The following is a 57,671-nucleotide window of genomic DNA, read 5'->3' on the forward strand; positions in this document are numbered from 1 at the left end:
CCGCTCCGCCCAGCGGGAAGGCTCCACTCTGCGAGTGCAGGGAACACCTCGCCCCGCGCCCCCGGAACAAGCAAGGAGGGCGGATGCCGCAGCATCCGCCCTCCTTCGACCCTTCGACAAGCTCAGGGACCCAAGTTGTAATCAGACAAGCTCAGGGACCGGGTATTGATCAGTTCGACATGAACCCGACGAGCAGCCCGCCGGTCACCTTCACCGCCACGTTGTAGATCCCCGCCACGACCGCCCCCAGCACCGTGAACACGATGAGGTTCAGGATCGAGACGACGGCCGCGAACGCCATGACCTGCGGCAGTCCGAGGACCTGCTCCAGGTTGACCGCACCGTCGGTGAAGCCGGCCAGGAAGTCACCGGCCTGCGTGATGACACCGGTGGACTGCAGCACGAGGAAGATCAGGAAGAACGAGACCATGGTGACGACCGCGAGCGCGACGGCGCCGAGGAACGACAGCTTCACAGCCGACCAGAAGTCGATGTAGACCAGCCGCAGCCGGACCTGCTTGCCGCCGGTCTTGCGGGTGGACTTCTTCGCGAGCTTGTCGGCTACGGTGCTCATGCGTCTTGGCTCTCTTCGGGGGTCGGGGTCTCAGGGGCCTCGGGGTCGGTTTCCGCCTCATCCTCTTCTGCCAGTCCGCGTTCGGTGTTGCGGGCGATGGCGAGGATCCGATCGTCGTCGGTGGTGCGGGCGAACAGGACACCCATGGTGTCGCGGCCCTTGGCGGGCACCTCGGCCACGGCAGAGCGTACCACCTTGCCGCTGGACAGAACCACCAAGACCTCGTCGTCCTCGGAGACGATCAGACCGCCCGCGAGGACGCCCCGATCGTCGTTGAGCTTGGCGACCTTGATGCCGGTTCCGCCGCGGCCCTGCACCCGGTACTCGTCGATCTTCGTGCGCTTGGCGAAGCCGCCGTCGGTGACGGTGAACACGTAGGAATCGTCGTGCACGACGGATGCCGAGAGCAGCCCGTCCTCGTCGTCCTTGAACTTCATACCTCGGACGCCTTCGGTCGCGCGGCCCATCGGGCGCAGCGCCTCGTCGGTGGCGTTGAACCGCACCGACATGCCCTTGCGGCTGATCAGCAGCAGGTCGTCGGTGCTGTCGACCAGCATGGCGCTGACCAGTTCGTCGCCTTCCCGAAGGCGGATCGCGATGACGCCGCCCTGACGGTTGGTGTCGTAGTCGCTCAGGCGGGTCTTCTTGACCACACCGCCCACCGTCGCGAGCGCCAGGTACTCCTTGGCCTCGTAGTCGCGGATGTCGAGGATCTGGGCGATGTTCTCGTCGGGCTGCAGTGCGAGCAGGTTCGCGACGTGCTGACCCTTCGCATCGCGGCCGGCCTCGGGGATCTCGTACGTCTTGGTGCGGTAGACCCGGCCCTTGTCCGTGAAGAACAGCAGCCAGTGGTGCGTCGTGGTGACGAAGAAGTGCTCGACCACGTCATCCGCCCGCAGCTGCGCACCCTTGACACCCTTGCCGCCGCGGTGCTGCGAGCGGTAGTTGTCGCTGCGGGTGCGCTTGACGTATCCCTCGCGGGTGACGGTGACCACCATCTCCTCTTCGGGGATGAGGTCCTCCATCGACATGTCGCCGTCGAAGCCGTGCAGGATGTGCGTGCGGCGCTCGTCGCCGAAGCGCTCGACGATCTCGGTGAGCTCGTCGTGGATGATGCCGCGCTGGCGGGCGGGGGTGGCGAGGATCTCCTTGAAGTCGGCGATCTTCAGCTCGAGGGCGGCGGCCTCGTCGATGACCTTCTGCCGCTCCATCGCCGCGAGGCGACGCAGCTGCATCGTCAGGATGGCGTCGGCCTGATCCCAGTCGATGTCGAGCAGCTTCTGCAGACCCGTGTTCGCCTCTTCGGCGGTGGGCGAGCGCCGGATCAGCGCGATGACCTCATCGAGGGCATCCAGTGCCTTGAGGTAGCCCTCGAGGATGTGCATGCGCGCCTCGGCCTTGGCCAGACGGAACTTCGTGCGCCGCACGATCACGTCGATCTGGTGGTCCAGCCAGTGCATGATGAAACCGTCGAGCGCGAGCGTGCGCGGCACGCCGTCGACGATGGCGAGCATGTTGGCGCCGAAGTTCTCCTGCAGCGAGGTGTGCTTGTACAGGTTGTTCAGCACGACCTTCGCGACCGCGTCGCGCTTGAGCACGACGACCAGGCGCTGACCGGTGCGGTCGGACGACTCGTCACGGATGTCGGCGATGCCGGAGATCTTGCCGTCACGGGCCAGGTCGCCGATCTTCACCGCGAGGTTGTCGGGGTTGACCTGGTACGGCAGCTCGGTGATCACGAGGCAGGTGCGGCCCTGGATCTCCTCGACCTCGACGACGGCGCGCATCGTGATGGAGCCGCGACCGGTGCGGTACGCCTCCTGGATGCCCTTGGTGCCGAGGATCTGCGCACCGGTCGGGAAGTCGGGCCCGGGGACACGGCGGATGAGTCCCTCGAGCAGCTCCTCACGCGGCAGCTCGGTGTTCTCGAGTGCCCAGAGCGCTGCCTCGGACACCTCGCGCAGGTTGTGCGGCGGGATGTTGGTGGCCATGCCGACCGCGATGCCGACCGAGCCGTTGACGAGCAGGTTCGGGAACCGCGCCGGCAGGACGTCGGGCTCCTGAGTCTGGCCGTCGTAGTTCGGCGAGAAGTCGACGGTCTCCTCTTCGATGTCGCGCACCATCTCCAGCGCGAGCGGAGCCATCTTGGTCTCGGTGTATCGCGGGGCGGCTGCGCCCATGTTGCCGGGGGAGCCGAAGTTGCCCTGGCCGAGCGCGAGGGGGTAGCGCAGCGCCCACGGCTGCACCAGACGCACGAGGGTGTCGTAGATCGCCGTGTCACCGTGCGGGTGGTACTGACCCATCACCTCGCCGACCACGCGCGCGCACTTGGAGAACGACTTGTCGGGGCGGTAGCCGCCGTCGTACATGCCGTAGATCACGCGGCGGTGCACGGGCTTGAGCCCGTCGCGCACGTCGGGCAGAGCGCGCCCGACGATGACCGCCATGGCGTAGTCGAGGTACGACTTCTGCATCTCGGTCTGCAGGTCGACCTGCTCGATCCGGCCGTGGTTGTGCAGGTCGGCCGGGTCGGGACGTTCTTCGTCAGTCATGTTGTTCTTTCAGATTCCGGTCGTCGTGCGAGCGTGGAGCGACGCGTCAGATGTCGAGGAAGCGGACGTCCTTGGCGTTGCGCTGGATGAACGTGCGTCGCGACTCGACGTCCTCACCCATCAGCACGCTGAAGATCTCGTCGGCCGCCGCCGCGTCGTCGATGGTCACCTGCTTGAGGGTGCGGGTGGTGTGATCCATCGTGGTCTCCCACAGCTCCTTCGGGTTCATCTCACCGAGACCCTTGTAGCGCTGGATGCCGGCATCCTTCGGCAGACGCTTGCCGTTCTCGCTGCCGAACTTGAGCAGCGCGTCGCGCTCCTCGTCGGTGTAGACGTACTCGTGCGGGGAGTTCGTCCACTTCAGGCGGTACAGCGGCGGCATCGCCAGGTACACGAAGCCGGCCTCGATGAGCCCTCGCATGTAGCGGAACAGCAGGGTCAGCAGCAGCGTGGCGATGTGCTGGCCGTCGACATCGGCATCCGCCATCAGCACGATCTTGTGGTACCGGGCCTTCTCGATGTCGAAGTCCTCGCCGATGCCCGTACCGAAGGCCTGGATCATCGCCTGGACCTCTTTGTTGCCCAGCGCCTTGTCGATGCGCGCGCGCTCGACGTTCAGGATCTTGCCGCGCAGCGCCAGGATCGCCTGGGTGTGCGGGTCGCGACCCTGCACGGCCGAACCGCCGGCCGAGTCGCCCTCCACGAGGAAGATCTCACTGATCGACGGATCCTTGCTGGTGCAGTCCTTGAGCTTGTCCGGCATCGCGGCCGACTCGAAGACGCTCTTGCGACGAGCGGTCTCGCGCGCCTTGCGCGCCGCCAGGCGCGCAGTCGCCGCGTCGATCGCCTTGCGCACGACGTTCTTCGCCTGCGCGGGGTTGCGCTCGAACCAGTCGCCGAGCTGATCGTTCACGATCTTCTGCACGAACGCCTTGGCCTCGGTGTTGCCGAGCTTGGTCTTGGTCTGGCCCTCGAACTGCGGCTCGGAGAGCTTGACCGAGATGACGGCGGTGAGACCCTCGCGCACATCGTCGCCGGAGAGGTTGTCGTCCTTCTCCTTGAGCAGGTTGTTCGCGCGGGCGTACTTGTTGACCAGGGTGGTCAGCGCCGCGCGGAAGCCCTCCTCGTGCGTGCCGCCCTCGTGCGTGTTGATCACGTTCGCGTAGGTGAACACGTTCTCGGTGTACGAGGTGGTCCACTGCATCGCGATCTCGACCGACATCTTGCGCACGGTGTCCTCCGACGCGAAGTCGATGACCTCGTCGTTGACGACGTCGGCGTGACGCACCTTGTTCAGGTACTCGACGTAGTCGACCAGACCGCGCTCGTAGTGGAAGTCGTCGCTGCGCTGCTTGGTGACGGTGACGCCGTCGACCTCGATCTCCTCGGCCGCGGAGGGTCGCTCGTCGAGCAGCTTGATGCGCAGGCCCTTGTTCAGGAACGCCATCTGCTGGAAGCGGCTGCGCAGGGTGTCGTAGTCGAACTCCACGGTCTCCTGGAAGATCGCGGCATCCGGCCAGAACGTGATCGCCGTTCCGGTCTCGGAGGTCTCCTCACCCTTCTCGAGCCCCTGCTGCGGAACGCCGCCGTCGGCGAAGAGGTGCCGCCAGACGTGGCCCTTCTGCTTGACCTCGACCTCGAACCGCGTCGACAGCGCGTTCACGACCGAGGAGCCGACGCCGTGCAGACCGCCCGAGACAGCGTAGGCGCCGCCGCCGAACTTCCCGCCGGCGTGCAGGATGGTCAGCACGACCTCGACCGTGGACTTGGTCGGGTCGGAGGAATGCGGATCGACCGGGATGCCGCGGCCGTTGTCGACGACGCGCACGCCGCCGTCCTCGAGCAGCGTCACCGTGATGGTGTCGGCGTAGCCGGCCATCGCCTCGTCGACGGAGTTGTCGACGATCTCCTGCACCAGGTGGTGCAGTCCACGGGGGCCGGTCGAGCCGATGTACATGCCGGGGCGCTTGCGCACGGCCTCGAGGCCCTCGAGGATCTGGATCGAGTCCGCGCCGTACTCGCCGGGCACCTTCCCGTCCGCAGCGGATCCACCGTCTGGCGTCCCTGAGGTGGTCGAAGGGTCGTTCGCGTCTTCAGGGAGTTCAGGCGTCATCAGAGGGGGATCTCCAGTTCGATGTCTCGAGCTCCCATTCTAGCGGTTTTCCACGGTCGAATGGGTCTCAGAGGCCGTGTGTGGCGTTCTGAGCGTGTCGAGGTCGGTTCACGATGACCTACCCGTAGGTGTCCCGTGGACCCCGTCCAGGGACGGTGCGCGGTCCCCACTTCCAGCTCGGCACGTCCGGTCCGATGAACCGGATGTCTATGACGCCGGCATCCGGATACCGGTCCCCGATCTCGGTCATGATCACCGCGCGCATGTACTGCAGGTTCTTCGCCCAGGCCGTGGAATCGCACTTCACGGTGAGCATGCCGTGCTGCAGTGACACCGGCTCGGAGTGCTTCGCCGTCTCGGCGCCCACCAGCTCGCCCCACTGCCGCACGAGGTCCTCGGCGGCGAGGGTCTTCTCCCAGCCGGAGTCGCGGCTGAGCTTGTCGAGGATGGATCCGAGCGCGCCGGGGTCGCGGCCGGGAGTGAACGGCGCGTTGTCGTCGTCGTCACGGATGCGCTTCTTGCGCTTCCAGTTCTTCGAGCTCGGCTTGAGACCGCGCAGCCGCAGGTAGGTGGCGACGGTCTCGGGCGTCTCGGGGGTCTCCGGATCAGTCATCGCGCTCGGTCCCTGAGCGAGCGGAGCGAGATGAAGGGTCCCGCTCATCCGTGATCGTGCCGGCCTCGATGCGCACGACGTGCCGATGCAGCACGTCGGGGATGTCCGACTCGACCGCCGCCGTGACCACGACCTGCTCGTACCCGGCGGTGATCTCCGCCAGTCGCCGGCGCCGATCAGCGTCGAGCTCGGCGAACACGTCGTCCAGGATCAGTACCGGATCGCCGGCGGGTGACTCCGCGCGCAGCAGCTCGGCGGACGCGAGCCGCAGCGCGAGCGCCACCGACCAGGACTCGCCGTGCGACGCATAGCCCTTCACCGGCAGATCGTTGATGCGCAGCACCAGGTCGTCGCGATGAGGTCCCACCAGCGTCATCCCGCGCTCGAGCTCGCTCGCGCGCTTCGCCTGCAGTGCCGAGCGGAACAGCTCCGCGATCTCGCCGCGCTGATCGGCCTCGGTTCCTGAGCCTGACGAAGGACCCTGACCCTCCTCCGGATCGCCGCCGCGCACGGACAGCGCCCAGTCGAGTTCCGGCCTGTGGTCCGCTCCGGCGATCGTCGCGTACGCCTCGGCCAGCGGATGCTGCAGATCGGCGGCCAGACGGATGCGGGCGTCGATGATCTCCGAACCCAGCGCGATGAGCTTGTCGTCCCAGACCTCGAGCGTGCTCAGTCCTTCGCCGCGCACGCCGCGGGCACGCGCCGACTTCAGCAGTGCGGTGCGCTGGCGCAGCACCCGGTCGTAGTCGCCGAGCACTCCGGCCATCCGGGGAGTGCGCTGGATGAGCAGTTGATCGGCGAACCTGCGCCGGGACGACGGATCTCCGCGAACGATCTGCAGGTCCTCCGGCGCGAACAGGACGACATGCGCGTAGCGCGGGAGTTCGTTGGTCTTCGACGGGGACCCGTTGATGCGCGCCTTGTTCGACCCCTGCCGGTTCAGCTGCACCTCGACGAGCACCTTGCGCTGCGCGTGCCCGAGGCTGGCCCGGATGATGGCGAACTCCTGGCCGTCGCGGACCATCGGCGCGTCGGACGAGACCCGATGCGAGCCGAGGGTCGCGAGGAACACGATCGCCTCGGCGAGGTTCGTCTTGCCCTGACCGTTGCGTCCGACGAGCACGTTGGGGCCGCTGTGAAGGGTGAGGTCTGCGGTCGCGTAATTGCGGAAGTCGACCAGGTTCAGGTGCTCCACAATCACTGGGACAGCCTATCTGGGGGTGGGGACAACCGGGTCCTGAGCGAGGAGCGCAGCGAGACGAAGGGCGGGGTTGTTCGGTCCGGGGGCGCGGGACGGGATGTTCCCTGCACTCGCAGAGCGGGTGCCCCTCCCGCTTCGCGGGTCCCTCCCCGATGCTCGCTTCGGGAACATCCCGTCCCGCTCATGCTTCAGGAGGGACGCAATTGCTCTGGGGGGAGGGGTATCGGGTGTTGGAGCCTCTGGTGAATGACACCTCTCCGGGTCCTGAGCGAGGAGCGCCAGCGATGAGAAGAAGGGCGTGTCACCCGGCGGGTGGTCAAGCGGAGCTTCTGGGCTCAGAGAGCTTTCGCGAAGAACACCTTGTCCTCGGTGCGGTGGGTCTCGGTGAGGCCGGACTTCTCGAGGACGCGGATCGATGCGTGGTTGTCGAGGTCGGTGTCGGCGATCGCGCGGCTTGCGCCGTGGGATGCGGCGATGCGGAGGCCCTCGGCCACGGCATCAGTCGCCAGGCCCCTGCCGCGCGCGGACTCGATCAGGCCGTAGCCGAACTCGACGGTGCCGGACCCGTCAGGCGGGCCGAAGAAGCCGAAGCCGCCGACCGCGACACCGGAGTCGTCGCGGATCGCGTAGAGCGTGAACACCGGATCCGCGTCATCCTGCGCTGCGAGCATGCGCAGCGGGACGAGCTCGCCCTCGAAGGGATAATCCGGATGCCAGTCATCGCCGGCGCGCTCGTCGCGCGCGACGATCCGGCCCGCGAGCTCGAGGGTCAGCGGATCGAGGGTCACCGCAGCAGCAGGTTCGGCTGCAGCAGGTACTTGAACGAGTCGAGGCCCGCCTGGTCGACCGAGGTCTGGCTGGTCACCAGCACCGGGCTGAGCTTGTTGGCGTTGTCGGACGACGTGAACGTGACACGCACGAACTCGCTCTTCACTGCTCCGAGCGCCTCGAGCAGGTACTGCGGGTTCAGGCCGAGCGTGACTTCTTCGCCGCCGTTCAGGTGCGCATCGACCGACTCGGAGGCACGGGCCTGCTCGCTGCCCGATGCGTCCATGGTCACCGACGACGACGAGAACGTGAAGCGCAGCGGAGCGGAGCGGTCGAGCACCAGCGCGACACGGCGCACGGCCTCGATGAGGTCGGCGGTGTTGATCACCGCGTAGTGGTCGGTCTGCTCGGGGAACAGCCGGCGGACCGGCGGGAAGTTGCCCTTGATCAGGAGAGATGTCACCGTCTTGTTCCCGGCCGTGAACGCGATGATCTCGCGGTCGCCCGCGCCCGAGAACGCGACCTCGATGGTGCCGGCGTGACCGAACGTCTTGCCGACCTCGGTCAGCGTGCGCGCCGGGACGAGCGCAGTCTGCTCCGAGCCCTCGCCGTCCCACGGTACGTCGCGCAGCGAGACGCGGTAGCGGTCGGTGGCGACCAGGCTGAGGTTCGTACCGGAGACCTCGAGCTGCACGCCGGTGAGAACCGGGGTGACGTCGTCACGCGAGGCGGCGAAGCCGACCTGGGCGATCGCGGTGCCGAAGTCCTCTGCGGGAACGACGCCCGTGACGCCCGTGACCTCGGGGATCGACGGATATTCCTCGACAGGCATGGCGGCGAGGGTGAAGCGCGCCGAGCCGCAGGTGACGGCGATCCCGCCATCCTCCTCGACTGCGATCTCGATCGGAGCGTTCGGCAGTCTGCTGGCGATGTCCGACAGCAGCCGGCCGTGCACGAGGATCGTGCCCGGTTCGTCGACGGTCGCCTCGATGGTCGTGCGGGCGGATGCCTCGTAGTCGAAGGCGGAAAGGGTCAGTCCCTGGTCGCCGGCCTCGATGAGCACGCCGGCGAGGATCGGCTGCGGGTTGCGCTGGGGCAGCAGTTTGACGACGAAGGACACTGCTTCGCTGAACACATCGCGGTTGACCTGAAACTTCACGGTCGCTCCTTGTCGTTGCTGCCGAACCCGACAGTTGCGTCAGGCGATCCCATGCTAGTCGCAAGGAGCAAGCGGACCGCCACCCGGCATCCGCCCGGTTTCCACACCTTCGTGGTCATGGGAGTTCCCGAATCTTCGAAAGATCTCTTAACGATGTTAACAACTGTGGATTCTGTGGATAAGTCGGTGGAAAGCTGACGGGAGTAGGAAACTACAGCGGTGTCACTTGTGGAAACCCTGGGGAATCCGCGGGAATCGGGGGTGTGCGTCACACCGTTGTAGTTCGAAGTTATCCACAGCATGCCGTCTCGGACATCCGGTCATCCCGATGCTGAGCGGATTTCTCCACAAGTTATCCACATGTGGGAAAGTGGCGTAGTCAACAGCACGACGAAGGCCGACGTCAACCCGGCCATTCGGGGGACATCGGCCTTCTGAGAGGGGCGCTGAGGGCGGGACGTCAGCGCCGCCCGAGCTGCGTGGTGATCTCGGTCACCTGGTTGTAGATCGAGCGGCGCTCCTTCATGAGCTCGCTGATCTTCTTGCACGCGTACATCACCGTGGTGTGGTCGCGGTTGCCGAACAGCTGACCGATCTTCGGCAGCGAGAGGTTCGTGCGCTCGCGACACAGGTACATGGCGATCTGTCGTGCGGTGGCGATCTGCTGCGACCGGCTCGAGCCGTACAGATCGTCGACCGTGAGCTTGAAGTACTGTGCCGTCGCCGTGATGATGTCGGTCGGCGAGATGATGTTGTCCTCGGCCTGATCGACGATGTCGCGCAGCACCGTCTGCGCCAGCGCGATGTCGAGCGTCGAGCGGTTCAGGCTCGCGAACGCCGAGACGCGGATGAGGGCGCCCTCGAGCTCACGGATGTTCGATGACACGACCGTGGCGATGTACTCGAGCACCTCGTCGGGGATGTGCAGAGCGTCGCTCTGCGCCTTCTTGCGCAGGATCGCGATGCGCGTCTCGAGGTCGGGGGCCTGCACGTCGGTGATGAGACCCCACTCGAAGCGGCTGCGCATCCGGTCCTCGAAGCCGGTGAGGTGCTTGGGCGCGACATCGCTGGTGATCACGACCTGCTTGTTGTGGTCGTGCAGCGTGTTGAAGGTGTGGAAGAAGGCCTCCTGGGTCTCCGCGCGACCCTGCAGGAACTGGATGTCGTCGATGAGGAGGATGTCGACCTCGCGGTAGCGGGCCTGGAAGGCGGCGCCGCGGTTGTTGGCGATCGAGTTGATGAAGTCGTTCGTGAACTCCTCACTCGACACGTACCGCACCTTGACCCCCGCATAGAGGGACTGGGCGTAGTCGCCGATCGCGTGCAGGAGGTGCGTCTTGCCGAGGCCGGAGTCGCCGTAGATGAAGAGCGGGTTGTACGCCTTCGCCGGGGCCTCTGCCACCGCGACCGCGGCGGCGTGCGCGAATCGGTTGGACTGCCCGATCACGAAGTTGTCGAAGGTGTACTTCGGATTCAGTCGCGACTCGTGCCGAGCGGGGATCGGCTGCTCGCGGGGGGACTCGGGCCGCGACGGGTCCGGGCTGCTGAAATCGGGGATCTCGACGGGGGCCGTGGGCTGGTCGGCGAGCTCGTGGTTCACCACCACGCGGTACGACGTCACCTCTTCGCCGATGACGCCGAGCGCCTCCATGATCGGGATGCGCAGGCGCTTGTTGATCTGGGCGGCGGTGAGATCGTTCGGGACATCCAGATAGAGGGTCCCGCTCATGACGCCCGCCGGCACAGCGAGACTGAGGAATCCGTGCAGCTGGGGAGTGACGCGATCGTCCTCCATCAGGCGGTCCAGCAGCTCCGACCAGATCGGGACGTCGGATGTTGCTGCAGTGGACATGGGGCTCCGGCCGTTCGCTGAGGGTCGCCGAACTCGGATTCCCCCTGTGGATAACTTCGGATGCCACGGTAGTCACCGTGGCGGCGAACGGCAAGCTGTGCACGGAAAACCGCGGGTGTGTCGGAGAACACCGAGGTGGGAAAGGTTGTGGATAATGGCTGTGCGCTACGAAGAGGAAGAGCTGCTCACGACCGGATGCCGGCGAGAGCGGTGTTCCGTCGTGATTTGCCCTGCGCGGCGGCAGGTCGTACCCTTAATCGGTTGACTTATGCCCTCGAGGCAGTACCCCCGTCTCCGGTCCTTTCTTCCGGTGACACCGATCCCGGAGTGATTCCATGAGCAAGCGCACCTTCCAGCCCAACAACCGTCGCCGCGCCAAGAAGCACGGCTTCCGCGCCCGTATGCGCACCCGCGCCGGCCGCGCCATCCTCTCGGCACGCCGCTCGAAGGGCCGCGTCGAGCTCTCGGCGTAACCCCTTCATCCCGACGGCCCAGTGCTCGCTCGACCCCACCGTCTGACCGACGGCGCCGACTACCGACTGGTGGTCCGACGCGGACAGCGGTGCGGGGGTCCGCGAGTGATCGTCTCGTTGCTGCCGCGCAGCGACCAGCGAGCGGCGCGGTTCGGGTTCATCGTCAGCAAGCAGGTAGGGACCGCTGTGGTTCGCAATACCGTCCGTCGTCGCCTCAAGGCGATCTGCGCGGACCTGCTGAGCGCGATTCCTGAGGGCACGGATGTCGTCATCCGTGCCCTCCCTGCATCCGCCACCGCCGATTTCGGCGACCTTCGCGCCGATGTGGACCGCTGTTTCCGCCGGCTCAGCCCGGTGAAGTCATGAGCGCGCTGCCGCAGTACGCCTATGGGACTGCGACGCTGCACCCGAGGGACCTGCTGCGCAGCATCCCGGCGATTCCGCGCAATCTCGTGCTCGCCTTTCTGGTGACGTACCGCAAGCTGGTCTCCCCGCTGTACGGGGACGTATGCAGGTATTACCCGTCCTGCTCCGCTTACGCTGTAGGAGCGGTGCAGCAGCACGGCGCTGTGAAGGGGAGTCTGCTCTCCGGCTGGCGCATCCTGCGGTGCAATCCCTGGAGCGAGGGCGGCGTCGACGACGTCCGCCCGCACGCTCACTTCCGATACGACCTGACTCCGCACGGATTCGTCGTACCCGCTCGAAAGGAAATGAACAGTGGGTCCTGACCTTCTGCTCGCAGCCAGCACGCCCCCGGCGGACTCCGGTGGCGGCTTCGACCTGCTCGGCACTCTGATGTGGCCGTTCAAGTGGCTCATCGAGGCGATCCTCGTGGGATGGCACTGGCTGTTCACCGCCTTCGGGCTCGACCCGGCATCCGGCCTCGCCTGGGTGCTGTCCATCATCGGTCTCGTCGTCGTCATCCGTCTGGCTGTCTTCCCGCTGTTCGTGAAGCAGATCAAGAGCCAGCGCAAGATGATGGAAATCGCTCCTGAGATGAAGAAGATCCAGGAGAAGTACAAGGGCAAGCGCGACCAGCTCTCCCGCGAGGCGATGAGCCGCGAGACCATGGCGCTGTACAAGAAGCACGGCACGACGCCGATGTCGTCGTGTCTGCCGCTGCTGGTGCAGATGCCGTTCCTGCTGGCGATGTTCTACACGCTGAGTGACGTGTCCGCGCACGCTCAGGCCGGTGTCGGCGGTGTCGGACTGCTGAATGCCCAGCTGACCCAGCAGTTCTACGACGCGACGCTGTTCGGTGTCGCTCCGCTGCACGTCAGCCTGAAGGACGCCGTGACCCAGCAGCCGGACGGCTGGCAGGTCACCGTGGCGATCCTCGTCGTGCTGGTGATCCTCATGATCGGATCGCAGTTCTTCACGCAGCTGCAGCTGATCTCGAAGAACCTGTCGCCCGAGGCCAAGACCGGCCAGGCGTACCAGATGCAGAAGATCATGCTCTACGTGCTGCCGCTGGGCTTCATCTTCTCGGGCATCTTCTTCCCGCTCGGTGTGGTCATCTACTGGTTCATCTCGAACCTGTGGACCATGGGGCAGCAGTTCCTCGTCATCCGCGAGATGCCGACCCCGGGTTCGGAGGCGGCTAAGGAGCGCGAGGAGCGTCTCGCGCGCAAGGGCAAGGCGATCAACTCGCAGGGCAAGATCGTGCCGATGGCCGTGTACGAGGCCGAGCAGCAGAAGATGCTCGAGGATGCCGAGCGACTGAAGGCGCAGCAGCCCAAGCGTGAGCAGCCGATGAGCAAGAAGCGTGCCAAGAAGAAGGGCGGCAACTCGTGAGCGAAGATCTGAAGCACCAGACGGAGTCGACCGTCGAGCAGCTCGAGCACGAGGGCGACATCGCGGCGGACTTCATCGAGGAGCTGCTCGACATCGCCGACATCGATGGCGACCTGACCCTCGACGTGCGGCAGGGCCGCGCCTATGTGTCGGTCGAGGCGGAGGGCAACGGTCTTGCCGTGATCTCGGCGCCTGACACCGTGCAGGCGCTGCAGGAGCTCACCCGCCTGGCGGTGCAGAGCAAGACCGGTGCGTTCTCGCGGATGATCCTCGACATCGGCGGGTCGCGCGACACGCGGCGCCGGCAGCTCGAGTCGCTGGTGGATGCCGCGGTCGCGAAGCTCGACGAGGGCGCCTCGCAGGCGTCGCTGCCGTCGATGTCGAGCTACGAGCGCAAGCTGGTGCACGACATCGTCGCCGACCGCGGACTCGTCTCCGAGTCGTACGGTGAGGGTCACGACCGCCACACGGTGATCCGCCGGGGCTGAACCGGTCGTCTCCGGCCGACTTCTGGCCATTGAGCGAGAGACCTTCCCTGTCATTGAGCGAGCGGCCGTTTTCCGGTCATTGAGCGAGTGAAGCGAGACGAAATGCCTTCCATTCCTGAAGCGGGACTCGAGCTTGAGCCGGCGGCCGCCGCAGAACTGTTCGGTGACCGTCTCGAGCTCGCGCGTCAGTTCACGAAAAATCTCGCTGATCAGGGAGAATTGCGGGGACTGATCGGTCCGCTCGAGCTTCCGAGGTTGTGGACGCGGCACGTGCTGAACAGTGCGATCGCGGCACCGCTGTTCTCGGGGTCGGTGGCGGATGTCGGGTCCGGAGCCGGTCTGCCCGGCGTGGTCCTGGCGATCGCCCGGCCGGATGTGCAGTGGACGCTCATCGAGCCGATGGAGCGTCGCACCGACTGGCTGAGCGAGCAGGTCGCGGAGCTGGGCCTGGACAACGTGACGGTGATGCGCGCACGCGGTGAGGATGTCGGCCTCGAGTTCGACATGATCACGGCTCGTGCGGTGAGTGCGCTGCGCACCCTCGTGCCGATCGTCGCCCCGCTGGTGCGGGACGGGGGAGAGCTCGCGCTGCTCAAAGGCACGGGTGCGCCTGCGGAGATCGAAGCGGCGCAGAAGGCGCTGCGCAAGTACAAGGTTTCAGATGTGCGGGTCGAGGTGCTCGGTGAGGGCGTGCTGACGGAGACGACGCGCGTCGTGCGGGGGATTGTCCGCGCCGACTGACCCCTGCCGGAGCTGCTCCGTGCGGCTCGGATGCCCGGGGCATGGAAGTGGCCGTGAACCGTCGGTCCGGTCCTCGTGGTGCCGCGCGGTCGACTTTCTCCGGGACGCACGTCGGGCCGCCGGCGGCGCCGTGCGGTGTTGGTGCGGCAGATCGGCAGAGGGTTTGTCGGTCGCTCTTGTGTCTCGGTGACGTGAAGGGGATGCACTCCCGCCGATCCCGCACCTGCGGCGCCTGACGAATACGCACTTCAGCAGGGTTCCGGTTTTCACTGACGCAGCCGTTCCCGGGTGACCGCGTGCAGCGAGGGAGAGCTGTATGCCGCACCTGATGAGAGCAGGGCTCGGGCGTATTGTCGCGCATCCGGGGCCTATGGCGGAGGTCGTCGGTGGGCAGCCCGGCGATCAGGAACGACGGAGTCCGGCAACCGCGGGCATCTTGCGGATGCCGGCTGGCGTCCGCCTCGTGACTTCTGCTCTCGCTGGCTTCCTTCTTCGTTCGTGGCCCAACGCGCTTCAGAGCAGTCGAACGACCTTGCCGTAGGTGTGTGAGAGGCGAGCGTTTCACGTGAAACACGCTGTCCATCGTTCACCGGCCCTCATCAGTGCCGTTCGTTGCGATCCATGCGGTCGTGCGCACCGACCCGTGTCGCGGACAGTAGGTGCAACCGTCAGCGACGCGTCGCTCGGTTCGCGGCACTGGTTGTTACCCTCTACAGGCGGTGAGGAGCATCGGCTCCTTGCTGCTCTGGGGCTGGTGGGACTGGGCAGGTAGGTGAATGAGGGTCGGTTCCCCTGCGTCGACATCGGGACGGCGGTTCACTCGTTCGGGCAGGTGTGTCCCCGGCTGGCTCGACTACGCGGTGGCGGTGCCCGGGAGACGGATGTTTCACGTGAAACCTTCCGCCGGTCCGTGGGGCAGGGTGTCTTTCGGTGAGACCCCGTTGATGTATGCGCCGGCCGACCTCCCGGTACTGAGAAGACCCCATGTGCTGTTCGTCACCTCGCACCGGGTTGACAGGCACCGAACGTCGGTCGTCCCCAGCGGCTCATCGATGGTGAGCGTGCACACCGCCATGCTGCCGGTTTCGAGAGTGCGATGTCGTTTCACATGAAACAGTGCTGGACCACAGATCACTGCAACCTCTTCTAGATGCCAATCCGTTGATTCGGGTACCGAGCGATCTTGCGGGTGTGCGCGTGGCCGCCGTTCGCGGCGGTCCCGGCGATGAGGTGTCTGCCGGTCTGCTCCTGCAGGAGTCCGCAGGTACTGATGTGACTGACGACGGTGGGATAGCGAGCACGAAGGTGTGATGTTCATACCGAGCCGTTAGAGAGCGAAGTCTCGAATGGGGCCGTCGACGGGTTCTGACGCGGGAGCCCCGGTGCGCGCGGTGGTTCGTCGGTGTAAGGCCGCCGTGATTGGCGATGGGCAGTGCAAGTGAATTCCTCTGCACCCGGGGTGTCGATCTGCTGTGGTGGCGGCGCCCGATGGGCGGAAGAGGTGCGCTTGCGCGAAGATGGCGGGCGCCTACGCGTCCTTTTGTGGCGTGGCAGTCCACGGGTTGCCACCGTGCCACGAGCTGCCGTCTGGCAACAGAACCCGCCATCACTGCTGGGGGTGGGCCCCAGGCGGTGCGACACGCGCCCCGGCGGAGCGCTTGGCAGGTCGGCAGGGACAGGGTGAGCTCATGCCGTGAGGCGGCACCAGGGGATGTGGGCGAAGGCCGGGTCCGCGAGTGCGGTCGTAATGGCTTCTTCGGGACGTGCGGCACCAGCGCAGAGTAGTGCCCCTTAACGTGGTGTAGTTAGCGGTGGCCCGTCTGCTCGTCGTAGACGTGGGCGCGGTCACCGTGTAGTCCCTTCGAGGAATCTCCTACAACCCACTCGAAAGGCATCTTCACGATGACCGCACCTCATATTGTCGACCCTGCCGGCCTGCTCGGCGAAGCCCTGGCGGATGCGTCGCCGGATCTGATGCGCCGCCTGCTGCAGACCATGATCAACGCGCTGCTGTCTGCCGACGCGGACGCTGTTGTCGGCGCGGAATGGGGTCAACGCTCCAGCGAGCGGACCACGCAACGCAACGGCTACCGGCACCGCGATCTCGATACGGGCTCGTTGTTTCACGTGAAACGGGCGAACCCGCCAGATTCTCGACCATCTCTACGACTGCAGTGCGGCTCGGGAACGGTTGGAGGAGCGGTGCGTCGCTTCACGTGAGGCGACCTGGTCCATTAGCCGAGTCTCCCGCACGGCTGCGTCGTGGTGCTGGATAGTTCTGGTCGGTGAAGGCGCAGGCGGCCTGGGGTGTTCGTGACTAGGACGTCTAGGCGCGTTGGCCCTGTGACGTGGGACGCCGGGGGAGCGGCTCGTTGTTCCACGTGAAAGGCCCGGTCCGCCAGGCCCTTCTCGTGATCGGGTGCAGCGTGGAGCGGGACTTATCACTTGGTGTGGCCTCCCATCGTCTCGAATAACGCTGGTCGTTACGTGACCAAGCGCTACCTGCGCGCCGCATCTGTGATGCGTAGCGAGGACTGGGAGAGGGGTTCGTTGTTTCACGTGGAACGGGTTGATCCACCAGGTCCTCTTGGTGTTCGGGTGCAGCGTTGGGGTATATCCGTCGGTGAAGGCTTCGAGCGCGTCGAATGACGCTAGTCGTTACGTGACGAAGCGCCGTCTGTGCGGCGCATCTCTGACGCATGACGAGGACGGGGAGAGAAACCCATCGTTTCACGTGAAACGGTCTGATCCGCCAGGTCCTCTACGGGTTCTGGTGCAGCGGGGGAGGCGTATCTGCCTGCGGAGGCTCGAGAGCGTCCAATGACGCTGGCTGTTCCGTGACGAGACGCCGCCTGCGCCCTGGGTCTCTGGCGTGTGGCGAGGACCGAGAGAGCGCGGCGGCCGTTCACGCCGCGCACATCCTCGCGTCGCGCAGCAGTGGTTCATGACGGTGCGCCATCTGGCGGCTTTGCCCTTGCCGCGTGGCGAGAGATGGGGGAGGGCCCGCAGTTCCACGTGAAACAGCCCGGCCCGGAGGGTCCATCGTGAGTGCGGGGCAGCGTGGTGCAGAGCTCCCCGGTCGGTAGAGCCATCGATCGTGCAGGTCATTCGAGCCGTTGCGTGACGATGCGCGACCTGGACGCTATGTCACTGACACGTGGTGCGAACTGGCAGAGCAGGTCGAGCCTCGTGGACCGTGCCGTCGCGGAGCGTGCTGAGACGCACATCGGATCCCCAAGGATTGCTGGCGACGAGCGGCCGGACGCGAAGCGTGATGGAGTGACTTCCCGATGGAAGGTGTGCGCGGGACTCGCGGCGACCAGCACGGAGAACAACCTCGTCTGTTCTCGAACCTCTTACCCCCTACCCTGAGGGGCAAATGCCGTGCATCGAGCTCCCGAGCGGAGCGGGCGTGAGACCGGCAGATGCGACGAGCTGCCCGACGATGGGAGCGTGCTGGTGATGCCTCCGTCGAGGAAGTTCCGGCTTCGTAGCCGGGCATCCTCGCCGCGGGGTGTCGCGGGCGCGGAAGCAGCTGTGTTCCTGTTGTCATTCGACTCCTTCGTACACGGAACGGGTGGCTGATGAAGCCCATGCGAAGTTTCACGTGAAACATCCGCATACGTCCAGGGATGCGAACGGGAGTACTGGCGAGGATGTGAGCCGTGGCATCGGAAGTGAATCGACGGGGAGGGGCGAGGTGGGTGGACGTCTGCCACCTGGAGGACATCACGAACCCCTCCACACTTCGATGACCGGAGCGATCGGCCTGAAGGTGCGGAGCGGTCTCTGAGGTTTCATCTCGGTCACCGGAGACCGCCTGCACGAAGCGCCATGGTCCAAGTGACCGCCCAACACTGCAACCTGATGCCGAGGGCGCGCACAGCGCGTCCGCCGCGTTCACGTGACCAGAGGGCCAACCTTCCCAGCCCAGACCCACCGAACTGTGCCCCGGGTCGGGGTTTCACGTGAAACCCCGGATGACTAGGCCCGGCGGAGTGCGCCGTCGATGCGGGCGCATGCGTCCGACAGTTCGGGCTCCGTGTTCGACGACAGCGGCTCCCAGCGCTCGATCTGGGAGCGGATCCACTCCCAATGCCCACGACGGAGCGTGATCTCGAGAGGATGATCCTCCGGTGGCCACCCGAACGAGTCGCGCGCACCGGTGTAGCCGGCGGATGAGCGCCAGCCCGCATCCCGTACACAGGAGCCGGCGATGACGCTCTCCATGACACCGTCCACGACATCGATCGCCATCGAATTGTCGACGGTTCCGTCGATCAGCTGCCACGCGCGAACCGGGATCGCGATCGTCAGATACTCCACGCAGCCATTCTTGCGCAGCGCTGCGCGCATGCGGGATCTCCCGGATTCAGGCCGACGAACGTCGCTCCCGAGAGCGCGCCCTCGATCGGGGGAGGAGAGTCGATTAGAGTGGAACACGGTCCCGGAAGGAGTCGATGTTTCACGTGAAACAGTCCGAACAGGCATCGCCGAACGACGATTTCGGGATGGATACCCCCCTTGCTCGAGAACTCGCAGACCTTTCCTCCCGGAGGCGCGCCCTTGAAGGCGTCACGGTCGAGTTCACCGGTCCCACCCGCGTCTTCACGGTGTCGAATCAGAAGGGCGGCGTCGGCAAGACCACGACGACGGTGAACGTGGCATCTGCGCTCGCCAGTCTCGGCGCGCAGGTGCTCGTGATCGACCTCGACCCCCAGGGGAACGCGTCGACCGCTCTCAGCATCCCGCACTCCGCCGACGTTCTCAGCGTGTACGACGTGCTGATCAACGGCACGGCACTGGCCGACGTCGTGCAGGTGAGCCCGGAGCATCCGAACCTGCGCTGCGCGCCGAGCACCATCCACCTGGCCGGCGCCGAGATCGAGCTCGTCGCCCAGGTCGCCCGTGAGTTCCGGCTGCGCCGGGCACTGGAGACCTACCTGAAGACGCATCCGACGGATGTCGTGATCATCGACTGCCCTCCCTCGCTGGGACTTCTCACGATCAATGCCTTCACCGCGGCGTCCGAGGTGTTCATCCCGATCCAGGCCGAGTACTACGCCCTCGAGGGCCTCAGCCAGCTGCTCGGCAGCATCCAGATGATCCAGCAGCACCTCAACCCCGAACTCCACCTCTCCACGATCCTGCTCACGATGTTCGACGGGCGCACCCGTCTCGCGCAGCAGGTCGCCGACGAGGTGCGTAATCACTTCCCGGATCAGGTGCTCGACACCGTGATCCCGCGCTCGGTCCGCGTGTCCGAAGCCCCGAGCTTCGGACAGTCCGTCATCGCATACGATGGGACCTCGGCCGGGGCGATCGCCTACCAGGAGGCTGCTGTCGAAATCGCGTCACGGACGCAGGGTAAGGAGAACTGATGGCGAAGCGCACGGGTCTGGGTCGGGGTATCGGAGCCCTCATCCCCACGGCAGATCAGGCTGCGGAGCGTCCGGTCGACGTCTTCTTCCCCGGTGGCTCGAAGACGACCGACGTCGTCATCGAGATTCCCAAGTCCTCTGAGAACACCGCACCCGCCGCGGCGACGGAAGGGGCGGATGCTCCGGATCTGGCGTCCGTGCCCGGTGTGCGCCTCATCCAGGTGAACCCTCTCGATATCGTGCCGAACCCGCGTCAGCCGCGTACGCACTTCAACGAGGAAGACCTCGCCGAGCTCGTGCACAGCGTCAAGGAGTTCGGCGTGCTGCAGCCCGTCGTCGTGCGACGCAATGCCGAGGGTGAGTACGAACTGATCATGGGGGAGCGGCGCACTCGCGCCGCCCGCGAGGCCGGGCTCGAGTCGATCCCCGCGATCCTGCGCGAGACGGCGGATGAGGACCTGCTGCGGGACGCGCTGCTCGAGAACCTGCACCGTTCGCAACTGAACCCCCTCGAAGAGGCATCCGCCTATCAGCAGCTGCTCGAGGACTTCGGCATCACCCAGGAACAGCTGGCCACGCGCATCGGCCGCTCCCGTCCGCAGGTGAGCAACACCATCCGCCTGCTCAAGCTTCCCGTTCCGGTGCAGCAGCGCGTCGCCGCCGGCGTGCTCTCCGCGGGTCACGCCCGCGCGATCCTCTCGCTCGAGGACCCGGAGCGGATGCAGCGACTGGCCGACAAGGTCGTCAACGAGGACCTCTCGGTGCGCGCCACCGAACAGGCTGCCAAGACCATGCCGGAGGCCGCCGAGAAGTCGGCCAAGCCGCAGCCCGGCGCGCGGCGGGCTTATCTCGATGAGGTCGGAAGCAAGCTGGGTGACCGACTGAACACCCGTGTCCACGTCACGCTCGGCGCCCGAAAGGGGCAGGTCAAGATCGACTTCGCGTCGATCCAGGACCTCAACCGCATCCTCGGTGAGCTCGGCGAGGAGGAGTACGGCTCGCGCTGACGCGCGGGGCTTCGTCAACCTGACGTTCACGGCCGGTTCACCGGCATCCGCGACGCTGTGCGCATGTCCATCGCCACACGTCCTGCTGCTCGTCGCGCGACGCCTGACCTGGTGAGGCACGCGCTGCCCGGTGACCTGCTCGATGTGCGCATCGGAGATGTCCTCCCGACCCAACCGTCCCTCGGCTACGACGAGGTCTACTGCAAGCTCGGCCGTTACACGCTCGGCAAGGACAGGATCAACAGGAAGTTCGACGACTGGTGCGCGGTCAACGGTCAGGGCGGTGCTGTCACGGCGGAAGCGGATGCCGGCCTGCGCGACCTGAGCAGCTTCACCTGCGAGATCGCCCTGGGGGCGGAGAGCGCCGAGAGCATCGCCGCCATGAAGACCGTGGTGATCGGCCCCCACGATGCCCTGTACCTCACTGACGGGCACCACGTGCTCACCTCGTTCCACGCGCTCGCGGATGGCGGGGCCGATCTGCGCGTGCGCCTGCGGGTGCTCGTCAACCTGAGCGACATGGGCCACGACCAGTTCTGGGAGGCAATGCAGCAGAACGGGTGGACCTACCTGAAGGATGCCGAGGGCGACCCGATCACGCCGAGGCAGCTGCCCACGTCAGTCGGAATTGGCCACCTCGAAGACGACCGGCTCCGCGGCCTGCTCTACTTCGCCCGCGGCATCGGCTACGCCGCCGGATCGGTGCCGTTCCAGGAGTTCTACTGGGCGGACTGGCTGCGAACTTCAGGCACCGTCGACCTGTCGGGCTGGGACCGCGACGACAGCGCCAGCTATCTGGATGCGATCGAGCAGCTGACGAGGGCGCAGGTGGAGCTGGACAAGGATGCGGTGATCGCGGGAGGGCGCACAGCGGGGGAGTTGGGGGCGCTCCATACATGGAACAGAAGAGAGTTCGCGAAGCTGTCGAAGCCGTATGAGGACGCGAAGCCGGGGAAGCTGGCGTACGCGATGGAGTTCAAGCAGCTGAACGGGCTCGTGGGGGCGACCGTGCAGTGAGTGGGCGTTTAGGCTTGAGGGGTGGAACTTCCTTTCCCGCGGCGGGCGAGCCTCGAGGTGCTGAGAGCCGAAGCCGCTGACGAGCGCTCGGTGCTCGTGCACGAACGCCTGCGCTTCGGGGAGGACCCCTGGGAGTTCATGAGCGATCTGCCCACCACCGACGAACTCGTCGTCCTGCTGCTGCGCAGCGACTGGATCGAGGCCCACGGCGGGAGCATCCGCGACAGGGACTGGAACAACGGCGTACTGCGCCGGATCGCCCTCGAGTACCCGCCGCTCTCGTCCACCGTGTGGCAGATGATGCGCCCGCATTCCCGGACGGGAATATAGAAGAAGGCCCGCCCCGCGAACGGGACGGGCCTTCCTTCGACACGCTCAGGAACCAGAGCTGGGGATCAGCCGATGAACGCGGCCAGATCCTGCTCGAGGGCGAACTTGGGCTTGGCGCCGATGATCGTCGTCTTCACCTCGCCGCCCTGGAACACCTTCATCGCCGGGATCGACGTGATCTGGTACTTCATGGCCAGCTCGGGGTTCTCGTCGACGTTCAGCTTCAGGATGGTGATCTTCTCGGGGTTCTCGGACTGGATCTCGTCGAGGACCGGCGCGACCATCCGACACGGACCGCACCACGCGGCCCAGAAGTCGACGAGCACGGGGCCATCGGCCTGAAGCACGTCCTGCTCCCAGGTCGCCTGGCTGGTTGCCTTGGCAGTCATGGATTCTCCTTGATTCTCGAAAGTCTGCGGATGCCGCTATCCGGTGACAACACCGGAGACCGGCGAAGTGTTCCCGCGCTCAGACCGCGACGGGTTCTGCCACGGGCGCGCCGTCGGCGAGGTCCGCGAGGAAGTGCTCGGCATCCAGCGCCGCGATCGTGCCGGTGCCGGCTGCGGTGATCGCCTGACGGTAGGTCGGGTCGATCACGTCGCCGGCGGCGAACACGCCGCGCTGCGAGGTGCGCGACGAACGGCCGTCGACCCAGATCGTCCCCTCGTCCGTCAGATCGAGCTTGCCGTGCACCAGGTGCGTGCGCGGGTCGTTGCCGATCGCGATGAACAGGCCGTCCAGCGGAAGCTCGCTGACCGAGCCGTCGACCGTGGAACGCAGCCGCACACCGGTGGTCTCGGCGTCGCCGAGGATCTCCTCGACCTCGCTGTTCCACACGAACTCGATCTTCTCGTTCGCGAACGCGCGCTCCTGCATGATCTTGGATGCCCGCAGCGTGTCCTTGCGGTGGATCACGTAGACCTTCGACGCGAAGCGCGTGAGGAACGTCGCCTCCTCCATCGCCGAGTCGCCGCCGCCGACGACGGCGATCGTGCGCTCACGGAAGAAGAAGCCGTCGCAGGTGGCGCACCACGAGACGCCGTGACCGGAGAGACGCTCTTCGCCCTCCACGCCCAGCTTGCGGTAGGCGGAGCCGGTGGCGTAGATCACCGAGGAGGCCTCGTGCTCGGCGCCGCTGCCCAGGACGACCTTCTTCACGGGGCCGTCGAGCTCGAGCGAGACGACGTCGTCGTAGAGCACCTCGGTGCCGAACTTCTCGGCCTGCTCCTGCAGCTTGGCCATCAGCTCGGGACCCTGGATGCCCTCCGGGAAACCGGGGAAGTTCTCCACCTCGGTGGTGTTCATCAGCTCTCCGCCGACCTCGACCGAGCTCGCGATGAGCAGCGGCTCGAGGTTCGCACGCGCCGCGTAGATGGCGGCGGTGAACCCGGCAGGGCCGGAGCCGATGATGATGACCTGACGCATGTGATCTCCCTTGTGACCGCGAACAGCGCAGTCGCCTATCAGAACCAATGGTAACCGCGCGACATTCCCGTACCCGCAGGCGATGACGGTCAGCGTCCGGGCAGGAACCGTTTCACGATGCCCCGTGCCACCTGCAGCTCGGGTGCTCGCAGCAGCGCGAGCGCGGCGACGTAGACGATCACGACGACCACGGCGATGATGCCCGAGCCGATGACGCCGAGGATCTTGTCGGCCGTCGTCCATCCGTCCTCGCCGCCGAGCAGCAGGAACACGCCCCATCCGGCGGCGGCTGCCGGCACCGCGGCGACGAGGAAGCGACCCAGGGCTGCCATCCACCGACGTGCGTCGAGCACACCGAGGCGACGGCGCAGCAGCAGCGTCGCGACGATCGTCTGCACGGTGCCCGCGATCGACTGGCCGAGGGCGACGGCTGCGGCGAGCAGCGTGATCGGCAGCACCTCGGATGCCGCCAGCCATCCCGCGACGGTCGCGGTCACGGCGATGAGCGCGCACTGCAGCAGGGTGAAGAAGAACGGCGTCCTCGTGTCGCCGTAGGCGTAGAACGTGCGCTGCACGATGAACAGCACCGCGAGAGGCAGCAGCCCCACGAGGTAGCAGAGCAGCACGATCGCCGCGTCCACGGCATCCGAGGCCGAGTTCGTGAACACGCGGGACGCCGGCACCGCCGCCGCCACGACCGCCGCCAGCGCGCCGGTCAGGAAGAACCCCAGAGTGCGGATGCTGCGCGAGATGTCTGCGCGCACGTCGGCGTCGCGCGCCGCGTGCGCATGCTCGGAGAGCTGGGTGAAGTACGGGGTGCCGATCGAGTGCACGATGATCGAGTACGGCAGCATGAAGATCAGCCAGGCGTTGTTCATGACCGTCACGGCCGCGCCCTCGCCGGAGGCGGCGTTGGCCACCCAGTTCTGGTAGAAGCCGGCGGCCATGCTGGAGAGCGCCATGAGCAGCGTCCAGCTGGCGATGCGTCCGACGTTGCCGAGGCCGACACCGCGCCAGCGGAAGTCGACCTTGAGCGCGAGTCCGGTCTTGCGCCAGAAGAGCAGCAGGATGCCCGCCTGCACGGCGATCCCCGCGGTCGCGGTGCCGCCGAGCCAGGCGACCATGTCGGGCGTCCAGTCCGACACGTTCACGAGGTTCTCGCCGAAGACGGCGCCGATCACGAGGAATCCGACGATCGAGATGATGTTGTTCGCCACGGGCGCCCAGGTGAACGGCCCGAAGATCCGGCGGGCGTTGAGCGTCTCACCCACGAGGGCGTACAGACCGTAGAACAGGATCTGCGGCAGGCACCAGTACGCGAAAGCGGTCGCCAGGGCGAGCTGAGCGGGGTTGCCGTGATTCAGCTGCAGCGACACCAGCCAGGGCGCGGCGAGCATCGCGACCGCAGTCGCGGCGACGAGCACGACGGTGCCCAGGGTGAACAGCTTCGAGATGAAGGCGTTGCCGCCGTCGGCCTGCGAGCTCGCGCGCACGATCTGCGGCACGATCACGGCTGTGAGCACACCCACGGAGATGAGGTTGAAGACGCTGTTCGGCAGCTGGTTGGCGATGGCGAACGCGTCGGCCGCGGCGGAGGCGTTCGAGCCGATGACGCCGACCAGCACGATCGTGCGCACCAGCCCGGTGATGCGCGAGACCATCGTCCCGGCCCCGAGGATGGCGCTGGCGCGGCCGAGACTGCTCACTCCGACTCCTTCTCGGATGCCGCTGGAGCGGCATCCGTCTCTGCGGCATCCGCGTCCGACGCCTCTCGCGCGCGTCTGCGGCGCAGCACGGTGCGCAGCACGCCGACGCCGAGCAGCAGCACGATCACGCCGCCCAGGATGCCGAGGCCGATGCCCTCCCAGTCCGCACGGACCGTCACGGTGGCCGAGGCCGCCGCGCCGACGGGGACTCCTGTCGGGCTGGTCAGGCGGAACTGCACCTCGACCTCTCCGCTGCCCACGCGCGCCTCCACCGGAACGGTCACGCGGGTGTTGCTGGCGGCGCCGGCCTGCACCGGCGTGCGCTCCTGGACACTGAGGCGCGGGTCGGAGGGCTGCGTGATCAGGGTGAGGTTCACCGGCCAGGGCAGGTCGTTGCGGATCCACACCGGGAGCGGTGCGGCCGACGTGAAGAGCTGCACAGGGGCGGGGTCCTGGATTCCCACGGAACCCAGGGTGTCGACCGTCTGGGAGCGGTGCTCGGCGACCCGCTTCGGGAACGCCTTGTCACTCACGCCGACGCCGATGACGCGCAGCATCTGGTTGCGCTCAGGGGCGAGCAGGGCCAGCGGCTGCTCGAGGATGGACGAGAACGCCTGAAGCCGGGTCTCGTCGTCGAGCATCGTCTGCAGCGCGGCCGCGCGGGTCTCATCGGGCGTTGCCGTGGTCTCGACCTTGACCGGGGCAGCAGCGGTCAGTCCTGCGAGACCCGTGCCCGAGGTGGCGACGGCGGTCACGGCGGCACGCAGGTCATCGGCGCTGCGCTTCTCGGACCTGTCGAGTCCGATCAGCAGCGGGCGATTCGGCGCGGCGGCGGCGGTCAGGAACAGGTGCCCGGCCGCGGCGGCGATCTGCCGGTCGCGGGCGGTGGGGTCGTCGGCGACCACGGCAGCCGAGAGGCGCTCCGAGACGTCCTCGTCGGTGAGCAGCACGGCGCGCCCGCCGGCCGTGGCGCGTGCGCCGGCCTCGCCGTCGACTGAGCTGTCGGGCAGCACGGTGACCACGTCGTCGCCGAGATACCTGCTGAACGTCGCGAGGTCGTCGCCGGTCACGTCGCCTCGGGGCCAGAGGATGCCGGGAACCGCGTTCCGGATATCGGTGAGGACGGAGTTGTCGGGGAGTACGGGCTCGGCCTGCTCCGGCGTGCTCGTGGGGGTCGGCGTCGGCGCGGCTGTGGCGAAGTCCGAGCTCTTCATCAACCCGGTGAGGTCGGCGGGCCCGAGCAGGTCGCCGAGGCCCGCGTGAGCCTGCGTCGCGGCATCCGCATCGCCGAACTGCAGCGCGAATCGGTCGTTCGGCAGCGCGTCGAGACGGGCGAGCCAGTCGGTCGCCACCGTGGGCGCGGACATCCCCAGCGCGCGGATCGCCGCGGGAATGGAGGGGTCGATCGCGAGGATGGCGGTGGTGCCGGCCACACCGTCCAGCTGGGCGGTGAGGGCGCCGTCGGGCCCGGTCAGGTCGGCGAGTTCGTCTGCGGTGAGCAGGCTGCCGTTCTCCGGGGTGGCCGTGATCGGCACGAGCACACTGACGTCGGCCGGCTTCGCCGCCTGGATCACGACCACGCTTCCCGAGGTCAGATCCCAGGTGCTCAGCTCATCGCCGGTGCCGGTCGTCGCGCCGCTGAGCGTCGCCCTCAGCGGGTAGACGCCGGGCGCCAACCCGGTGAGCGCCGATGCCGGCACGAGCACGCTCGTGACGTCGTCCTCGTTCGCGCGCACCGGCTCGGTGGGCTGGGTGGCGATCGTCTCGAAAGCGCCCGTCGAGGCGTCCTCGTCCAGCCAGGCATCCAGGGCGGCGCCGTCGACGAGGGGCGTGCGACCGATGGCGAGCGAAACGACACCCTCGGTGAGCGGGGCGTCCGTGTCGTTGTGCACCGAGACGCCTGCGGTGAGAGGGGCCTCGGGAAGGATCGCACCGGCCGGCGCGACCTCGAGGGTGACGGTGGGCTCGGCTTCGTCGTCTGCGGCCGCGGCGGGTGAGGCCGTCGTAGGGAGAGCGAGGAGGGAGGTCACGATCGCGACCGCACCGAGACGCCCGATCAGCCGCCGTGCGCGCGCGCGGAGGCCGGGAGTGGGGGAGGTCGCGGTCATAGGATCTTCCTGGAACGCCGCCTGGCGCCCGTGAGTGTGCTGTCCCGATTCTAGGGCGGGCGCATTCGGGAACACTGAAGGCGCGTAGAGTGACGGCCGTGCACCTCGCCCCTCGCCCCGATCCGCAGCTCGCCCGTGCGCTCGCCGCCGACCTCGATGCTGCGGACTTCCGCTCCGATCCGCTGCGGCGGCTGTGGGGAGAGGAAGCCGACGATGCACTGGCCCGCGGACTGCGGGAGCCGATCCTGCGGGCGCTCGGTGACGCGGACTCACCGCTCGCGACGCTCGGCCGGTTCTTCGTGCTCGGGATGCCGCAGCCGGCGCCCGCCGTGGAACGGGCGCTGCCGCATCTCGGACTCGCGGCCCTGGCATCCCTCGGCCTCGGCGTCGCCGACGGCGACGACGTACGACCCGAGGTGCTGCTGCGACCGCAGTCCTTCGTCGACCTCGACGGCGTCGGCGAATGGTGGATCGCCAGTGACCTCGACGAGGTGGCCCTCGGCACCGCGCTGCCGGCGGATCACGTGCTGGGCGTCGGCGGGGCGTCCCGCACGCTCGCCGAGCTCGTCATCCCCGCGCAGGTCGAGCGGGCGCTCGACCTCGGCACCGGATGCGGCATCCAGGCCCTGCTCGTCGCCCGGCACGCCGGGCGGGTGGTCGCGACCGACATCTCGGAGCGCGCGCTCGCCTTCGGCGAGCTGAACGCGCTGCTGAACGGCGTCGCGAACATCGAGTTCCGGCTGGGCAGCATGTTCGAGCCGGTCGCCGGCGAGGCGTTCGACCTCATCGTGTCGAACCCGCCGTTCGTGATCACTCCCCGCGCGCAGGGGGTGCCGGAGTACGAGTACCGCGACGGCGGGCTGATCGGCGATGCGCTCGTCGAGCGGTTCCTGCGCGCCGCGCCCGCGCACCTCACGCCCGGCGGGGTCGCGCAGCTGCTCGGCAATTGGGAGTCCCGCGGTGTCTCCGGGCTGCAGCGGGTGGAGTCGTGGATCCCCGCCGAGCTGGACGCCTGGGTCATCGAGCGCGAATCGCTCACGCCGCTCGGCTACGCCGAGCTGTGGATCCGCGACGGCGGAACGCTGCCGCGGGATGCCGGGTTCACGCCGCTGCTGTCGGCCTGGCTGGACGACTTCTCCGCGCGCGGGGTGACCGCGATCGGGTTCGGGTACGTGCTGCTGCGGCGTCCCGCCTTCCCGGGGCCTGAGCGCCCTTCGTCTCGCTCCGCGGATCCTGAGCGAGGAGCGCAGCGACGGGACGAAGGACGCCTCCGCCGCTTCGAGCACCTGTCCCAGCCGCTGGCAAACACCGGTCGGGCGCTCGAAGCCGGTCTCGCGGCGCACGACCTGCTGCAGGAGGGGCTGCCGGATCGGCTCGTGGTCGCGTCGGACGTCACCGAGGCCAGGCACCTGATGCCGGGCGACGACGATCCGACGGTGATCGAGCTGCACCAGGGCGGCGGCTTCGGCCGCGTGGTCTCCGTCGACTCCGGTCTGGCCGGTTTCGTGGGCGCCTGCGACGGCGAGCTCACCGTCGGACAGATCGCCGCCGCGCTCGCGGACCTGTTCGATGTGCCGCTCGCCGACCTGTGGGCCGATCTTGAGCCTCGCATCCGGCGTCTCGTGCGGGACGGATTCCTGCTCCCCGCGGAATAGCCGCCAGCATCCATGCGTTCGAATAGATCGTGAAGGCTTTCGGATTCCTCTCCTTCGGGCACTACGGCGACGTGCCCGGTTCGACGACCCGCACGGCGGGCGACATGCTCAGGCAGACCATCGAGATGGCCGAGGGAGCCGACGAGATCGGTGTGAACGGCGCGTACGTGCGTGTGCACCACTGGGCGCGGCAGGCCGCGTCGCCGATGCCGCTGCTGACGGCCATGGCGGCGCGCACGAAGCGCATCGAGGTCGGCACCGGCGTGATCGACATGCGTTACGAGAACCCCTTCCAGTTCGCTGAGGAGGCCGCCGCACTGGACTTCATCGCCGACGGCCGGATCGCGCTGGGCGTGAGCCGCGGCTCACCGGAGACCGCGCTGCGCGGCTACGAGACGTTCGGCTACCACGACGGCGAGGACCCGGAGCGCGGCAGTGTGATGGCCCGCGAGAAGTTCGACCTGTTCCTGCGTGCGATCGAGGGGGAGCGGATCGCTCCCGCCGATCCGCGGATGGCGGGGGCCGGCCGGTACCTGCACGTCGAGCCGCTCTCGCCCACCCTGCGCGACCACATCTGGTGGGGCTCCGGATCGCGCGCGACTGCGGAGAGCACCGGACGCATGGGCCTGAACATGATGAGCTCGACGCTTGTCACCGAAGCAACCGGGCAGCCGTTCCACGAGCTGCAGCGCGAGCAGATCGATATCTTCCGTGCCGCGTACAAGGAGGCCGGGCACACCGGCCGTCCCCGCGTCTCTGTGAGCCGCAGCGTGTTCCCGCTCATCACCGACATGGACCGCGCGTACTTCGGCCTGCGCTCCGAGGAGAGCGACGATCAGATCGGCATCATCGACGGCCTGCGGTCGACCTTCGGCAAGACCTACGCGGCCGAGCCCGACGTGCTGATCGAGCAGCTGAAGCGCGACGAGGCCGTGATGGCCGCGGACACCCTCATGCTGACGATCCCGAACCAGCTGGGACCTGCGTACAACCTGCACGTGCTCGAGTCGTTCGCGAAGCACGTCGCCCCCGCGCTCGGTTGGAAGCCGAACACCGAGGGGCCGGTGCAGGGCGATGCCGTGGCGTAGCATCCGCTGAGAAACCAGATCCGGGCGAGTTCGCCCGGCGTTCACCTTCGCGGTGCGGACGTCGCCTGACGGACACCTGCGGGTCACCTGGCATCCCTAGACAGGAGGACGGCACCTCTGCCGTCTTCCCTCGTCGAACAGGTCTCTTCCGTCATGCTTCCCAAAGCCCTCCGCCGTGCCGGGGCGGGCGCGCTCGCCGCGGTGGTCGCCGCGACGCTGTGCGCCGCCGCACTGCCCCAGTCCGCCGCTCCGGCCCACGCCCAGGACGACCCGTCCGTGAGCGAGGGCGCGAGCCCCGCGCCGGAGCCGACCGCGACCGGCACCCCGACGCCCACACCCACACCGACGGCGGCGCCCACGCCGACACCGGAGCCGACCGAGACCCCGGCCCCGGAGGAGACCGCCACTCCGGCTCCCGAGGAGACCGCGCCGGCGGAGACCCCCGCTCCCGAGCAGACCCCGGATACCCCGGAGCCGGCCGAGATCCCGGCCGAGGAGGCTCCCGCCCCGGTCGCCGGCACCGACGGCAACGCGGGCGCGCACTGGCCGCTCGTGATCACCGAGATCCAGGGCGACAACCCGGGCGCCGACGAGTACGAGTTCCTCGAGGTCACCAACACCACCGACCAGCCGATCGACCTTGAGGCCACCGGCATCCAGGTCAGGTATCACACGTCGATGTGGAACGCCGGCACCGTGCAGCCGCTGATCCACCTCGAGGGTGAGGCGGACGCGCCCGCGGTCATCCCGGCCGGCGGTGTCGCCGTGCTGTGGATGAACTACGCCGAGGGGGACCCGCGCCGGGCGCTCACGAAGGACCAGTTCCGCGAGTTCTACGGCCTGACGGATGCCGCGGCGCCGATCTTCCGGTTCGGCCCGCAGGGCGGGTTCGCCAACAGCGGCAACCGCGGGTTCAGCCTGACGGATGCCGCAGGCACGACGCTCTCCCGCGCCTGGGTCCCCGCCGACGACGGCAACGCCTCGACCCCGTGGAACGCGCAGTTCGCCGTCCCCGACCTGATCGGCAGTGCCGATGCCCGCATCCTGCAGCACGACGTGACCGGGGCGACGGCAACGCCGACGCCCGGCGCGATCACCGTGGAGCAGGTGACCAGCGCGCTCACCAAGCCGACCGACCCCGACTCCGACGGCCCGCTGCTGCAGATCACCGAGGTGGCACCCGATACGGCGAACATCTCCGGCTCCGACGCCTACGAGTACATCGAGCTCTACAACGCCTCCGACAAGCCGATCGACTTCGGCGACTACGTGCTCGCCTACCTGACCACCGACAACGACCTGACGAACCCGAAGGCTCTGTCGTCCACGCTGTGGCCTGCCGGTCCCGGTGAGCCGACCATCGCCTCCGGCGAGACGCTCGTGCTGTGGATCCAGAACCCGGCCGTCGTGGCCGCGGGCCTCACCGTCGCCGACTTCAACGCCGCCATGGGCAGCGACCTGAAGCTGGGTGAGAGCATCCTGACCATCTCGTCGGGTGGCATGGCGAACGGCGGATCCCGCGGGCTGCAGCTGCAGACGAAGTCGGGCCACGTCGTCTCGCGCGCCTTCTACTTCGATGACGCGCAGACCACGGCGAGCACCGCGATCCAGGACGCCTGGAACCCGGCCGGTGCTGCGGCGATGTGGACTCCGGCCGATCCGGCCGGCACCACCCAGGCCATGCTGGGCCTGGCGGCCCCGACGCCCGGCGCGGTCAGCGATGCGCAGGTCGCCCCGGCCTTCGTCGCCTACCCGCCCGCAGGCGCCGCACCGAAGATCGTCGACCTGACCGGCGGATCCGAGGTGCCCGATTCGGAGAACATCGAACTGGGCTTCGACATCACCGACGACGTGCTGGTGCGCCGGGTGACCCTCACGCTGACGGACAGCCTCGGCGGCGTCGAGGAGCGCAACCTCACGTTCGCGACCGCCGGACGCTACCTCTACTCGATCCCCGCGGTCGACGTGTACGGCAAGCGCTGGGTCGAGTACTCGGTGACCGCCGGTGACGGCTCGCTCGAGTCCACCCTCGGTCCGGTCCGGATCGTGCTGGACGACTCGCCGGTCGAGCCGGTGCGGCTGAACGTCGCCGACGGACAGTACGTCAACGCGCAGACGCCGATCGTCGGCACCACCGACGGCGACCCGGGGGCACTCTCGATCGGCGTCGACGGCACGGCGCTCGGCGAGACCGCACCGTCGCTCGAGAGGGCGCCGAAGTTCGCCATCGAGGCGACCAGCACCGACTCGTTCTTCCGCAACGGGCTCAAGTTCGGCGACGACGTGCTGAAGATCTTCGACGAGGGCTACTACGACCGCATCGTCACGGTCGATGCCGATGTCCCCGTGGACCAGGTCGTGCGGGGCGACAAGCTCACGCTCGGCGTCTACGCCGGCACGAAGGCGTGGCCCGAGCCGAACGTCGACGAGAACAACGACGACTTCACCATGATGAACCCGCGCCTCGTGCTGCCGGACGGGCGGGTGCTGCATCCGACCACGTGCGCGGGCGCGGGCGAGGGCAAGGATCCCGTCGAGCGGGCCTGCCCGGCGGATGCCGCGGAGCGCATCGCCCTCAGCGACGCGAACCTCGTCTACATCCTTTTCACCTTCGACATCCCTGAGGACGCCTTCGACTCGGTCTCGGCGACCTGGGACACCACGGCGGTGGCTGACGGCGACCACGTCGTCACGGCCTCCGAGGGTGAGCGCACCGCCACGCGCACCGTGAAGGTCGACAACACGGCACCGCGCATCGACACCACGCTCACCGACGGCACCCAGTACCGCGGCGACTTCACGATCGACGCGACGGTGACCGACGAGGGCTCCGGCTACGAGAGCGTCACCGCGACGCTCGACGAGAAGGAGATCGCGCTCCCGCTGAAGACCTCCTCGCTCACGCTCGCCCCGGGCGATCACACCGCGGTCATCACGGCGAAGGACAAGGTGGGCAACAGCTCGACGAGCACGATCGCGTTCTCGACCGCCGATGAGAAGCCGCACACCACGCTGATCAGCCCCGACGACGGCGCGAGGATCGACGCCGACGAGGTCGACCTGGTCGCCAGCCCCGGCTCCAACGTCGACGACCGGCTCGAACTCTGCTTCGCCGAGGGCTACCGCTACGTGCCGACGGATGCCGCGGTGCGCGTCGCTTCGGGCACCACGACGGACAGCCGCTCGAGCGACCGCGGCGACGCCAGGACGCTGAGCGCTGACGAGCTCGCGAAGCTCACCCGCATGGACGGCATCGAGGTCGCCGAGACGTCGGAGACGGCGATGCCGTACCAGCTGTTCACCGTCGACGTCCCTGCGAACGCCAAGGACGGATCGGATGCCAGGGTCGCCTGGGAGGGATCCGCGAACGCCGACGCCAAGGTGCTGCTCTACGTGCAGGACGTGAAGGGCGGCTGGCAGGAGGTGGACCGCCACGTCACCACCGGCGGCGCACCGACCTCGTTCACGCTCGAGGCGCAGGTCCCCGTGGCCGATCATGCGAAGGACGGGAAGATCACCTTCCTCGTGCAGCACTCCGAGGGGTGGGCCGCCACCGACCTCAGCGGACGCGACTCGCAGGTGACGCCCTACAACGAGGGGGCGACGCCGCGCGACCAGTACGACTTCACCCTCGCCTGGGAGTCGGACACGCAGTACTACAACAGCAACGAGGGCAGGCGCGCCGGCACCGGCGGATCGGATGCCTGGTACACGCACCAGCTGAACATCAACAGGTTCCTCGTCGACCAGCGCGACGAGCTCAATCTGCAGTACGTCGCGCACACAGGCGACATCGTCGACAACCAGAACGAGGAGTACCAGTGGCAGAACGCGGATGACGCGTATCGGATGCTCGACGAGGCCGGTATGCCCTACGGCGTGCTGGCGGGCAACCACGACGTCGGCCACTTCGAGGGGAACTACGGGCCGTACAGCTCGTACTTCGGTGAGGACCGCTTCGCGGAGAACCCCTGGTACGGCGGCTCCTACAAGGACAACCGTGGTCACTACGACCTGGTGAGCGCCGGCGGCGTGGACCTGCTCGTGATGTACATGGGCTGGCCCGACCCGAACGACACCGCCTCGAACTCCGAGGACATCGCCTGGATGAACTCGGTGATCCGGCAGTATCCGGAGCGCAAGGTGATGCTGAACCTGCACGAGTTCATGCTCACCACGGGCGGGCTTGGGCCGTTCCCGCAGCGGATCTACGACGAGGTCGTGGCGCCGAACGCGAACGTCATCGCCGTGGGCTCCGGGCACTACCACGACGCCTACACGCGGCTGGACGAGTTCGACGACGACGGCGACGGAGTCGCCGACCGCACGGTGACCTCGATGCTGTTCGACTACCAGGCGCTGCCGGAGGGCGGCATGGGATACCTCCGCCTGCTGCATTTCGACAACGGGAATGGGGACAACGAGAACGGTCGCATCATCGTGCGCACCTACTCGCCGTCGCTGGACGACTTCGACTCGGACGAGCCGTCGCTGAACAGCCCGGCCGGGATGCAGGAGTTCGAGATCCCCTACGCCGCCGGCGGCATCCGATCCGTGGCGAAGACCCTGTCGACCGACTCGTTCCGCGCCGACATCCTCACCACGAACGAGATCGACTGCGTGAAGGACGTCGTCAGCGGCGAGGAGACCTCGGTGACGTGGAAGGGCGTCGGCCCGGCCAAGGGCAAGGCGAGGGCGGCGCTCGCCGCGGCGGCGCCGGCGGCCGAGCACGGCTGGTACGTGCGCACCACCGGTCCGTACGGCGGGGTGGAGTACAGCGAGGTTCGCATGTTCACCGCGACCGGCAAGACGACCGGACCGACCGATCCGACCGGCCCCGGTGACGGCGGCGGCGAGAACGGCGGCGGCAACGGGAACGGCGGTGGCGACGGCAATGGCGGGAACGGCAGCGGCGGCCCGCAGGGCTCCGGTTCCGGGCAGTCCGGCGAGCTCGCCACCACCGGAGGCTCCGCGCTCTGGCCGATCGGCCTCGGCATCGGCGCGCTGCTGACGGTCGCCGCCGGCGGCATCCTGATCGCCCGTGGGCGACGCGACCGCCGGATCGGCTGACCCACCGGCATCCGGATCTCCGGGCGCCCCTCTCGAGCACGACACTCGGGAGGGGCGCCCGCCCCGGTACCCTGGAACCCATGCTCAACATGGCCGAGGGCCTGTCCCGACTCGGCGCGCTCGCCGCGCATCCGGTCGTCCGCACCCTCGCGACCGCCTTCGCGGATGCGGGCTTCGAGCTCGCCGTCGTCGGCGGCCCGGTGCGCGACGCCCTGCTCGGCCGACCGACGCACGATCTCGACTTCACCACGAATGCCCGGCCCGACGACATCCTGCGGATCGTCACGCCGATCTCGACCGCCCAGTGGGACATCGGCCGCGCCTTCGGCACGATCGGCGCGCGGGTGCAGGGCGAGCAGGTCGAGATCACCACCTATCGTGCCGACAGCTATGACGGCACCACGCGCAAGCCCGTCGTCGAGTTCGGCGACACCATCGACGGAGACCTCCTGCGCCGCGACTTCACCGTCAACGCGATGGCCCTGCGGGTGCCGGACGTGAAGCTCGTGGACCCCACCTCCGGCGTCGAGGATCTCGTCGCCGGCATCCTGCGCACCCCTATCGACCCGGCGGTCAGCTTCGGCGACGACCCGCTGCGGATGCTGCGCGCTGCGCGCTTCAGCGCCCAGCTCGCATTCGCCATCGAACGCGACACGCGGCGTGCGATGGAGGAGCTGCGCGACACCCTGCGGATCGTGAGCCCGGAGCGCATCCAGGGCGAGCTGATCCGGCTGCTGCAGACGGATGATCCGGTGCGCGGCATCCGGGTGCTCGTCGACACCGGGCTGATCGACCTGTTCCTGCCGGAGGTGCCGGCGTTGCGCCTCGAGGTCGACGAGCACCACCACCACAAGGACGTCTACGAGCACTCGCTCACCGTGCTGCGCCAGGCCATCGCCCTGGAGACATCGCGCAACCCCGGCGCCGAGCCCGACGTGGCGCTGCGCATCGCGGCGCTGCTGCACGACATCGGCAAGCCCCGCACGCGCCGGCTAGAGTCCGGTGGGGGAGTGACCTTCCACCACCACGACGCGGTCGGCTCGCGGATGGCGCGCAAGCGCCTGCAGGCATTGCGCTTCGACGGCGACACCACCGACGCCGTCGCGAAGCTGATCGAGCTGCACCTGCGCTTCTTCGGCTACGCCGAGGGTGCGTGGACCGACAGCGCGGTGCGCCGCTACGTGCGGGATGCCGGTGACCAGCTCGAGCGGCTGCACATCCTCACCCGAGCCGACGTGACCACGCGCAACAAGCGCAAGGCGGCCCGCCTGGCGGGCGCATACGACGACATCGAGCGCCGCATCGTCGAACTGCGCGAGCAGGAGGAGCTCGACAGCATCCGACCAGAGCTCGACGGAAACCAGATCCAGCAGATCCTCGGTATCGCTCCGGGCCGCGAAGTCGGCGAGGCGTACCGCTTCCTGCTCGACCTGCGCCTGGACGAGGGCGTCATCGGCCCGGATGCCGCGGAGCAGCGCCTGCGCGAATGGTGGGCGCTTCGGTCAGCCGGCTGACCCGCCGGGCCTGAGGCTTACACTGGGCACACCCGTCAGCGCCGATCGGAGCAGCGTGCCGTCGTCACCGTGGTCCTCCTCGCGCGACATCTCGGCAGAGGCGTCGCGCCTGATGATCGAGCGCGCGCACGAGGAGCTGCTCGCGGGGAATCTCGACGACCGCCGTCTGCAGCAGGTGCGTCCGCTGGTGCGGGAGTCGTGGGAACGGGCCTGGCGCGGCAGGGTCGGCCCGGAGGGCCTTCCCCTGCTGGACTTCGATGCGGAGGCGTTGGAGCACTACCGCGCCGCGCATCCGCTCGCCGCGACGATGGATCTCATCCGTGGTCTGCTGCTGCCCGGCGCGCCAGAGGACTCCGGAGTGATCGTGGCCGTCGGCGACCATGCGGGCCGGCTGCTCTGGGTGGAAGGCGACGTCAACCAGCGACTGCTCTCGGGCGACATGGGCTTCGTCGAGGGGGCCAACTGGTCGGAGAGCTCGGTGGGCACATCCGCCCCGGGCACCGCCATCGCACTGGGGCAGTCGGTGCAGATCCATCAGGCCGAGCACTACAACCGTCTCGTGCAGCCCTGGTCGTGCACGGCCGCACCGGTCTTCGATCCGGAGACCCGGCGCATCCTGGGGGTGATCGACGTCACGGGCAGTGCCGAGGTCGCGACTCCGCAGGCGCGGATGCTCGTCGACGCGACCGCCCGTGCCGTGGAGTCCGAGCTGCTCGTCGCCCGCCTTCGTGAGCGCGCGGAACAGCCCCATCGGCGGACCACTCGTCCTGCGCGTGAGACGACGCCGACGCGATGCGTGCTGCAGGTGCTCGGCCGTGACCGCGCACTGCTCGCCGCCGTCGCAGACCGTGAGGAGCGGGTGATCGAGCTCAGCGCCCGCCACGCGGAGATCCTGCTGATGCTCGCCGTGCACCGGCAGGGCCTGTCCGCCGACCGTCTGGCCGAGCTCGTCTACGGTGAGGGCTCGTCGGCCGAGACCCTGCGGCCCGAGATGGTGCGGCTCCGCAAGGTCCTGGAGCGGCTCTCGCCCGACCTCGTTCCCCAGTCCCGCCCGTATCGGCTGCCGATCGTCCTCGAGACGGACGCGCAGAACGTGCTGTCGCTGCTCGACCGCGGAGCACACCGGGTGGCGCTGTCGGCGTATCGGGGACCGGTGCTGCCGGACTCCGACGCCCCGGGAGTGGTCGACCTGCGCGAGGGACTACGCGGAACGCTGCGCGAGACGATGCTCTCCGAAGCCAGCATCGACGTGCTCCTCGCCTTCGCCGACATCCCCGAGGGCGCAGAGGATGCCGAGGTGCTGCGGCTCGGCCTCGAGATGCTGCCCGCGCGCTCGCCACGCCGCGCCGGTCTGGTGAGCCGGCTCGAGAAGCTCGACCGGAATCCCGCTCGCTGACCCCGCAGCAGGGATGCCTGCAACCCGATGCAACGTGACGCACCGGGGCGCAACCTGCGGCGACGTAGCTTCGACGCACCTGGATCGTGCGGCACCGTCGCCGCGGAATGTCGAAGGAGACGTCATGACCATCGTCGAAGAGAGTGTGTCCACCGCCTATGCCGCCCCCGGACAGCCCGGGTCGCCGGCGGACTACCGGCCGCGCTACGGCCACTACATCGGCGGCGAGTTCGTCGAACCCGCCAAGGGCCAGTACTTCGAGAACATCAGCCCGGTCAACGGCAAGCCGTTCACCGAGGTCGCCCGGGGCACCGTCGAGGACGTCGACCGAGCGGTCGACGTCGCCTGGCGGGCGTTCGAGTCCTGGAAGCGCACCTCACCGGCGGAGCGCTCCGTCATCCTGAACCGCATCGCAGACCGCATCGAGCAGAACCTCGAGGCGATCGCGGTCGCCGAGACCTGGGAGAACGGGAAGCCGGTGCGCGAGACGCTCGCCGCCGACATCCCGCTCGCCGTCGACCACTTCCGGTACTTCGCCGGCGTCCTGCGGGCGCAGGAGGGCGGGATCAGCCAGCTCGACGAGAACACCGTCGCCTATCACTTCCAGGAGCCGCTCGGCGTGGTCGGTCAGATCATCCCGTGGAACTTCCCGATCCTGATGGCGACGTGGAAGCTCGCTCCGGCGCTCGCCGCGGGGAACTGCGTCGTGATCAAGCCCGCGGAGCAGACACCGGCATCCATCCTGTTCCTGTTCGACATCATCGGGGACCTGCTGCCGGCCGGCGTCGTCAACATCGTGAACGGCTTCGGCATCGAGGCGGGCGCGCCGCTCGCGCAGCACAAGCGCATCCGCAAGGTCGCCTTCACGGGAGAGACGACCACAGGGCGGCTGATCATGCAGTACGCCTCGCAGAACCTCATCCCCGTCACGCTGGAGCTCGGAGGCAAGAGCCCGAACGTGTTCTTCGAGGACGTCGCCCGGGAGGACGATCCGTTCTACGACAAGGCGCTCGAGGGCTTCACGATGTTCGCGCTGAACCAGGGCGAGGTGTGCACGTGCCCGTCGCGCGCCCTCATCCAGCGCTCGATCTACGACGGCTTCCTCTCCGACGGACTGGAGCGGGTGGGCAGGGTCATCCAGGGCAACCCGCTGGATCCGGCGACCATGATCGGCGCGCAGGCGTCGAACGACCAGCTGGAGAAGATCCTCAGTTACATCGACATCGGCAAGCAGGGCGGCGCCAGGCTGCTCACCGGCGGTGAGCGGGTCGATCTCGGCGGAGACCTCAGTGACGGCTACTACGTCGCGCCGACCGTGTTCGAGGGCACCAACGACATGCGCATCTTCCAGGAGGAGATCTTCGGACCGGTGCTGTCGGTGACGAGCTTCAGCGACTTCGACGACGCCATCTCCATCGCCAACGACACCCTGTACGGCCTCGGGGCTGGAGTGTGGAGCCGCAGCGGCGACACCGCCTACCGTGCCGGCCGTGCGATCGAGGCGGGTCGCGTATGGACCAACACCTACCACCAGTACCCTGCGCATGCCGCCTTCGGCGGGTACAAGCAGTCCGGCGTCGGGCGCGAGAACCACAAGATGATGCTCGATCACTACCAGCAGACCAAGAACCTTCTGGTGTCGTACGCCGAGGGACCGATGGGCTTCTTCTGATGTCCGAGCAGACGCTCTCGCGGGTCGCCGTGTCCGAGGACGCGGCGACCCTGCTGCGCACGCTGACCGCCCAGCACGGGCCGCTCATGATCCACCAGTCCGGAGGCTGCTGCGACGGCTCGTCCCCGATGTGCTATCCGGTGGGCATGTTCCTGACGGGCCCGGGGGATGTGAAACTGGGCGACCTCGACGCGGGCCTCGACGATCCCATCGAGATGTTCATGTCGGAGTCGCAGTTCGAGTACTGGAAGTACACGCACCTGACCGTCGATGTCGTTCCTGGACGGGGCGCAGGATTCAGCGTGGAGGGGCCGACCGGCATGCGGTTCCTCATCCGCTCTCGGATGCTGGATGACGCCGAACTGGCGCACTTCGGGCTGGCGCCCTGACGCGGAAACGCCTGTGTCGGTCTCGTCACGATACCTACCGATCGGTTGGGTATCTCGGCGACGGTGATCTAGGGTGAAGGCCGAACCGCGCGACATCGATGTGCGCGGACCCCCGATCCACCAAGAGGGTAGGAATGTCAATGAAGATCACCAGGGGAAGACTCGGCCTCACCGTCGGCGCGCTCGGCATCACGGCGCTCGTGCTCTCGGGCTGCGCGACCAGCACCGCGGACAAGGACGGTGACGGCGGCGGCGCCGCGGGCGGCACCATCAAGGTCGGCACCACCGACAAGGTCACCTCCCTCGACCCGGCCGGTTCCTACGACAACGGCTCGTTCGCCGTGATGAACCAGATCTACCCGTTCCTGCTGAACAGCAAGTACGGCACCGCCGAGATCAGCCCCGACATCGCCGAGTCCGCCGAGTTCACCTCGCCCACGGAATACACCGTCAAGCTCAAGGCGGGCCTGAAGTTCGCCAACGGCAACGAGCTCACCTCGAGCGACGTGAAGTTCTCGTTCGACCGCATGGTGAAGATCGCCGATCCGAACGGCCCCGCGGCGCTGCTCGGCAACCTCGCTTCCGTTGCGGCACCGGATGACACGACCGTCGTCTTCACGCTGAAGAACGGCGACGATCAGATCTGGCCGCAGATCCTCTCCAGCCCGGCGGGCCCGATCATCGACGAGGACGTCTTCTCGGCCGACGCCGTCACGACGGACGACGAGATCGTCAAGGGTGAGGCGTTCGCCGGTCAGTACGTGATCGACTCCTACAAGTTCAACGAACTCGTCTCGTACAAGCCGAACCCGGACTACAAGGGCAGCCTGGGCGCGGCCGAGAACAAGGCCGTGCAGGTCACCTATTACGCCGATGCCTCGAACCTGAAGCTGGCGATCGGCAACGGCGACATCGACGTGGCGTTCCGCAGCCTGTCGGCCACCGACGTCGAGGACCTCAAGGGCAACGACAAGGTGCAGGTCGTCGACGGACCCGGCGGTGAGATCCGGTACATCACGTTCAACTTCGACACCATGCCGTTCGGCGCGAAGACCCCCGAAGCCGACCCGGCGAAGGCACTCGCGGTTCGTCAGGCGATGGCGAACCTGCTCGACCGCGAGGCGGTCGCGAAGGACGTCTACAAGGACACCTTCACCCCGCTGTACTCCTACGTGGCCGACGGCATGCCCGGCGCGACCACGCCGCTGAAGGACATGTACGGCGACGGCGACGGCGGACCCGACGCCGACAAGGCGGCCAAGGTGCTCGCCGACGCCGGCGTGCAGACCCCGGTCACCCTGAACCTGCAGTACAACGGCGACCACTACGGCCCGTCCTCGGGTGACGAGTACGCCGCGTACAAGACGCAGTTCGAGAAGGGCGGCCTCTTCACGGTCAACCTGCAGCAGACCGAGTGGGTGCAGTACTCGAAGGACCGCTCCTCCGACGTCTATCCGCTGTACCAGCTGGGCTGGTACCCGGACTACTCCGACGCCGACAACTACCTGTCGCCGTTCTTCGTGAAGGAGAACTTCCTCGTGAACCACTACGACAACGCCGAGGTTCAGCAGCTGATCGTCGACGAGCAGACCGAGACCGATTCGGCCAAGCGCCTCGAGATCATCGGCCAGATCCAGGAGGCAGTGGCGAAGGACCTGTCGACCCTGCCGCTGCTGCAGGGCACGCAGGTCGCGGTCGTGGGCAAGGACGTGAAGGGCACCACCCTGGATGCCTCGTTCAAGTTCCGCTACGCGCCGCTGACGAAGTAACGCGTTCCGCTTCGACAGGCTCAGCGACCCACGTCGTCCTCAGGTGGGTCCTGAGCCTGTCGAAGGACGCCCGAAGAACGCAAAAAGAGGTACCCCATGGCCGTCGATGCCGTCGATGCCCTCACACACGTACAGCCCCGCAGCCGGTCCGCCGGCGGAGGACTGTGGCGCTACATCCTGATCCGGCTGCTGCTGATCATCCCCACCGTCCTGATCCTCGTGACGACGGTCTTCTTCCTGATGCGGATCACCGGCGATCCCATCACCGCGGCCCTCGGCGGCCGCCTGCCGCCCGACCAGCTGGCGCAGCGCATCCATGAGGCGGGCTACGACCGGCCGCTGTTCGTGCAGTACCTGGAGTACCTGGGCGCCGTGTTCCGCGGCGACTTCGGCACGACGATCACCGACCGCCGTCCGGTGATCGAGATCCTGCTGCAGTACGGTTCGGCCACGCTCGAACTCGCGCTGTACGCGCTCATCGTCGCGCTGCTGATCAGCATCCCGCTGGGACTCATCGCCGCGTACCGGCGCGACCGCTGGCAGGATGCCGTGCTGCGCGTGATGGCGATCCTCGCGTACGCGACGCCGATCTTCTTCGCCGGCCTGCTGCTCAAGCTCATCTTCTCGGTGTGGCTGGACTGGCTGCCCGTCTCGGGCCGCGGCAGCACCGACACCGAACTGCTCATGGCGGGCATCGACACCCCCACCGGCATCTATCTGCTCGACGCCATCCGGCTGGGCGACGGTGAGGCGATCGGTGACGTGCTGCAGCACGCCATCCTGCCGGCCATCGCCCTCGGCCTGCTGACCGCCGGCGTCTTCCTGCGACTGATCCGCACGAACGTGATCGGCACGCTCGGGCAGCAGTACGTCACCTCCGGGCGGTCCCGCGGCGTCAGCGAGTACCGACTGCTCACCAAGCACGCCTACCGGCCGGCGCTGATCCCGATCATCACCGTGATGGGCATGCAGATCGCCATGCTGCTCGCGGGAGCCGTGCTCACCGAGAGCACCTTCGAGTGGAAGGGCATCGGCTTCATGCTCACCGAGTACCTCAAGGCCCGCGACTTCGTCGCCGTGCAGGGCATCGTCGTGATGATCGCTGTCGTCGTGGCGGTCACGAACTTCATCGTCGACATGGTCGCCGCGATGATCGACCCGAGGGTGAGGTACTGACATGGGCGTCATCCCCGAATCCACCGACCTCCCCACCCCCAAGACGGAGGCGCTCGCCGCGGTGCCGCCGCGCAAGAAGCGCTGGAACGAGCGGCTGCCTGTGGTCTCGCACCTGCGGCAGAGTGTCGGGCTGCAGCGCGGGATGCTGGTGACCGGCCTGATCATCACCGCCCTGTTCGTCCTCGTCGCCCTGCTGGCGCCGGTGCTGGCACCGTACTCCTGGGCGCAGCAGCAGACCGCCGACGGCGTCTCGTTCGGCACCCGGCAGCCGCCGAACGCGACCAACCTGCTGGGCACCACCGTCTCGGGCTTCGACGTGCTGTCGCGCGCGATCTGGGGTGCGCAGACGGCGCTGCTCGTGATCATCGCGGCGATCGTCTGCTCGATCTTCGTCGGCATCGCCCTTGGCCTGCTCGCCGGATACTTCGGCGGCTGGCTGGATCGCATCCTCGTCGTCATCGCCGACGCGATCTACGCATTCCCGTCACTGCTGCTGGCGATCGTGATGTCGATCGTCATCAGCGGCGGTCAGTCCAGTCTGTGGAGCGGCATCATGGCGACGGCGATCGCGATCACCGTGGTGTTCGTGCCGCAGTACTTCCGCGTCATCCGCGCCGAGGTGGTGCGCGTTCGTGCCGAACCGTTCGTCGACTCGGCGAAGGTGATCGGCGTGCCCACGCACCGCATCCTGCTGCGGCACGTGCTGCGCAACTCGGTGCGCACCCTGCCGGTGCTCATCACGCTGAACGCGTCGGAGGCGCTGCTGACCCTCGCGGGCCTCGGCTTCCTGGGTTTCGGCATCGAGGCGACGGCCGCGGCCGAATGGGGCTACGACCTGAACCGCGCCATGGGCGACGTGACCAGCGGCATCTGGTGGACCAGCGTCTTCCCCGGCCTCGCGATCGTGCTGGTGGTGCTGGGCATCACCCTCGTCGGCGAGAGCCTGAACGACCTGAGTGATCCGCGACTGCGCACCCGCCGTCGCGCGGGAGGTGCAAAATGACGGATGTCGCAGAGATCCGCGATCTGCGGGTCGTGTTCGCGACCGACGACGACCCCGTCGAGGCGGTCAAGGGCATCTCGCTGAGCGCGAGCTCGGGCGAGGTGCTGGCCATCGTCGGCGAATCCGGCTCGGGCAAGACCGTGACCGCGAACACCTTGCTGGGCCTGCTGCCCGAGACTGCGACGACCTCCGGCGCCGTCATCGTACGGGGCCGTGAGGGCGGCGAGACCGACATCGTGCACGCCTCGCAGGCGAAGCTGCGCGCGATGCGCGGGCGCGATGCGGCGATGGTGTTCCAGGAGCCGTCCACCGCGCTGAACCCGGTCTACACCGTGGGCTGGCAGATCGCCGAGGGCATCCGCGCGCACACGAAGCTGTCGAAGAAGGATGCCCGGGAGCGGGCCATCGACATCATGCGGCGCGTCGGGATCCCGTCGCCCGAGAAACGCGTCGACGACTACCCGCACCAGTTCTCGGGCGGCCAGAAGCAGCGCATCGTCATCGCGATGGCGCTGGTGCTGAACGCCGGGCTGATCATCGCCGACGAGCCGACGACCGCGCTGGACGTCACCGTGCAGGCGGAGATCCTCGATCTGCTGCGCACCTGCCGTGACGAGTTCGGTGCGACGATCGTGCTCATCACGCACAACATGGGTGTGGTCGCCGACCTCGCCGACCGCGTGATCGTGATGTACCAGGGCGACATCGTCGAAGAGGCCCCGGTGCGGGAGCTGTTCGCGAACCCCCGCGAGGAGTACACGAAGAAGCTGCTCGCCGCCGTCCCGCACGTCGGCCAGGGCAAGTCGGCGGTCGCCGCGTCGAATGAGGGGTCAGAAAACGCGGGATCCGGTACGTCAAATGCGACAATTTCTGACCCCTCACCCAGGGCGGATGCTCCGCACGTCGCGCCGCCCGTCCCCGAGGGCAGCCTCATCGTGGCATCCGCCGCCGAGATCGGGTACCCGGGCCGGTTCGGCCGGGGCGCGGTCACGGCCGTGAAGGGCGTGGACTTCCACGTCGGCCCCGGTGAGGTCGTCGGCCTGGTGGGGGAGTCCGGTTCGGGAAAGACCACGATCGGTCGCGCCGTGGTGGGCCTGACCACGGTGCTCGGCGGGTCGCTGACCGTGCTCGGGCAGGAGATGCGCGGAGCGAAGGCCCGCTCACTCACCCCGCTGCGCCCGCAGATCGGTTTCGTGTTCCAGGACCCGGCGACCAGCTTCAACCCGCTGCTGACCATCGCGGAGTGCGTCGCCGAGCCGCTGATCGTGCACGGCCGATTCTCGAGCGTCTCTGCAGCGCGTTCACGTGTGAACGAGCTGCTCGACGCGGTGCGGCTGCCCACGAACTTCGGCGACCGGTACCCGCACGAGCTGTCCGGCGGCCAGCGTCAGCGCGCATCGCTCGCGCGCGCGCTGGCGCTCGACCCGAAGCTGCTGATCGCCGACGAGCCGACCAGTGCGCTGGATGTCTCGGTGCAGGCGACCGTGCTCGAGCTGTTCACGCAGCTGCAGGCCGAGCTGGGCTTCGCGTCGCTGTTCATCAGCCACGACCTGGCCGTGATCGATGCCGTGTCGGATCGCATCCTCGTGCTGCAGCAGGGCAAGATCAAGGAGCAGGGCACGACCGCCCAGGTGCTGGGCGACCCGCGCGACGCGTACACCCGCGAGCTGCTGGCCGCGCTGCCCGTGCCCGATCCGGTGGCGCAGGCCGAGCGCCGCGCGCAGTGGCAGGCGGTGCGGCGGCGGTAGCCGCGGCCGCGCGCCTTCGCGCACCCGTCGAGAAACGCCTCCCCGCACGAGACACAGCATGGCGAGGCGTTTCTCATGTCAGGAGGCGTTTCTCGGGTAGAGCACTACCCCTGACGGCCGGCGTCGATGATCTCCACCTCGTCGGCGACGAGCTCGAAGTCCCTGGCGTTGAAGGTCATGATCGCCGCACCGAGCGCGAAGGCGTGGCCGGCGAGGAAGGTGTCTGTGCTGCGGGCATGCGCAGGGCGGGTCTTGGCGACGATCGCGGCCATGCGGCCGTAGCCCTCGGCCGCCTCGCGATCGAAGGGGAGTTCCGGAACACCGAGGGTGTGACGAACGTACGAGAGTTCATCGCGCCGCCGTCGCCGCGCGCTCGGATCCTTGGCGTGCTCGATGCCGAACTGAAGCTCTGCCAGAGTGAGTGCACTCAGCGCGAGGGAGTCGTCGATGAATGAGAGCTCGTCGATGCGGATGACAGCGTTGGTGTCGAGCAGGATCACTCGCCCTGCTCCTTCCGCTGGAGTCGAGCCTGCAGTTCGGCGCGCTCCCACGGATCGATGAGCTCATCCTCGGTCAGGATGTACAGCCGCCGCTCGTCCTCGATCTCCTGCGCCCAGTCCTGCGCGGTCTGCCGCTGCTGAGTTGTTCGCGGGTTCGCGGCGATCCGCTCCATGACGTCGCGCATCGGCACGGATCGGCGAGGCGAGGAGCGTTGTACGAGAGTCTGCTCCAGCCCGCTGGCCGTGGAGATCTCGCCGGCCGCCAGCTGGAACAGTGCCTCGCGCGCCTCGGCCTCCATGGAGCGCCCGTTGCGCTTGGCTCGCTTCTTCAGCGCGTCGACGACGTCGTCGCTGAGATTGCGGATCGTGATCGCGGCCATGATGCGCCTCCTGTCGGCATCCCTGATCGGATGCTAGCACTCTGCCAGCGTTCACGGATCGCGACGCACACGCTCCGGAGGCGCCTCCTCTCGAATGTGGGGCTCCCGCCCGGACGCGGGTGGGGCGGCCCGGATGTCCGAACCCACGCGTACCGTCGCCAGCGTGACGGACACCACCCTGACGAACGACAGCGACGCGCTCGCCGGGCTCGACGCCGCCCAGCTGCAGGCGGTCGAGCACGGGGACGGGCCGCTCGTGATCGCGGCCGGCGCGGGCACCGGCAAGACGCGGGTGCTCACCTCGCGGGTCGCGCGGCTGCTGCAGGCGGGGGTTGCACCCGAGCGCATCCTGCTGCTGACGTTCACCCGCAGAGCCGCGGCGTCGATGATCTCGCGAGCGGCTGCCCTGTGCGACGATCCGCAGGCGGCGCAGCGGATCGCCGGCGGAACCTTCCACGCCGTGGCGCACCGCATCATCGCCGAGCACGCGCAGCATCTGGGGCTGGCGGATGTCACGGTGCTCGATCCGGATGACGTGATCGACCTGCTCGACCTGCTGCGTTCGGAGTTCCAACTCGACGGCACCGACAAGCGACTGCCGACCACCCGCACCATCGCCGACATCGGCTCGCGCGCCATCAACACGGGCATCCCCGCGCGGAAGGTGATCGACGAGCAGTTCCCCTGGGCGCTCGAGCACGCGGACGACATCCTTGCCCTGCTGCGGCACTACAGCACCCGCAAGCGCGAGCGCGGGCTGCTCGATCTCGACGACCTGCTCATCGCCTGGCGTGCGCTGGTGCGTGACCCCGACGTCGGCGCCCGGCTGCGCGCGCGATGGGACTGGGTGCTCGTCGACGAGTACCAGGACGTCAACAGCCTGCAGGTCGACATCGTGCGCGGGCTCGCCCCCGACGGGCGCGGACTCACCGTCGTCGGCGACGACGCGCAGGCCATCTACGGCTTCCGCGGCGCCAGCGCCGGGCACCTGCTCGACCTGGCATCCGCCTTCCCCGACACCACGCTCGTGCGGCTGGAGCGCAACTTCCGCTCCACCCAGCCCATCCTCGACCTGGCGAACGAGGTGCGGCCCGGCGAGCTCGGGCTGCGCTTGCGTGCAGATCGGCCGGATGCCGGCATCCGGCCCTCCCTCGTCGTGTGCCGCAACGCAGACGACGAGGCGCGCACGGTCGCCGACCGCATCCTCGAGGCGCACGTCGACGGCCTGCCGCTGCGCGAGCAGGCCGTGTTGATGCGCACCGGCTCGCACAGCGCCCAGCTCGAGGTGGAGCTGAAGGTGCGGAACATCCCGTTCCACAAGTTCGGCGGCATCGGCTACCTCGAGACCGCGCACGTGCGCGACCTGCTCGCGGGCTTCCGCGTGGTGCTCAATCCGTCCGACGAGGTGTCCTGGTATCGGCTGCTCACCCGGCATCGCGCGATCGGCAAGGCCTCCGCGCGGGGGCTCGCGGCGATCCTCGCCGACGGCGGCATCGAGCGAGCATCGGATGCTGTCGCCGCAGCGCCCGCGAAGGCGCGCACCGGGCTCGCCTCCACGCTGTCCCAACTGGGCGCGGTGGATGCCACGACGACCGTGCCCGAGCTCGTCGAGACCTGCCGCGCGGCGATCGAGCCCCTGCTGCGCGCGCACTACCCGGATTGGCAGCGCCGCGTGACCGACGTCGACGGCATCGCCGAGGCCGCGGCACGGCAGTCGGATCTGCGCACCTTCGTCAGCGAGCAGGCGATCGACCCGGTGGACGTCTCGGGCGACTGGGCGAAGAAACCGCACCTCGATGAGGACTGGGTCACGCTGTCGACGATCCACTCGGCCAAGGGACTCGAGTTCAGCGCCGTGCACGTGATCCGCGCGACCGACGGGGCGATGCCCTCCGACATGGCGCTGTCGTCACCCGCCGGACTCATCGAGGAGCAGCGGCTGTTCTACGTGGGCCTCACCCGGGCCCGCGACACCCTCGACGTGTATGCGCCGGCGCGGCTGCCCACGCATCCCACGTCGTTCCTCGCCAAGCACGTCATCGCCAAGCCGAGTCGCTTCCTCACGGCCGAGGCGCGAGCCCTGATGGACGCCGTCGACACGGCGACCGGCGAGGTGAGGGATGGTGAGCCCGTCGCGGTCCCCGTACCGGCGGCTGCCCGCGTGCGGATGGATGAATTCGACGACCTGTTCGCCTGAGACGCGGCTGCCGCGCCTCAGCGGAAGAACAGCATCAGGCCGCCGAACAGCTGCGGCAGGATCCACAGACCGGCGATCAGCGCGAAGGCGACGATCGCGATCCACGGCACCCCCCGCTTCAGACGTCGACCCTCCGGAGCGACGCCGGGCGGGGGAGTGAGCATCCCGACCGGGGGAGCGAACGGCAGCGCCGCCGATGCCGCGACGGCCGCCGCGCCCGGGGCAGGCGGAGCCGCGGCAGGGGCGACGGGCAGGTTGTCGTCCCGCCAGCGTGCCCACTGGTCGAACTTCGTCAGCAGCGCACCCACGGTGCCGAACAGCCACGCCCAGGTCGCCGGGTCGATCGTCGACACAGGACGCTGCATGTACAGGAACAGCCAGTCGTCGACGATCTCGACGTCGAGCTGCGCGGCGTGGTCGATGAACCGCGCCATGATGTCGGGCGTGAACAGGTAGAGCGCGTCGCGCTCGTAACCCTCCGGGCAGTACAGCGTGAAGTACCGGTCGAAGTCGCCCTCGAGCGAGAGACGCTGGTCCTTGGAGAAGGAAGCAGGCAGGTTGCTGCCGAGGGCGTTGTTGCCGAGCGCGTCCAGCACGATGTTCGGCAGCGGCACGTCGAGCTTGACGGCGATGTAGCCCCAGCGGTGCGTGCTGGAGTTCTTGCCCGACCCGGTCGTGTACTGGTAGTTGCCGAATTCGACGAACCGGGGCCGATGACCGCGCAGCGCGAGGTCGGTGTACCGGGAGTGCCCGTTGTGGAAGATCATGCCCGGCAGCGGCGGGTCGTCGATGCGGCCGACGAACTCCATGCCGTTGGCGGCGGCGAAGCGGGCCAGTCGGTAGGCGTGGATGCCGCCGTTGCGCAGATTCACGACCAGGATCACGACGACCACGACGAAGACCGCGCCCATCAGCAGGAACGGCAGCAGCCCGGCGATCCCGACGCCCAGATTGCCCGAGACGACCCCGATCAGGATCGGTACGAACACCATCGGCACGATGGTGATCGCGAACACCGCGACCACGACGATCACGATGACGGTCGCCGCCGTGGAGCCGCCTGCCCGTCCTCGTGCGCGCTGTTCGCTGCGGAAGGCACGCACGGCGCGCATGTCCACCGGGTCGGTGAGCGGGCGCGCGTCGAAGGTGGCGCCGGTCATCCGTTCACCTCGTCGCCGTCCCAGGTGAGATCGGCGTCTTCGGCGATCGCGAAGGCCTCCAGGGCGGGGTCGGCGATGAGCGCGTCGATCAGCGCCGCCGAGCCGGCGACGATCGTGGAATCGAAGTCGATCTCGCTCACCATCACCCAGGCGTGATCCTCGGGCCAGAGCAGATTCGGATGCTGCGCCGAGACCGCGAACCCGTGTTCCTCCGCGGGGCGGTCCCGCCAGGGGGCGCCTGTGACCCACGCCGGATCGGCGAAGGACGAAGCCCCGGCGGTGAAGGTCACGTACTCGCGGCCGGGGAGTTCGAGCCGCGGCGCCTTCGAGATCTCGTCGGAGAGGATGCCCGGCTGCCAGGCCGGCTTGCGGAACGGATTGTTGAACGGGTCATGGATGCTCTGCTGCAGCATCCGCTCATGCGCGGGTTCCGCGCCGAGCTGGAAGAACGCGCGCGACGGGCTCTCGCCGAAGAATCCCACCAGACCGCCCCAGCCCTCCCAGACCGCCGCGACCCCGGCATCCGGTGTCGCCGTGTGCGCGGCGAGATGCTGCGCGATCGCGGCGAACAGGTCCGGGCCGATGACGCCCTCGTCCGGCGAGGTGAACTCGCGGCCGTCGGGCGCGATCCGCAGGTTCCAGTCCTCCTCGGGCGGAGTGCGCACGATGCGTCGCCACTGCGCGAGCGGATGCAGCGCGGTGCCGAACGCGTCGGCCGCCTCGGCCCAGGTGGCGGGCTCATCGACCAGACGGTCGAACAGGATCTCACGCTCGGCCTCCGGCATCCGCTCCCATTCTGCGCTGGTCGGGACGGCGCGATCCGGCAGTGAGCGCACCTGCGCGGGATGCAGGATGCGGGCGTACGCAGTGAAGCCGCGCGGCACGACGCCGAGGTCGTCGTCGAGCCGTTCGCGCAGCCAGTCGCCGATGGCGGGGTCGCCGATCCAGTCCATGGGCTCAACGGTACCCGGGCAGCCGCACAGCTTGCGCGATTAGAGTTGTACGCTCCCGACCCGATGCGTGACCGGGGGTTTTCCGTGCCCGACAACGAGTTCGAGCGAGGTCTGCGCCGCCGCACTGTGCTCAAGGGCGCCGCGTGGTCGGTGCCCGTGATCGCCGTCGCGAGCGCCGTGCCGAGGGCTGCGGCGTCGGTGCCGGTCGATCCGTGCATCGCGGTGCCGACGGGCACGTTCTACGTGACCGGTGGCGCGCTGATGGAGGATGGCGCTGCGGGGGTTCCCGCATCGTCGAACGGACTCTTCGGCACGGGCTGGACTCCCCCGCAGGAGTCGACGCAGAATCCCGACGGAACTTGGTCTCAGACGAACTACGCCGTGGATCCGGAGCCGGCAAGTTGGTGGCAGACAGGCGGGGCCAGCCCATCGACCGAGGTCGGCTTCCTGTCGCTCGACGACAACGACAACAGCGACGGCAGCTCGGGTGAACCGTCGGTGGTCACTGGGGTGCTCACCTATGAGGTAACCGCCGGTACTCCGTACACCTTCGCCTTTCCGATCTACGCGTCCGCCGACTACCTCGGGTGCCAGTATCTGAGCATCGACATCAGCGGCCCGGGTGTCGAGGAGCCGGGAGCAGTGCAAGGCTACTTCGGCAATCCCGCTATCACGGATGTGCCTGAGGGCGTCGACGCATATCCGCATTTCTCCGAGACGCAATCGCCGGAGGTGACGTTCACGCCGACATCCTCGGGGACGCTGACATTCACCTATACCTTCACCGTCGCGCACGTCACCGGCGGCGAGAGGAAGAACGCCGACCTGTTCGTGAAGGCTCCGCTGCTGACGAACTGCGGCTGAGCCGACCGTCACCTCGCGTTCACCTCGGTGACGCCCCCGCGTCACGTAGATCACGGACGATCGGCGGATGGCCGCTCCGCTCGTGACCGTGATCCTCCCCGCGAAGGATGCCGGGGAGTACATCGGCACGACCCTGGAGACGCTGACCCGGCAGTTCGATGACCCGTCCGCGCTGAAGCTGGTCGCCATCGACGACGGATCACGCGACGGAACCGGCTCGCTGATGCGGCAGTACGCCGAGCGGTTCGACCGGGCCGAGGTGGTGACGAATCCGCATCCGCGAGGTCTCGCGACCGCTCGCAACCAGGGGCTCGCCCATGTCGAGGGCGACGCGTTCTGCTTCCTCGACGGGGACGACTGGATGCAGCCGCGCCGGCTCGAGGTGCTGGTGTGGACTCTGAAAGAACTGCGCTGCGACTTCCTTCGCACCGATCACGTCACGGTGAAGAGGGACGAGCGGCGGCTGGTGCGTGCCCCGTTCACGCATCGCGGCGTGGTGGCCGATCCGAGGGCGGCGATCCTCCCCGTCGACGATCGCAGCATGGTCGACTACCCGTATGCCTGGGCGGGAATACTGCACCGCCGGATGATCGACGACGGACTCGCCGGCTTCACCGACGGGCTCTTCACGGCTGAGGACCGGCCGTGGATCTGGCGGCTGCACCTGCAGGCATCCTCCTTCGCCGTGGTCGACGCGCCGCACCTGCTGTATCGGCGCGGGCTGACGGACTCGTTGTCGAAGACCCTCGACCGCCGCCAGCTGGACTTCACGCGAGCGCTCGGCGAGGTGCTGGATCTGGTCGAGGCGGACCGGGCTGCCGAGCAGTTGATGCCCAAGGCCGTGTTCACGGTGCTCGCGCTGAGCTCGCACCACCTCGTGCGCGCCCGTCGGATGCAGCCTGCAGTGCGCCGGGAGCTGCGCTCCGGCATCCGCGGCCTGCTGGCCCGGCTGCCCGCCGAAGCGGCGTCGAAGGCGATCACGCAGATCGGCGGCCCGCGCCGCCGCGTCCTCGCCCGGACCCTGCGCGAGGCGACCCGTCTGTCGCCGTCTCTCCTGTCCTCCGCTGCCGCCTCCTCCTCCCCGCTCCGGTCTCACTCGTTGCGGGTGTCTGGGCCTCCGCACCCGCAAACAGTGAGACCGGACCAGGCAGGGCAGTCGGAAACCGTGGGTGCACGATGATCCGGGTCGTCGTGACCGTGCGTGCTGCGGAGGTCAGGCCGGCGGCGCACCCCTCCCCGTTCCGGTCTCACCGGATGCGGGTGCGGGGCCGTTTCGACCCGCAGCGCATGCGACCGGAGCGAGTGGGGGAGGCCCGATGATCCAGCTCTTCGCACTGCACAGCGGGTACGGGCTCATGACCGCGGTGGCAGCGATCGACGCCGGGCTGATGGGCGACGCCGAACGCATCCTCGTGCCCATGAACACGGCGAAGGTTCCCGAGACGGCGATCGACCTCGCGGGCACGCCGCGATACCGCACCCTGCTGTCCCGCTTCGATCGCGTGGAGCCGCTGAACCCGCTGATCGATCCGTGGCATCCGACGTCATGGCGCCCCCACGAGCAGGACCTGCCGATGCACGAGCGACTGTTCCGCCGCGCATGGGGCCTCGGCGACGACGACATCGAGCTGTACGTGCAGTCGCCGCAGGTCGCGCCGGCCCTCACGCTCATGAGCCTGTTCCGCGACGCGCGGCTCGGCGTGATCGGCGACGGGCTGATGACCTACTCGCCGATCCGCAGTCGGCTGCCGCGGCAGGTCACCGAGCGGGTCGCACGGGTGGTCCATCCCGACGTCGTCCCGGGTGTCGAGCCGCTGGTGTTCACAGAGTCGGGTGCGGCGCGGATGCCGGTGCCGGTCGCCTCCTTCGGCGCCGCCCTGCAGGAGGTCGGATCCGCTCCGGATCGGGCGCTCGACGTGCTCGCCGCAGACGGGCGGCGGACCGCGCTCGTGCTCGGACAGTACCTCTCCGCGCTGCGTCTGGTCTCGGCATCGGAGGAGACGGCCATGCAGGTCGCGATGGTCGACCGGGCGGCATCTGCCGGGGCCGAGCGCATCGTGTTCAAGCCGCATCCCTCGGCGGCGCCCGGCCTGCGCGACGCGCTCGCCTCGCGCGCAGCCGGCCGCAGGGTCGCGTTCGCGGTCTACGACGGCGATCAGCCCGCCGAGTACGTGGCACAGCGGCTGGAAACCACTGATGTCGTCGCCGGATTCTCGACCGCGCTGCCGACGCTGCGCGCTCTGTCCGGCGTCCGCACGCACGCGGTCGGCACCGGCACCGTGCTCACCAGGCTCGCGCCCTACGAGAACAGCAACCGGATGCCGGCGACGATCGTCGACGCCCTGGAGCGGGACTCCTTCACCGCACCCGGGGCACTGCAGCGGCTCGTCGACGCCGTCGGGTATGCGATGCAGCCCGAGATCATGGCCCACCTCCGACCGCGCGCGGTGGCGTGGGCGGCGTCCGTGCCGGCATCCGTTCGCGAGCGGTACGTGCCCGCGGAACGTCTGCGCGCTCTCGACCTGCCCGGCGCCCCCGCAGCCACCACGACGCAGCGCATGATCGAGTCGGCCGGCGGCGTCGGACGTGTGGAGGAGCTGCGGCTCACCGCCGCCGGCGCGAAGCGCCGCGCGCACCGTGCCTGGAAGGCGGTGACCGGCCGGTGATCGGAGCGGATGCTGCGCGCCTGAGCCAGCAAGCACTATCCGGTTCGCGGCGCTGTTCTTGGTTCGCGCTCCTCTTCTCGGTTCGTGCTGCGCGTATCGGCGCCGCGCGGGCGGGAAGTGCCGCGCGGGCGGGAAGTGCCGCGCGGGCGGGAAGTGCCGCGCGGGCGGGGAAGTCCCGCGCGGGTGCGGGGAGCGCTGTGTGAGCCGATGAGAGGCGAACGATGAACGACAGACTGACAGTCGCGATCATTCCTGCACGTGGGGGGTCGAAGGGTGTTTCCGGCAAGAACCTGCGCCGGGTGGGGGGCGTGCCGCTCGTCGAGCGAGCGGTGCAGGCCTCGGCATCCGCCGTCGACCTCGTCGTCGTGAGCACCGAGGACGCCGCGATCGCGGCGGTTGCGCGGGATGCCGGGGCGCGGGTCGTCGACCGCCCCGCCGAGCTCTCCGGTGACGAGGCCACGTCCGAGAGCGCGCTGCTGCATGCCCTCGACGTGCTGGAGGGTGACGGCGTGCCTGTCGGCACGGTCGCGTTCGTGCAGGCGACGTCGCCGTTCATCCCCGCCGAGGGCATCGCCGAAGCCGTCGCGCTCATCGAGGGCGGCACCTACGACAGCGTGTTCTCGGCGTGCGAGACCTACGGATTCCTCTGGCGGAGGGATGCCGGGGGAGCGGCCGCCGCGATCAACCACGATGCCGCGCACCGTCCGCGTCGCCAGGACCGCGAGCCGCACTACCTCGAGACCGGGGCGTTCTACGCCTTCGACGCCACAGGATTCCGCCGCTTCAGGCACCGATTCTTCGGACTGGTCGGTATCGTCACCGTGCCGGAGCGCATGGCGATCGAGATCGATGACGAGGACCAGCTCGCCCTGGCCGAGGCGCTCGCCGCGGCATCCGGGTCTCGGCAGGATCTCGGAGTTCCGCGGCATTCCGGATGCGATCCGACCGATCCATCCGAGATTCTGCAGATCTCCGAGGCGCCGGATGCGGTGCGGCCGGGGCGTGCTGGCTCCGCGGCATCCGGGACGACTCCGATCCCCGCCCTCGCCCTCGTCACGGACTTCGACGGCGTGCACACCGACGACTCCGCGACTGTCGATGAGCACGGGAACGAGTCCGTGCGGGTCAGCCGTGAGGACGGCATGGGCGTCGCGCGGCTGCGCCGAGCCGGCATCCCGATGCTCATCCTCTCCACCGAGCAGAACCCCGTCGTCGCTCGCCGGGCCGAGAAGCTGCAGATCCCCGTGCTGCACGGCGTCGACGACAAGGCATCTGCGCTCGCCGCATGGGCCGCGGAACGCGGCATCCGTCTCGAGGACATCGCCTACGTCGGCAACGACGTCAACGACCTCGGTCCGCTCGGCGTCGTCGGCTGGCCCGTGGCGGTCGCGAACGCGCATCCGCAGGTGAAGGCCGCCGCCCGCGTCGTCCTGAACCGCCGCGGCGGCGACGGCGCCGTCCGCGAGATCGCCGAACGGATGCTGGCTGTTCAGGCCTGAGCGCCGTCCGTCACAACTGCAGGCACGATGCACGATCGCAGGCGAGATGGGCCTGGTTCTGCCTGAATCCGTCGTTCCTGCCTGCAGGCGTGACCGCTGCTCGGTCGTCCGTGCATCGGATATCCTGTAGTGACATTCTGGATATCCGGAGGCTGCGATGACCAAGACGCTGATCGACGTCGATGACGCTCTGCTCGAGCGCGCGATGGAGCTGACCGGTGCCGCGACGAAGAAGGCGGCCGTCAACGAAGCACTCGCGCAGGTCGTGCGCAGGGGAGAGGCGCTCGGGTACATCGATCTGCTCAGCACCGGGATCGTGGTCGAACTCGACGACCCGGATGTGATCGACGGCGCCCAGCGCTGAGCGGAATCCCGCCGTGCGTCACATCTTCCTCGTCGACAACTCGGTGCTGCAGCGCGTGCACCGTTCGGAGACTGTGAAGGCGGCGCTTGCTGAGCTGCTCGTCACCGGTGACCTCGGCGGATGCCTGCCGCAGATCCTCGAGGAGGGCTACTCGGCCAGGTCGGCGCGGGAGCACTCACTGCTGCTCGACGCGAACCGCAGGGCCAAGATCTTCCTTCCGCCGGACGACCGGGTCGCGGAGGTCACGATCGACCTGCAGCGGCGCCTGTTCGCGGCAGGAATCGGTCGTTCCGTCGGCGTCAGCGACCTGCAGATCGCCGCCACCGCGATCAGGCACACCGACGGAACGCAGCGTGTCACGGTGGTGCACTATGACGCCGACTTCGAGAACGTCGCGCGCATCGCTCCGGAGTTCGTGCACCGCTGGATCGTGGCGCGAGGCTCTGTCGACTGAGCCCGCTCGGTCACGTCTGCAGGCACGATGCCCGCTCGCAGGCCGGATCGGCCCGGATCCGCCTGCATCCGCGATTCCTGCCTGCAGACGTGACGTCGAGTGACGCGAGCCGCGACCGTCACCGTCCCGCCCTCGCTCCGTCACCGCCCCGCCTCCCGGGGTTCACCTCCCGCCCGTAGACCGGAGGGAGGGGACCGGAGACCCAGGAACGGAGCGTCATCATGACCGTCAGCATCGGAGATCGTGTCGTCGGCGGGGGCCGCCCCACGTACGTCATCGCCGAGATCGGCCTGAACCACAACGGCGACGTCGAGATCGCCAAGAAGCTCATCGACGTGGCCCGCGAAGCCGGCGCCGACGCGGTGAAGTTCCAGAAGCGCACCCCCGAGATCGCGACGCCCGAGCACATGCGCGACGTGCCGCGGGAGACGCCCTGGGGCACCATGACGTACCTCGACTATCGCCGCCGGGTGGAGTTCGGCCGCGACGAGTACATCGAGATCGGCGACTACGCCACGATGGCCGGCCTGCACTGGTTCGCCTCTCCGTGGGATGTGCCGAGCGTCGAGTTCCTCGAGGATCTGAACGTCACAGCGCACAAGGTCGCCTCCGCGAGCCTCACCGACACCGAACTGCTGCTCGCCCTGCGCGAGACAGGCAAGCCCGTCATCCTCTCCACCGGCATGTCGACCGTCGAGCAGATCGACCGTGCCCTGGACACCTTGGGCACCGACCGCACGATCCTCATGCACGCCACATCGACCTATCCGATGGAGCCGGGCGAAGCGAACCTCAAGATGATCCCCACTCTTCGCGACCGCTACGCCGGTGTGCCGGTCGGATACTCCGGTC

General features: G+C 68.2%; 46 protein-coding genes and 1 pseudogene (1 of these 47 running past the window's edge). 30 read left to right on the forward strand and 17 right to left on the reverse strand.

Features of this window, described 5'->3' with window-relative positions; translation table 11 throughout:
* Positions 1–169: 169 nt before the first annotated feature.
* The 8 genes from DY023_RS06800 to dnaA form a co-directional block, all read right to left on the reverse strand.
* Positions 170–574, reverse strand: coding sequence for a DUF3566 domain-containing protein (locus DY023_RS06800; RefSeq protein ID WP_116241593.1), 405 nt, complete (start codon positions 572–574; stop codon positions 170–172).
* The gene (gyrA, locus tag DY023_RS06805; RefSeq protein WP_116241594.1) at positions 571–3,126 is read right to left on the reverse strand and encodes a DNA gyrase subunit A; all 2,556 of its coding nucleotides are present in this window, start codon (positions 3,124–3,126) and stop codon (positions 571–573) included. The genes DY023_RS06800 and gyrA overlap by 4 nt, the downstream gene beginning before the upstream one ends.
* A 46-nt stretch (positions 3,127–3,172) precedes the next feature.
* Positions 3,173–5,239 (reverse strand): DNA topoisomerase (ATP-hydrolyzing) subunit B, encoded by a 2,067-nt coding sequence (gene gyrB / locus DY023_RS06810; RefSeq protein ID WP_116241595.1) that lies wholly within the window; start codon positions 5,237–5,239, stop codon positions 3,173–3,175.
* Between the two features lie 118 nt (positions 5,240–5,357).
* Positions 5,358–5,852 (reverse strand): DciA family protein, encoded by a 495-nt coding sequence (locus tag DY023_RS06815; RefSeq protein ID WP_116241596.1) that lies wholly within the window; start codon positions 5,850–5,852, stop codon positions 5,358–5,360.
* Complete coding sequence (recF, locus tag DY023_RS06820) at positions 5,845–7,053, reverse strand: DNA replication/repair protein RecF (RefSeq protein ID WP_116241597.1); 1,209 nt, start codon at positions 7,051–7,053, stop codon at positions 5,845–5,847. Before recF ends, DY023_RS06815 begins: the two co-directional genes overlap by 8 nt.
* A 335-nt stretch (positions 7,054–7,388) precedes the next feature.
* Positions 7,389–7,841, reverse strand: coding sequence for a GNAT family N-acetyltransferase (locus DY023_RS06825; protein ID WP_116241598.1), 453 nt, complete (start codon positions 7,839–7,841; stop codon positions 7,389–7,391).
* Positions 7,838–8,980: a DNA polymerase III subunit beta gene (gene dnaN, locus DY023_RS06830; RefSeq protein WP_116241599.1), complete on the reverse strand. Its 1,143-nt coding sequence runs from the start codon at positions 8,978–8,980 to the stop codon at positions 7,838–7,840. Before dnaN ends, DY023_RS06825 begins: the two co-directional genes overlap by 4 nt.
* A gap of 460 nt (positions 8,981–9,440) precedes the next feature.
* Positions 9,441–10,832, reverse strand: coding sequence for a chromosomal replication initiator protein DnaA (dnaA, locus tag DY023_RS06835; RefSeq protein ID WP_116241600.1), 1,392 nt, complete (start codon positions 10,830–10,832; stop codon positions 9,441–9,443).
* A 335-nt stretch (positions 10,833–11,167) separates the two neighbouring features.
* Between dnaA and rpmH the strand changes: the two genes are divergently transcribed.
* The 7 genes and pseudogenes from rpmH to DY023_RS06870 form a co-directional block, all read left to right on the forward strand.
* Positions 11,168–11,305: a 50S ribosomal protein L34 gene (rpmH, locus tag DY023_RS06840; protein ID WP_116241601.1), complete on the forward strand. Its 138-nt coding sequence runs from the start codon at positions 11,168–11,170 to the stop codon at positions 11,303–11,305.
* Positions 11,306–11,326: 21 nt separating this feature from the next.
* Complete coding sequence (rnpA, locus tag DY023_RS06845; RefSeq protein ID WP_116241602.1) at positions 11,327–11,671, forward strand: ribonuclease P protein component; 345 nt, start codon at positions 11,327–11,329, stop codon at positions 11,669–11,671.
* Positions 11,668–12,033: a membrane protein insertion efficiency factor YidD gene (gene yidD / locus DY023_RS06850; RefSeq protein ID WP_116241603.1), complete on the forward strand. Its 366-nt coding sequence runs from the start codon at positions 11,668–11,670 to the stop codon at positions 12,031–12,033. Before rnpA ends, yidD begins: the two co-directional genes overlap by 4 nt.
* Positions 12,023–13,099, forward strand: coding sequence for a membrane protein insertase YidC (gene yidC / locus DY023_RS06855; RefSeq protein ID WP_116241604.1), 1,077 nt, complete (start codon positions 12,023–12,025; stop codon positions 13,097–13,099). The genes yidD and yidC overlap by 11 nt, the downstream gene beginning before the upstream one ends.
* The gene (locus DY023_RS06860; RefSeq protein WP_116241605.1) at positions 13,096–13,587 is read left to right on the forward strand and encodes a Jag family protein; all 492 of its coding nucleotides are present in this window, start codon (positions 13,096–13,098) and stop codon (positions 13,585–13,587) included. The genes yidC and DY023_RS06860 overlap by 4 nt, the downstream gene beginning before the upstream one ends.
* A gap of 102 nt (positions 13,588–13,689) precedes the next feature.
* The gene (rsmG, locus tag DY023_RS06865; RefSeq protein ID WP_116241606.1) at positions 13,690–14,328 is read left to right on the forward strand and encodes a 16S rRNA (guanine(527)-N(7))-methyltransferase RsmG; all 639 of its coding nucleotides are present in this window, start codon (positions 13,690–13,692) and stop codon (positions 14,326–14,328) included.
* 1,902 nt (positions 14,329–16,230) lie between these two features.
* Positions 16,231–16,440: pseudogene (locus DY023_RS06870) on the forward strand (transposase); the annotation flags it as partial.
* 1,872 nt (positions 16,441–18,312) lie between these two features.
* Here DY023_RS06870 and DY023_RS06875 read toward each other — a convergent pair.
* A complete protein-coding gene (locus tag DY023_RS06875) occupies positions 18,313–18,654 on the reverse strand; it encodes a hypothetical protein (RefSeq protein ID WP_116241607.1) in 342 nt (113 codons plus the stop codon).
* Positions 18,655–18,839: 185 nt separating this feature from the next.
* Between DY023_RS06875 and DY023_RS06880 the strand changes: the two genes are divergently transcribed.
* The 4 genes from DY023_RS06880 (at position 18,840) to DY023_RS06895 (ending at position 22,063) form a co-directional block, all read left to right on the forward strand.
* Positions 18,840–19,709 (forward strand): ParA family protein, encoded by an 870-nt coding sequence (locus tag DY023_RS06880; RefSeq protein ID WP_281271911.1) that lies wholly within the window; start codon positions 18,840–18,842, stop codon positions 19,707–19,709.
* The gene (locus DY023_RS06885) at positions 19,709–20,716 is read left to right on the forward strand and encodes a ParB/RepB/Spo0J family partition protein (protein WP_116241609.1); all 1,008 of its coding nucleotides are present in this window, start codon (positions 19,709–19,711) and stop codon (positions 20,714–20,716) included. The genes DY023_RS06880 and DY023_RS06885 overlap by 1 nt, the downstream gene beginning before the upstream one ends.
* 63 nt (positions 20,717–20,779) lie before the next feature.
* Positions 20,780–21,733 carry a ParB/Srx family N-terminal domain-containing protein gene (locus tag DY023_RS06890; protein ID WP_116241610.1) on the forward strand — a complete coding sequence of 318 codons (954 nt, stop codon included), beginning with the start codon at positions 20,780–20,782 and terminating at the stop codon, positions 21,731–21,733.
* 21 nt (positions 21,734–21,754) lie between these two features.
* Entirely contained in the window at positions 21,755–22,063 is a 309-nt protein-coding gene (locus tag DY023_RS06895; RefSeq protein ID WP_116241611.1) for a tryptophan synthase subunit alpha, read from the forward strand.
* Between the two features lie 65 nt (positions 22,064–22,128).
* Here the strand turns inward: DY023_RS06895 and trxA are convergent, their stop codons facing one another.
* The 4 genes from trxA to DY023_RS06915 form a co-directional block, all read right to left on the reverse strand.
* A complete protein-coding gene (gene trxA, locus DY023_RS06900; protein ID WP_116241612.1) occupies positions 22,129–22,452 on the reverse strand; it encodes a thioredoxin in 324 nt (107 codons plus the stop codon).
* A gap of 79 nt (positions 22,453–22,531) precedes the next feature.
* Positions 22,532–23,488 (reverse strand): thioredoxin-disulfide reductase, encoded by a 957-nt coding sequence (trxB, locus tag DY023_RS06905; RefSeq protein ID WP_116241613.1) that lies wholly within the window; start codon positions 23,486–23,488, stop codon positions 22,532–22,534.
* Between the two features lie 89 nt (positions 23,489–23,577).
* Positions 23,578–25,194, reverse strand: coding sequence for a murein biosynthesis integral membrane protein MurJ (gene murJ / locus DY023_RS06910; RefSeq protein WP_116241614.1), 1,617 nt, complete (start codon positions 25,192–25,194; stop codon positions 23,578–23,580).
* Positions 25,191–27,302, reverse strand: coding sequence for a DUF6049 family protein (locus DY023_RS06915; protein WP_116241615.1), 2,112 nt, complete (start codon positions 27,300–27,302; stop codon positions 25,191–25,193). The genes murJ and DY023_RS06915 overlap by 4 nt, the downstream gene beginning before the upstream one ends.
* Before the next feature lie 98 nt (positions 27,303–27,400).
* On the opposite strand from DY023_RS06915, the gene DY023_RS06920 reads away from it, so the two are divergent.
* The 11 genes from DY023_RS06920 (at position 27,401) to DY023_RS06970 (ending at position 45,782) form a co-directional block, all read left to right on the forward strand.
* Positions 27,401–28,957, forward strand: coding sequence for a class I SAM-dependent methyltransferase (locus DY023_RS06920; RefSeq protein ID WP_425453435.1), 1,557 nt, complete (start codon positions 27,401–27,403; stop codon positions 28,955–28,957).
* 29 nt (positions 28,958–28,986) lie between these two features.
* Positions 28,987–30,045, forward strand: coding sequence for an LLM class flavin-dependent oxidoreductase (locus DY023_RS06925; protein ID WP_116241617.1), 1,059 nt, complete (start codon positions 28,987–28,989; stop codon positions 30,043–30,045).
* A gap of 153 nt (positions 30,046–30,198) precedes the next feature.
* The gene (locus tag DY023_RS06930) at positions 30,199–35,115 is read left to right on the forward strand and encodes a lamin tail domain-containing protein (protein ID WP_116241618.1); all 4,917 of its coding nucleotides are present in this window, start codon (positions 30,199–30,201) and stop codon (positions 35,113–35,115) included.
* Positions 35,116–35,195: 80 nt separating this feature from the next.
* Complete coding sequence (locus DY023_RS06935) at positions 35,196–36,629, forward strand: CCA tRNA nucleotidyltransferase (protein ID WP_116241619.1); 1,434 nt, start codon at positions 35,196–35,198, stop codon at positions 36,627–36,629.
* Between the two features lie 112 nt (positions 36,630–36,741).
* Positions 36,742–38,025 (forward strand): GAF domain-containing protein, encoded by a 1,284-nt coding sequence (locus DY023_RS06940; RefSeq protein ID WP_425453438.1) that lies wholly within the window; start codon positions 36,742–36,744, stop codon positions 38,023–38,025.
* A 124-nt stretch (positions 38,026–38,149) separates the two neighbouring features.
* On the forward strand, positions 38,150–39,697 hold the full coding sequence (gene exaC, locus DY023_RS06945) for an acetaldehyde dehydrogenase ExaC (RefSeq protein WP_116241621.1): 1,548 nt from the start codon (positions 38,150–38,152) through the stop codon (positions 39,695–39,697).
* Positions 39,697–40,086: a DUF779 domain-containing protein gene (locus DY023_RS06950; RefSeq protein WP_116241622.1), complete on the forward strand. Its 390-nt coding sequence runs from the start codon at positions 39,697–39,699 to the stop codon at positions 40,084–40,086. The genes exaC and DY023_RS06950 overlap by 1 nt, the downstream gene beginning before the upstream one ends.
* A 140-nt stretch (positions 40,087–40,226) precedes the next feature.
* Complete coding sequence (locus tag DY023_RS06955) at positions 40,227–41,855, forward strand: ABC transporter substrate-binding protein (RefSeq protein ID WP_181905750.1); 1,629 nt, start codon at positions 40,227–40,229, stop codon at positions 41,853–41,855.
* Positions 41,856–41,951: 96 nt separating this feature from the next.
* Positions 41,952–43,031 carry an ABC transporter permease gene (locus tag DY023_RS06960; protein ID WP_116241624.1) on the forward strand — a complete coding sequence of 360 codons (1,080 nt, stop codon included), beginning with the start codon at positions 41,952–41,954 and terminating at the stop codon, positions 43,029–43,031.
* Position 43,032: 1 nt separating this feature from the next.
* Positions 43,033–44,034, forward strand: coding sequence for an ABC transporter permease (locus tag DY023_RS06965; protein ID WP_116241625.1), 1,002 nt, complete (start codon positions 43,033–43,035; stop codon positions 44,032–44,034).
* Positions 44,031–45,782 carry a dipeptide ABC transporter ATP-binding protein gene (locus tag DY023_RS06970; protein ID WP_116241626.1) on the forward strand — a complete coding sequence of 584 codons (1,752 nt, stop codon included), beginning with the start codon at positions 44,031–44,033 and terminating at the stop codon, positions 45,780–45,782. The genes DY023_RS06965 and DY023_RS06970 overlap by 4 nt, the downstream gene beginning before the upstream one ends.
* Before the next feature lie 104 nt (positions 45,783–45,886).
* Here the strand turns inward: DY023_RS06970 and DY023_RS06975 are convergent, their stop codons facing one another.
* Both DY023_RS06975 and DY023_RS17960 read right to left on the reverse strand, forming a co-directional pair.
* Positions 45,887–46,282: a PIN domain-containing protein gene (locus DY023_RS06975; protein WP_181905751.1), complete on the reverse strand. Its 396-nt coding sequence runs from the start codon at positions 46,280–46,282 to the stop codon at positions 45,887–45,889.
* Positions 46,279–46,662: a FitA-like ribbon-helix-helix domain-containing protein gene (locus DY023_RS17960; RefSeq protein ID WP_181905752.1), complete on the reverse strand. Its 384-nt coding sequence runs from the start codon at positions 46,660–46,662 to the stop codon at positions 46,279–46,281. The genes DY023_RS06975 and DY023_RS17960 overlap by 4 nt, the downstream gene beginning before the upstream one ends.
* Positions 46,663–46,825: 163 nt before the next feature.
* Between DY023_RS17960 and DY023_RS06985 the strand changes: the two genes are divergently transcribed.
* On the forward strand, positions 46,826–48,859 hold the full coding sequence (locus DY023_RS06985) for an ATP-dependent helicase (protein WP_181905753.1): 2,034 nt from the start codon (positions 46,826–46,828) through the stop codon (positions 48,857–48,859).
* Between the two features lie 17 nt (positions 48,860–48,876).
* Here DY023_RS06985 and DY023_RS06990 read toward each other — a convergent pair whose 3' ends face one another.
* Both DY023_RS06990 and DY023_RS06995 read right to left on the reverse strand, forming a co-directional pair.
* Complete coding sequence (locus DY023_RS06990; protein ID WP_116241629.1) at positions 48,877–50,019, reverse strand: hypothetical protein; 1,143 nt, start codon at positions 50,017–50,019, stop codon at positions 48,877–48,879.
* Entirely contained in the window at positions 50,016–50,972 is a 957-nt protein-coding gene (locus DY023_RS06995) for a hypothetical protein (protein ID WP_116241630.1), read from the reverse strand. Before DY023_RS06995 ends, DY023_RS06990 begins: the two co-directional genes overlap by 4 nt.
* A gap of 156 nt (positions 50,973–51,128) precedes the next feature.
* On the opposite strand from DY023_RS06995, the gene DY023_RS07000 reads away from it, so the two are divergent.
* The 7 genes from DY023_RS07000 to DY023_RS07030 all read left to right on the forward strand — a co-directional run.
* Complete coding sequence (locus tag DY023_RS07000) at positions 51,129–51,836, forward strand: hypothetical protein (protein ID WP_181905755.1); 708 nt, start codon at positions 51,129–51,131, stop codon at positions 51,834–51,836.
* Between the two features lie 67 nt (positions 51,837–51,903).
* Entirely contained in the window at positions 51,904–53,016 is a 1,113-nt protein-coding gene (locus tag DY023_RS07005) for a glycosyltransferase family 2 protein (RefSeq protein WP_116241632.1), read from the forward strand.
* A 136-nt stretch (positions 53,017–53,152) separates the two neighbouring features.
* Complete coding sequence (locus DY023_RS07010) at positions 53,153–54,502, forward strand: polysialyltransferase family glycosyltransferase (RefSeq protein WP_116241633.1); 1,350 nt, start codon at positions 53,153–53,155, stop codon at positions 54,500–54,502.
* Positions 54,503–54,723: 221 nt separating this feature from the next.
* Positions 54,724–56,001: an acylneuraminate cytidylyltransferase gene (locus DY023_RS07015; RefSeq protein WP_116241634.1), complete on the forward strand. Its 1,278-nt coding sequence runs from the start codon at positions 54,724–54,726 to the stop codon at positions 55,999–56,001.
* A 157-nt stretch (positions 56,002–56,158) separates the two neighbouring features.
* The gene (locus DY023_RS07020) at positions 56,159–56,365 is read left to right on the forward strand and encodes a type II toxin-antitoxin system VapB family antitoxin (protein WP_116241635.1); all 207 of its coding nucleotides are present in this window, start codon (positions 56,159–56,161) and stop codon (positions 56,363–56,365) included.
* 13 nt (positions 56,366–56,378) lie between these two features.
* Positions 56,379–56,819: a PIN domain-containing protein gene (locus tag DY023_RS07025; RefSeq protein WP_116241636.1), complete on the forward strand. Its 441-nt coding sequence runs from the start codon at positions 56,379–56,381 to the stop codon at positions 56,817–56,819.
* 221 nt (positions 56,820–57,040) lie between these two features.
* A protein-coding gene (locus DY023_RS07030; protein ID WP_116241637.1) for an N-acetylneuraminate synthase family protein crosses the window boundary here: on the forward strand, positions 57,041–57,671 show its 5' portion. Its footprint extends 242 nt past the window's final position; only the first 631 of its 873 coding nucleotides appear in the window; its start codon is at positions 57,041–57,043; the stop codon falls past the right edge of the window.

Origin of the sequence: Microbacterium bovistercoris (genome assembly GCF_003387575.1) — a bacterium.
Lineage (GTDB): Bacteria > Actinomycetota > Actinomycetes > Actinomycetales > Microbacteriaceae > Microbacterium > Microbacterium bovistercoris.

Coding starts and splice junctions, on each gene's coding strand:
- DY023_RS06800 (WP_116241593.1), bottom strand. CDS start 574: ATGAGCACCGTAGCCGACAAGCTCGCGAAGAAGTCCACCCGCAAGACC.
- gyrA (WP_116241594.1), bottom strand. CDS start 3,126: ATGACTGACGAAGAACGTCCCGACCCGGCCGACCTGCACAACCACGGC.
- gyrB (WP_116241595.1), bottom strand. CDS start 5,239: ATGACGCCTGAACTCCCTGAAGACGCGAACGACCCTTCGACCACCTCA.
- DY023_RS06815 (WP_116241596.1), bottom strand. CDS start 5,852: ATGACTGATCCGGAGACCCCCGAGACGCCCGAGACCGTCGCCACCTAC.
- dnaA (WP_116241600.1), bottom strand. CDS start 10,832: ATGTCCACTGCAGCAACATCCGACGTCCCGATCTGGTCGGAGCTGCTG.
- rpmH (WP_116241601.1), top strand. CDS start 11,168: ATGAGCAAGCGCACCTTCCAGCCCAACAACCGTCGCCGCGCCAAGAAG.
- yidD (WP_116241603.1), top strand. CDS start 11,668: ATGAGCGCGCTGCCGCAGTACGCCTATGGGACTGCGACGCTGCACCCG.
- rsmG (WP_116241606.1), top strand. CDS start 13,690: ATGCCTTCCATTCCTGAAGCGGGACTCGAGCTTGAGCCGGCGGCCGCC.
- DY023_RS06880 (WP_281271911.1), top strand. CDS start 18,840: ATGGATACCCCCCTTGCTCGAGAACTCGCAGACCTTTCCTCCCGGAGG.
- DY023_RS06885 (WP_116241609.1), top strand. CDS start 19,709: ATGGCGAAGCGCACGGGTCTGGGTCGGGGTATCGGAGCCCTCATCCCC.
- DY023_RS06890 (WP_116241610.1), top strand. CDS start 20,780: ATGTCCATCGCCACACGTCCTGCTGCTCGTCGCGCGACGCCTGACCTG.
- trxA (WP_116241612.1), bottom strand. CDS start 22,452: ATGACTGCCAAGGCAACCAGCCAGGCGACCTGGGAGCAGGACGTGCTT.
- trxB (WP_116241613.1), bottom strand. CDS start 23,488: ATGCGTCAGGTCATCATCATCGGCTCCGGCCCTGCCGGGTTCACCGCC.
- DY023_RS06915 (WP_116241615.1), bottom strand. CDS start 27,302: ATGACCGCGACCTCCCCCACTCCCGGCCTCCGCGCGCGCGCACGGCGG.
- DY023_RS06930 (WP_116241618.1), top strand. CDS start 30,199: ATGCTTCCCAAAGCCCTCCGCCGTGCCGGGGCGGGCGCGCTCGCCGCG.
- DY023_RS06935 (WP_116241619.1), top strand. CDS start 35,196: ATGCTCAACATGGCCGAGGGCCTGTCCCGACTCGGCGCGCTCGCCGCG.
- DY023_RS06940 (WP_425453438.1), top strand. CDS start 36,742: ATGATCGAGCGCGCGCACGAGGAGCTGCTCGCGGGGAATCTCGACGAC.
- exaC (WP_116241621.1), top strand. CDS start 38,150: ATGACCATCGTCGAAGAGAGTGTGTCCACCGCCTATGCCGCCCCCGGA.
- DY023_RS06950 (WP_116241622.1), top strand. CDS start 39,697: ATGTCCGAGCAGACGCTCTCGCGGGTCGCCGTGTCCGAGGACGCGGCG.
- DY023_RS06955 (WP_181905750.1), top strand. CDS start 40,227: ATGAAGATCACCAGGGGAAGACTCGGCCTCACCGTCGGCGCGCTCGGC.
- DY023_RS06960 (WP_116241624.1), top strand. CDS start 41,952: ATGGCCGTCGATGCCGTCGATGCCCTCACACACGTACAGCCCCGCAGC.
- DY023_RS06965 (WP_116241625.1), top strand. CDS start 43,033: ATGGGCGTCATCCCCGAATCCACCGACCTCCCCACCCCCAAGACGGAG.
- DY023_RS06970 (WP_116241626.1), top strand. CDS start 44,031: ATGACGGATGTCGCAGAGATCCGCGATCTGCGGGTCGTGTTCGCGACC.
- DY023_RS17960 (WP_181905752.1), bottom strand. CDS start 46,662: ATGGCCGCGATCACGATCCGCAATCTCAGCGACGACGTCGTCGACGCG.
- DY023_RS06990 (WP_116241629.1), bottom strand. CDS start 50,019: ATGACCGGCGCCACCTTCGACGCGCGCCCGCTCACCGACCCGGTGGAC.
- DY023_RS06995 (WP_116241630.1), bottom strand. CDS start 50,972: ATGGACTGGATCGGCGACCCCGCCATCGGCGACTGGCTGCGCGAACGG.
- DY023_RS07005 (WP_116241632.1), top strand. CDS start 51,904: ATGGCCGCTCCGCTCGTGACCGTGATCCTCCCCGCGAAGGATGCCGGG.
- DY023_RS07010 (WP_116241633.1), top strand. CDS start 53,153: ATGATCCAGCTCTTCGCACTGCACAGCGGGTACGGGCTCATGACCGCG.
- DY023_RS07015 (WP_116241634.1), top strand. CDS start 54,724: ATGAACGACAGACTGACAGTCGCGATCATTCCTGCACGTGGGGGGTCG.
- DY023_RS07020 (WP_116241635.1), top strand. CDS start 56,159: ATGACCAAGACGCTGATCGACGTCGATGACGCTCTGCTCGAGCGCGCG.